Origin of the sequence: Streptomyces sp. NPDC050485 (assembly GCF_044458185.1) — a bacterium.
Classification (GTDB): Bacteria; Actinomycetota; Actinomycetes; order Streptomycetales; family Streptomycetaceae; genus Streptomyces.
Window position 1 is genome coordinate 1 of sequence record NZ_JBITHR010000013.1, and the last position, 56,409, is coordinate 56,409.

Annotated in this window: 53 protein-coding genes and 1 tRNA gene (1 of these 54 only partly in view); 37 read left to right on the plus strand and 17 right to left on the minus strand. The window is 70.7% G+C overall.

The annotated features are described in order from the left end of the window. Window positions 1–178 precede the first annotated feature (178 nt). A complete protein-coding gene (locus tag ACIBK6_RS24940) occupies window positions 179–520 on the plus strand; it encodes a hypothetical protein (RefSeq protein ID WP_399053557.1) in 342 nt (113 codons plus the stop codon). Between the two features lie 38 nt (window positions 521–558). Here the strand turns inward: ACIBK6_RS24940 and ACIBK6_RS24945 are convergent, their stop codons facing one another. Together ACIBK6_RS24945 and ACIBK6_RS24950 are read right to left on the minus strand one after the other, a co-directional pair. Further along, a complete protein-coding gene (locus ACIBK6_RS24945) occupies window positions 559–1,146 on the minus strand; it encodes a histidine phosphatase family protein (RefSeq protein WP_399053558.1) in 588 nt (195 codons plus the stop codon). 473 nt (window positions 1,147–1,619) lie between these two features. Further along, window positions 1,620–1,691: transfer RNA gene (locus ACIBK6_RS24950), tRNA-Arg, on the minus strand. 157 nt (window positions 1,692–1,848) lie between these two features. On the opposite strand from ACIBK6_RS24950, the gene ACIBK6_RS24955 reads away from it, so the two are divergent. From ACIBK6_RS24955 to ACIBK6_RS25075, 25 genes are all read left to right on the plus strand, one after another. Beyond that, window positions 1,849–2,283, plus strand: a complete 435-nt coding sequence (locus ACIBK6_RS24955; RefSeq protein ID WP_399053559.1) for a response regulator — start codon at window positions 1,849–1,851, stop codon at window positions 2,281–2,283. Between the two features lie 191 nt (window positions 2,284–2,474). Then, window positions 2,475–3,464, plus strand: coding sequence for an ArgS-related anticodon-binding protein NrtL (nrtL, locus tag ACIBK6_RS24960; protein WP_399053560.1), 990 nt, complete (start codon window positions 2,475–2,477; stop codon window positions 3,462–3,464). Between the two features lie 61 nt (window positions 3,465–3,525). After that, entirely contained in the window at window positions 3,526–4,917 is a 1,392-nt protein-coding gene (lysA, locus tag ACIBK6_RS24965) for a diaminopimelate decarboxylase (protein WP_399053561.1), read from the plus strand. Window positions 4,918–5,015: 98 nt separating this feature from the next. Beyond that, window positions 5,016–6,317: a homoserine dehydrogenase gene (locus ACIBK6_RS24970; RefSeq protein WP_399053562.1), complete on the plus strand. Its 1,302-nt coding sequence runs from the start codon at window positions 5,016–5,018 to the stop codon at window positions 6,315–6,317. A gap of 6 nt (window positions 6,318–6,323) precedes the next feature. Then, complete coding sequence (gene thrC / locus ACIBK6_RS24975; protein ID WP_399053563.1) at window positions 6,324–7,382, plus strand: threonine synthase; 1,059 nt, start codon at window positions 6,324–6,326, stop codon at window positions 7,380–7,382. Between the two features lie 278 nt (window positions 7,383–7,660). Then, on the plus strand, window positions 7,661–8,578 hold the full coding sequence (gene thrB, locus ACIBK6_RS24980; RefSeq protein WP_399053564.1) for a homoserine kinase: 918 nt from the start codon (window positions 7,661–7,663) through the stop codon (window positions 8,576–8,578). Between the two features lie 401 nt (window positions 8,579–8,979). Then, window positions 8,980–11,043 (plus strand): transcription termination factor Rho, encoded by a 2,064-nt coding sequence (gene rho / locus ACIBK6_RS24985; RefSeq protein ID WP_399053565.1) that lies wholly within the window; start codon window positions 8,980–8,982, stop codon window positions 11,041–11,043. A 356-nt stretch (window positions 11,044–11,399) separates the two neighbouring features. Beyond that, entirely contained in the window at window positions 11,400–12,509 is a 1,110-nt protein-coding gene (locus tag ACIBK6_RS24990; RefSeq protein WP_399053566.1) for an LCP family protein, read from the plus strand. Between the two features lie 147 nt (window positions 12,510–12,656). After that, complete coding sequence (gene rpmE, locus ACIBK6_RS24995; protein WP_053726981.1) at window positions 12,657–12,884, plus strand: 50S ribosomal protein L31; 228 nt, start codon at window positions 12,657–12,659, stop codon at window positions 12,882–12,884. 102 nt (window positions 12,885–12,986) lie between these two features. Beyond that, window positions 12,987–14,066, plus strand: coding sequence for a peptide chain release factor 1 (prfA, locus tag ACIBK6_RS25000; protein ID WP_399053567.1), 1,080 nt, complete (start codon window positions 12,987–12,989; stop codon window positions 14,064–14,066). Window positions 14,067–14,099: 33 nt separating this feature from the next. Next, window positions 14,100–14,981, plus strand: a complete 882-nt coding sequence (gene prmC / locus ACIBK6_RS25005) for a peptide chain release factor N(5)-glutamine methyltransferase (protein ID WP_399053568.1) — start codon at window positions 14,100–14,102, stop codon at window positions 14,979–14,981. A gap of 47 nt (window positions 14,982–15,028) precedes the next feature. Next, window positions 15,029–15,676: an L-threonylcarbamoyladenylate synthase gene (locus ACIBK6_RS25010; RefSeq protein ID WP_399053569.1), complete on the plus strand. Its 648-nt coding sequence runs from the start codon at window positions 15,029–15,031 to the stop codon at window positions 15,674–15,676. Beyond that, on the plus strand, window positions 15,673–16,323 hold the full coding sequence (locus ACIBK6_RS25015; RefSeq protein ID WP_399053570.1) for a protein-tyrosine-phosphatase: 651 nt from the start codon (window positions 15,673–15,675) through the stop codon (window positions 16,321–16,323). Before ACIBK6_RS25010 ends, ACIBK6_RS25015 begins: the two co-directional genes overlap by 4 nt. A 112-nt stretch (window positions 16,324–16,435) precedes the next feature. After that, entirely contained in the window at window positions 16,436–17,677 is a 1,242-nt protein-coding gene (glyA, locus tag ACIBK6_RS25020; RefSeq protein ID WP_399053571.1) for a serine hydroxymethyltransferase, read from the plus strand. 153 nt (window positions 17,678–17,830) lie between these two features. Beyond that, window positions 17,831–19,171 carry an MraY family glycosyltransferase gene (locus tag ACIBK6_RS25025; protein WP_399053749.1) on the plus strand — a complete coding sequence of 447 codons (1,341 nt, stop codon included), beginning with the start codon at window positions 17,831–17,833 and terminating at the stop codon, window positions 19,169–19,171. Between the two features lie 264 nt (window positions 19,172–19,435). Next, on the plus strand, window positions 19,436–19,873 hold the full coding sequence (locus ACIBK6_RS25030; protein WP_399053572.1) for a hypothetical protein: 438 nt from the start codon (window positions 19,436–19,438) through the stop codon (window positions 19,871–19,873). A 225-nt stretch (window positions 19,874–20,098) separates the two neighbouring features. After that, on the plus strand, window positions 20,099–20,923 hold the full coding sequence (atpB, locus tag ACIBK6_RS25035) for a F0F1 ATP synthase subunit A (protein ID WP_399053573.1): 825 nt from the start codon (window positions 20,099–20,101) through the stop codon (window positions 20,921–20,923). A gap of 72 nt (window positions 20,924–20,995) precedes the next feature. Then, window positions 20,996–21,232 (plus strand): F0F1 ATP synthase subunit C, encoded by a 237-nt coding sequence (locus ACIBK6_RS25040; RefSeq protein WP_399053574.1) that lies wholly within the window; start codon window positions 20,996–20,998, stop codon window positions 21,230–21,232. A gap of 51 nt (window positions 21,233–21,283) precedes the next feature. Beyond that, entirely contained in the window at window positions 21,284–21,820 is a 537-nt protein-coding gene (locus ACIBK6_RS25045) for a F0F1 ATP synthase subunit B (protein WP_063802014.1), read from the plus strand. Further along, window positions 21,817–22,632 carry a F0F1 ATP synthase subunit delta gene (locus ACIBK6_RS25050; protein WP_399053575.1) on the plus strand — a complete coding sequence of 272 codons (816 nt, stop codon included), beginning with the start codon at window positions 21,817–21,819 and terminating at the stop codon, window positions 22,630–22,632. Before ACIBK6_RS25045 ends, ACIBK6_RS25050 begins: the two co-directional genes overlap by 4 nt. Window positions 22,633–22,771: 139 nt before the next feature. After that, window positions 22,772–24,364 (plus strand): F0F1 ATP synthase subunit alpha, encoded by a 1,593-nt coding sequence (gene atpA, locus ACIBK6_RS25055; protein WP_399053576.1) that lies wholly within the window; start codon window positions 22,772–22,774, stop codon window positions 24,362–24,364. 23 nt (window positions 24,365–24,387) lie between these two features. Beyond that, a complete protein-coding gene (locus tag ACIBK6_RS25060; protein WP_399053577.1) occupies window positions 24,388–25,305 on the plus strand; it encodes a F0F1 ATP synthase subunit gamma in 918 nt (305 codons plus the stop codon). Beyond that, the gene (atpD, locus tag ACIBK6_RS25065) at window positions 25,305–26,747 is read left to right on the plus strand and encodes a F0F1 ATP synthase subunit beta (RefSeq protein WP_399053578.1); all 1,443 of its coding nucleotides are present in this window, start codon (window positions 25,305–25,307) and stop codon (window positions 26,745–26,747) included. The genes ACIBK6_RS25060 and atpD overlap by 1 nt, the downstream gene beginning before the upstream one ends. A gap of 153 nt (window positions 26,748–26,900) precedes the next feature. Beyond that, window positions 26,901–27,275, plus strand: a complete 375-nt coding sequence (locus tag ACIBK6_RS25070; protein WP_365573546.1) for a F0F1 ATP synthase subunit epsilon — start codon at window positions 26,901–26,903, stop codon at window positions 27,273–27,275. Between the two features lie 126 nt (window positions 27,276–27,401). Further along, complete coding sequence (locus ACIBK6_RS25075) at window positions 27,402–27,848, plus strand: DUF2550 domain-containing protein (RefSeq protein WP_399053579.1); 447 nt, start codon at window positions 27,402–27,404, stop codon at window positions 27,846–27,848. Window positions 27,849–28,215: 367 nt separating this feature from the next. Here the strand turns inward: ACIBK6_RS25075 and ACIBK6_RS25080 are convergent, their stop codons facing one another. From ACIBK6_RS25080 to ACIBK6_RS25090, 3 genes are all read right to left on the minus strand, one after another. Next, window positions 28,216–30,042 (minus strand): glycosyl hydrolase family 18 protein, encoded by a 1,827-nt coding sequence (locus ACIBK6_RS25080; protein WP_399053580.1) that lies wholly within the window; start codon window positions 30,040–30,042, stop codon window positions 28,216–28,218. 184 nt (window positions 30,043–30,226) lie between these two features. Further along, window positions 30,227–30,871 (minus strand): response regulator, encoded by a 645-nt coding sequence (locus ACIBK6_RS25085; protein WP_399053581.1) that lies wholly within the window; start codon window positions 30,869–30,871, stop codon window positions 30,227–30,229. Further along, window positions 30,868–32,061 (minus strand): sensor histidine kinase, encoded by a 1,194-nt coding sequence (locus tag ACIBK6_RS25090; protein ID WP_399053582.1) that lies wholly within the window; start codon window positions 32,059–32,061, stop codon window positions 30,868–30,870. Before ACIBK6_RS25090 ends, ACIBK6_RS25085 begins: the two co-directional genes overlap by 4 nt. Before the next feature lie 150 nt (window positions 32,062–32,211). Between ACIBK6_RS25090 and ACIBK6_RS25095 the strand changes: the two genes are divergently transcribed. The 4 genes from ACIBK6_RS25095 to ACIBK6_RS25110 are packed head-to-tail and all read left to right on the plus strand — an operon-like array spanning window position 32,212 to window position 35,468. Continuing rightward, window positions 32,212–32,844 carry a hypothetical protein gene (locus tag ACIBK6_RS25095; RefSeq protein WP_399053583.1) on the plus strand — a complete coding sequence of 211 codons (633 nt, stop codon included), beginning with the start codon at window positions 32,212–32,214 and terminating at the stop codon, window positions 32,842–32,844. Window positions 32,845–32,868: 24 nt separating this feature from the next. After that, window positions 32,869–33,564 (plus strand): response regulator transcription factor, encoded by a 696-nt coding sequence (locus ACIBK6_RS25100; RefSeq protein ID WP_399053584.1) that lies wholly within the window; start codon window positions 32,869–32,871, stop codon window positions 33,562–33,564. Next, window positions 33,561–35,024 carry a sensor histidine kinase gene (locus tag ACIBK6_RS25105; RefSeq protein ID WP_399053585.1) on the plus strand — a complete coding sequence of 488 codons (1,464 nt, stop codon included), beginning with the start codon at window positions 33,561–33,563 and terminating at the stop codon, window positions 35,022–35,024. The genes ACIBK6_RS25100 and ACIBK6_RS25105 overlap by 4 nt, the downstream gene beginning before the upstream one ends. Window positions 35,025–35,066: 42 nt before the next feature. Then, a complete protein-coding gene (locus ACIBK6_RS25110; RefSeq protein ID WP_399053586.1) occupies window positions 35,067–35,468 on the plus strand; it encodes a hypothetical protein in 402 nt (133 codons plus the stop codon). 213 nt (window positions 35,469–35,681) lie between these two features. Here ACIBK6_RS25110 and ACIBK6_RS25115 read toward each other — a convergent pair whose 3' ends face one another. From ACIBK6_RS25115 to ACIBK6_RS25125, 3 genes are read right to left on the minus strand one after another with little or no spacing between them, the layout of a single operon-like run. Beyond that, window positions 35,682–36,254: a cob(I)yrinic acid a,c-diamide adenosyltransferase gene (locus ACIBK6_RS25115; protein ID WP_399053587.1), complete on the minus strand. Its 573-nt coding sequence runs from the start codon at window positions 36,252–36,254 to the stop codon at window positions 35,682–35,684. A 13-nt stretch (window positions 36,255–36,267) separates the two neighbouring features. Next, complete coding sequence (locus ACIBK6_RS25120) at window positions 36,268–37,029, minus strand: ABC transporter permease (protein ID WP_399053588.1); 762 nt, start codon at window positions 37,027–37,029, stop codon at window positions 36,268–36,270. 8 nt (window positions 37,030–37,037) lie between these two features. Beyond that, the gene (locus tag ACIBK6_RS25125; RefSeq protein WP_399053589.1) at window positions 37,038–37,820 is read right to left on the minus strand and encodes an ABC transporter ATP-binding protein; all 783 of its coding nucleotides are present in this window, start codon (window positions 37,818–37,820) and stop codon (window positions 37,038–37,040) included. A gap of 82 nt (window positions 37,821–37,902) precedes the next feature. On the opposite strand from ACIBK6_RS25125, the gene ACIBK6_RS25130 reads away from it, so the two are divergent. The 4 genes from ACIBK6_RS25130 to ACIBK6_RS25145 all read left to right on the plus strand — a co-directional run bounded on the left by ACIBK6_RS25130 (window position 37,903) and on the right by ACIBK6_RS25145 (window position 42,789). Further along, window positions 37,903–38,544: a TetR/AcrR family transcriptional regulator gene (locus tag ACIBK6_RS25130; RefSeq protein ID WP_399053590.1), complete on the plus strand. Its 642-nt coding sequence runs from the start codon at window positions 37,903–37,905 to the stop codon at window positions 38,542–38,544. Between the two features lie 135 nt (window positions 38,545–38,679). Next, on the plus strand, window positions 38,680–39,528 hold the full coding sequence (locus tag ACIBK6_RS25135; RefSeq protein WP_399053592.1) for a 3-hydroxyacyl-CoA dehydrogenase family protein: 849 nt from the start codon (window positions 38,680–38,682) through the stop codon (window positions 39,526–39,528). Window positions 39,529–39,675: 147 nt separating this feature from the next. Continuing rightward, window positions 39,676–39,999, plus strand: a complete 324-nt coding sequence (locus tag ACIBK6_RS25140; RefSeq protein ID WP_399053593.1) for an STAS domain-containing protein — start codon at window positions 39,676–39,678, stop codon at window positions 39,997–39,999. A 252-nt stretch (window positions 40,000–40,251) separates the two neighbouring features. Further along, window positions 40,252–42,789 carry an ATP-binding protein gene (locus ACIBK6_RS25145; protein ID WP_399053594.1) on the plus strand — a complete coding sequence of 846 codons (2,538 nt, stop codon included), beginning with the start codon at window positions 40,252–40,254 and terminating at the stop codon, window positions 42,787–42,789. A gap of 162 nt (window positions 42,790–42,951) precedes the next feature. Here ACIBK6_RS25145 and nucS read toward each other — a convergent pair whose 3' ends face one another. Beyond that, window positions 42,952–43,623 (minus strand): endonuclease NucS, encoded by a 672-nt coding sequence (nucS, locus tag ACIBK6_RS25150; protein WP_399053595.1) that lies wholly within the window; start codon window positions 43,621–43,623, stop codon window positions 42,952–42,954. A gap of 228 nt (window positions 43,624–43,851) precedes the next feature. On the opposite strand from nucS, the gene ACIBK6_RS25155 reads away from it, so the two are divergent. Continuing rightward, complete coding sequence (locus tag ACIBK6_RS25155) at window positions 43,852–44,244, plus strand: SCO5389 family protein (protein ID WP_329463001.1); 393 nt, start codon at window positions 43,852–43,854, stop codon at window positions 44,242–44,244. A 110-nt stretch (window positions 44,245–44,354) separates the two neighbouring features. Here the strand turns inward: ACIBK6_RS25155 and ACIBK6_RS25160 are convergent, their stop codons facing one another. Then, complete coding sequence (locus tag ACIBK6_RS25160) at window positions 44,355–45,392, minus strand: LLM class flavin-dependent oxidoreductase (RefSeq protein WP_399053596.1); 1,038 nt, start codon at window positions 45,390–45,392, stop codon at window positions 44,355–44,357. Between the two features lie 217 nt (window positions 45,393–45,609). Here ACIBK6_RS25160 and ACIBK6_RS25165 point away from each other — a divergent pair, with 217 nt between their 5' ends. Then, entirely contained in the window at window positions 45,610–45,939 is a 330-nt protein-coding gene (locus ACIBK6_RS25165; protein WP_399053597.1) for an ATP/GTP-binding protein, read from the plus strand. 6 nt (window positions 45,940–45,945) lie between these two features. On the opposite strand, the gene ACIBK6_RS25170 is transcribed toward ACIBK6_RS25165, so the two are convergent. From ACIBK6_RS25170 to mce, 7 genes are all read right to left on the minus strand, one after another. Then, window positions 45,946–46,797 (minus strand): ABC transporter permease, encoded by an 852-nt coding sequence (locus ACIBK6_RS25170; RefSeq protein WP_399053598.1) that lies wholly within the window; start codon window positions 46,795–46,797, stop codon window positions 45,946–45,948. Continuing rightward, entirely contained in the window at window positions 46,794–47,918 is a 1,125-nt protein-coding gene (locus ACIBK6_RS25175; protein ID WP_399053599.1) for an ABC transporter ATP-binding protein, read from the minus strand. Before ACIBK6_RS25175 ends, ACIBK6_RS25170 begins: the two co-directional genes overlap by 4 nt. 150 nt (window positions 47,919–48,068) lie before the next feature. Beyond that, window positions 48,069–48,848, minus strand: a complete 780-nt coding sequence (locus ACIBK6_RS25180; protein ID WP_399053600.1) for an ABC transporter permease — start codon at window positions 48,846–48,848, stop codon at window positions 48,069–48,071. 3 nt (window positions 48,849–48,851) lie between these two features. Continuing rightward, window positions 48,852–49,847, minus strand: coding sequence for an ABC transporter ATP-binding protein (locus tag ACIBK6_RS25185; protein WP_399053601.1), 996 nt, complete (start codon window positions 49,845–49,847; stop codon window positions 48,852–48,854). A 108-nt stretch (window positions 49,848–49,955) separates the two neighbouring features. Further along, entirely contained in the window at window positions 49,956–50,894 is a 939-nt protein-coding gene (locus ACIBK6_RS25190; protein WP_329462994.1) for a cellulose-binding protein, read from the minus strand. A gap of 114 nt (window positions 50,895–51,008) precedes the next feature. Next, complete coding sequence (gene scy, locus ACIBK6_RS25195; RefSeq protein ID WP_399053602.1) at window positions 51,009–55,199, minus strand: polarized growth protein Scy; 4,191 nt, start codon at window positions 55,197–55,199, stop codon at window positions 51,009–51,011. A 199-nt stretch (window positions 55,200–55,398) separates the two neighbouring features. Beyond that, complete coding sequence (gene mce, locus ACIBK6_RS25200) at window positions 55,399–55,839, minus strand: methylmalonyl-CoA epimerase (protein ID WP_399053603.1); 441 nt, start codon at window positions 55,837–55,839, stop codon at window positions 55,399–55,401. A 139-nt stretch (window positions 55,840–55,978) separates the two neighbouring features. On the opposite strand from mce, the gene ACIBK6_RS25205 reads away from it, so the two are divergent. Beyond that, window positions 55,979–56,409, plus strand: partial view of an acetyl-CoA C-acetyltransferase gene (locus tag ACIBK6_RS25205; RefSeq protein WP_399053604.1) — the 5' end (the start) only. It continues 772 nt past the right edge of the window; 431 of the gene's 1,203 nt are visible here — the first part of the coding sequence; it begins with the start codon at window positions 55,979–55,981; the stop codon falls past the right edge of the window.

A 56,409-nucleotide genomic window follows, 5' to 3' on the forward strand; every position in this document is an offset into this window, starting at 1 on the left:
CTGTGGGAGAGTAGGACGCCGCCGAACAAATTTTGGGGAAAGCCCCGCACCAAGGTCCTTCGGGACCACGGTGCGGGGCTTTTCTGCGTTTAAGGAGCGCTCGGAAGAAGGAGCGCTCAGTGGACTGCCATGACGACGGCCGCGATGCGCCCTTGTCGACCCGCTTCTTCGCAGGCGGGTGCTGCCCGCCGAGACCGCGATCCGCAGGCTGCCGGCCCGCATCGACGGCGACGCACTGGACCGGGCCGTCTCACGCAGGCTCGCTGATCGCCGCCCCGTGGCGGCGGTGTCCACCGGGCTGCGCGGTCTCACCGTAGACGGCAAGAGTCTGCGCGGCGCGGTCAGAGCGAAGGACCGGAAGATCCACCTACTCGCAGCGCTGGAGCACACCACCGGCCTGGTCCTGGCCCAGTTGGACGTCGGCGAGAAGACGAACGAGATCAACTGCTTCAAGCCGCTGCTGGACACCGTCACCCACCTGGCCGGGGCCGTGGTCACCGGGAGGCCGGGCGGATCGTGAGCGACCGCTCGTGAACGGCACTGCCAAGTCAGCTGCCGCTACGGCACGTTCCAGGCGGAGATGACGGGCTGCCCGTCCTCGGTGGCCAGGAAACTGAGGGTGCCGGGGTGCGGGTGGCCGAGCAGTCGGCCGGCGGAGGCGTCGAGGCCGAGCCAGCGCACGGTGAGCAGGCGCGCCAGATGGCCGTGGGCGACCACGGCGACATCGCCCTCGTCGAGTAGCGGCCGGACCCGGCCCAGCACCGCGTCCGTGCGCGCGGCCACCTGCTGGAGCTCCTCCCCGGGATGGGCCACGTCGCCGGGAACGACGCCGTCCCGCCACAGGTCCCAGCCCGGCCTCGTCACCTGGATCTGCGCCGCGGTCAGGCCCTCGTAGCCGCCGTAGTCCCATTCCACCAGGTCTGGATCGGGCCTGACGCCGGTCAGGCCCGCCAGTTCGGCGGTCCGCATGGCTCGGCTCAGGGGACTGCTGAACACGGCGACCAGTTCGCGCCGGGCCAGCCTGGGGGCGAGCGCCTTGGCGGCGGCCTCACCCGCGTCGGTCAGCGGAACGTCGGTACGTCCCGCGTGCCGGCCTGAAAGGCTCCACTCGGTCTGGCCGTGCCTGATCACTATGAGTTCACCCATGGCCGCGGACGATATCCGATCATGCGGGCAGCCGGAGAGGACAACATCGCAGCCTCGACGCCCCCGCGCCCCCACCCGTGAGAGCAGTTGGCGGGCCTGCAGAAGGGCCGGAGGGGAGACGTGGGCCCGCCTCCGAGCCCGGACCCGCTTCTGTACGCCCGGCATCCCCAACGCCCCTGCAAATCGGCCCACTTGGACGGTGAAGCGGCTGTCCGAGCCTCCTGTCCGTACGGGGAGATGCCGTACGCCTGGGAGTTGGTCCGGACGGCGGTCCTCGTCCGCGCCCCGTACGACGCGGGCCGGAGGAAGCAGACCGATCTGCCCAGTCAAGTGTGGACTGTTGTGCCGACCATCGGCCGACTCCGATCAGTGTCGGTACACGACAAAGAGCCGGACCCAGTAGAACTGGGTCCGGCTCTTGAAGTCTGGCACTTTCGCAGGTCAGCGACCTTGCGGTGCTGTTCCGGCTGCTGTGCCCCCGGCAGGATTCGAACCTGCGCACACGGCTCCGGAGGCCGTTGCTCTATCCCCTGAGCTACGGGGGCGTCCGCCGCGTTTGGCGGCGACGGGTAGAACCCTACCAGCTCTCCCGGGGTGGCCGTGAACAGGTATTTCCGCCCTGTCCGGAGGCCGTGTCCCCCGGGTGGGGTGGAAGTGGGGAAAACCCGGACGCGGCGCCCTCCGCGGACCTAACCTCAAGGTGTGCCAGGCGCGTCCGGCCGGGTTCTTGTTGTGGACGACAACAAGGTCATCCGGCAGTTGATCAGGGTCAACCTCGAGCTGGAGGGCTTCGAGGTCGTGACCGCGGCTGATGGTGCCGAGTGCCTGGAAGTCGTGCACCAGGTACGCCCCGACGTGGTCACCCTCGACGTGGTGATGCCCCGGCTCGACGGGCTGCGTACGGCCGCGCGACTGCGGTCGGACCCGCACACCAGTCGGCTGCCCGTCGCGATCATCAGCGCGTGCACCCAGTACGAGGTGGAGACCGGGCTCGCCGCCGGGGTCGACGCCTTTCTGGCCAAGCCGTTCGAGCCCGCGGAGCTGGTCCGGGTCGTACGGCAGCTGCTGCGCCGGGAGGCTCCGCCGTCCGCCGACGGCAGTAGGGAGTCCGGGCGGGCCGGCAGCACCCGGGGCTGACCTCGACCGACCTCTGATCCGTCGCTGCATCCGTTCCACCGAGCCCGGCCAGGCCAATAGGCCCACCGAGCCTTGCCAGGCCCATGGATCCACCAAGCCCCCAACCCCAAAACCGCAGGTGGCTGCCCCCGCCCGCCCGTATGGCGAAACCGGTTCGCGGAGGGACCCCCCCTCTCCCATACGCTGGACCCGTGACCCCCGCAGAGCTCTCCCGTACCGTCGTGCGCGTCGTGCGCAGCGCGGTCGATGAGGGTGCCCTCGTGGTGGCGGGGGACGCCGTGCCCGATGCCGTCAAGGTCGAGCGGCCCCGGCCCGGTGGCGGGGGCGACTACGCCAGCGGCGTCGCGCTCAAGCTCGCCGCCGCCGCGGGTCTCCCCCCGCGCCGCGTCGCCGAGCTCTTGCGGCAGCGGATGGCCGACCAGCCCGGTATCGCCCTGGTCGACATCAGCGGGCCCGGGTTTCTCAACTTCACCCTCGATCGCGGCGTGCAGTTCGACGATGTCGTGCGTCGGGTTGCGCACTGTGGATCGTCCTATGGGTACGGGGACGCTCTGCGCGGGCAGAGCCATGCCTTCGCGGACACGTCCGAGAGCCGGGCCCGGGTGGTCACCGATGTCGTCGTGCGGCTGCTCCGGGCCCAGGGGGCCGATGCGCGCGTCGTCCGTCACGGGGGACAGCCCCTTCCCGTCGTGGCCTGCGAGCAGCCCCGGCTCGCCGAGCTGGTCGGGCGGGACGCCGCCCGCTGGGCCATGCTCCGCGCCGCCAGGCCGGACCGGCCCCGTACCGATGTGGCGGAACTGCTCGCTCAGCGGGAGAGCAGTTCGTTCTTCCGGGTGCGGTACGCGTACTCCCGTAGTCGAGCTCTTGCGCGTAACGCCCGCCAGCTGGGGTTTCGGGCCGAGGCCGGGGCCGTTCCCGAGGGGGACGCGCTGCTCGGGCTGCTCGGGGACCATCCCGGCGTGCTCGAAAGCGCCGCCCGGCACCGGGCGCCCGACCGGCTGGCGCGGCAGCTCGAAGCCGTGGCCGACGAGCTGCTCTGCTTCCAGCACGGCGTACTGCCGCTCGGTGACGAGAAACCCTCGGCCGCCCACCGTTCCCGGCTCGCCCTCGCCGAGGCCGCCGGGACGGTGCTGGCCGGCGGCCTGTCCCTGCTCGGCGTCGACGCCCCTGAGTTTCTATGACATGTGTAGACATGTGTGGACGTGTCTGGCACATGTGTGAGAGAGAAAACGGAAGAGAACGATGAGTCGATCCGCGCACCCCGCCGGTCCCCGTCACGCCGACGTACTGACCGAAGGGCACTACTCCGCACCCCCCGCCGACCTCAACTCCCTTGACGCGAAGGTCTGGTCGAGGACCGTCACGCGCAACGAGGAGGGCGCCGTCACCATGGGCGGCCTCGAAGTGGCGCGGCTCGCCGAGGAGTTCGGCACGCCCGCCTACTTCCTGGACGAGGCCGACTTCCGCGCCCGGTGCCGCGCCTGGGCCGATGCCTTCGGCAGCGATGCCGATGTGTTCTACGCCGGGAAGGCCTTCCTCTCCCGGGCCGTCGTGCGCTGGCTGCACGAGGAGGGGCTCAACCTCGACGTCTGCTCCGGGACCGAGCTCGCCACCGCCCTCGACGCCGGGATGCCCGCCGAGCGCATCGCCTTCCACGGCAACAACAAGAGCGAGGCCGAGATCCGGCGGGCCGTCGAGGCCGGGGTCGGGCGGATCGTGCTCGACTCCTTCCAGGAGATCGTGCGCGTCGCGCACATCGCCCAGGAGCTGGGGAAGGTGCAGAAGGCCTTCATCCGGGTGACCGTCGGCGTCGAGGCGCACACGCACGAGTTCATCGCCACCGCCCACGAGGACCAGAAGTTTGGCATCGGGCTCGCCGACGGGCAGGCCGCCGAGGCCGTGCGCCGCGCCCTCAAGCTCGACGGGCTCGAACTGGTCGGAATTCATTCGCACATCGGGTCGCAGATCTTCGACATGGCCGGCTTCGAGGTGTCCGCGCGACGCGTCGTACAGCTCCTCGCCGAGGTGCGCGACGAGCACGGCGTCGAACTGCCCGAGATCGACCTCGGCGGCGGCCTCGGCATCGCGTACACCTCCGAGGACGACCCCCGCGAGCCGCACGAGATCGCCAAGGCGCTCGGCGAGATCGTGTCCCGCGAGTGCGCCGCCGCCGGGCTCGCGGCCCCCCGCATCTCCGTCGAGCCGGGCCGCGCGATCGTCGGACCGACCGCCTTCACGCTGTACGAGGTCGGCACGATCAAGCCGCTGGAGGGGCTGCGGACGTATGTGAGCGTCGACGGCGGCATGTCCGACAACATCCGGACCGCGCTGTACGACGCCGAGTACTCCGTCGCGCTCGTCTCGCGCACCTCCGACGCCGAGCCGATGCTGGTCAGGGTGGTCGGAAAGCACTGCGAGAGCGGTGACATCGTGGTCCGTGACGCATTCCTGCCCGCGGACCTGGCACCGGGTGATCTGATTGCGGTGCCGGCCACCGGCGCGTACTGCCGCTCCATGGCCAGCAATTACAACCACGCACTTCGCCCGCCCGTCGTCGCCGTGCGCGACGGACAGGCCCGGGTGATCGTCCGGCGTGAGACGGAGGAAGATCTCCTGCGTCTCGATGTCGGGTAAATGAAATAGTTGTCTCAGGATCCGGACGAGGGGCAGAAACTCCCGTCCGGTGAGTGAGACTGGTTCGCATTCCAGGTTTGAACAGGAAACGAGGTCGGATGATGCGTACGCGTCCGCTGAAGGTGGCGCTGCTGGGCTGTGGAGTGGTCGGCTCAGAGGTGGCGCGCATCATGACGACGCACGCCGACGACCTCACGGCGCGCATCGGCGCACCCGTGGAGCTCGCCGGCGTCGCCGTCCGCCGGCCCTCGAAGGTGCGCGAGGGCATCGACCCCGCCCTGGTCACCACCGACGCCACCGCCCTGGTCAAACGCGGCGACATCGACGTGGTGATCGAGGTCATCGGCGGCATCGAGCCCGCCCGCACCCTCATCACGACCGCCTTCGAGCACGGCGCCTCCGTCGTCTCCGCGAACAAGGCGCTGCTCGCCCAGGACGGCGCGGCGCTGCATGCCGCGGCCGCCGAGCAGGGCCGCGACCTGTACTACGAGGCCGCCGTCGCCGGTGCGATCCCGCTGATCCGCCCGCTGCGCGAGTCGCTGGCCGGCGACAAGGTCAACCGCGTGCTCGGCATCGTCAACGGCACGACCAACTTCATCCTCGACAAGATGGACTCCACCGGCGCCGGCTACCAGGAGGCCCTGGACGAGGCCACCGCGCTGGGCTACGCCGAGGCCGACCCGACCGCCGACGTCGAGGGCTTCGACGCCGCCGCCAAGGCCGCCATCCTCGCCGGGATCGCCTTCCACACCCGGGTCCGCCTCGACGACGTGTACCGCGAGGGAATGACCGAGGTCACCGCGGCCGACTTCGCCTCGGCGCGCCGGATGGGCTGCACCATCAAGCTGCTCGCGATCTGCGAGCGGGCCGCCGACGGCCAGTCGGTCACCGCCCGCGTGCACCCCGCGATGATCCCGCTCAGCCACCCGCTGGCGTCCGTACGCGAGGCGTACAACGCGGTGTTCGTGGAGGCCGAGGCGGCCGGGCGGCTCATGTTCTACGGGCCCGGCGCGGGCGGCGCGCCGACCGCCTCCGCGGTCCTCGGCGACCTCGTCGCGGTCTGCCGCAACAAGCTCGGCGCGGCCACCGGGCCCGGCGAGTCGGCGTACACCCAGCTGCCCGTGAGCCCCATGGGCGACGTGGTGACCCGCTACCACATCAGCCTCGACGTGGCCGACAAGCCGGGCGTGCTCGCCCAGGTCGCGACGGTCTTCGCCGAGCACGGGGTGTCCATCGACACCGTGCGCCAGCAAGGCCGGCCGGACGGCGGCGGGGAAGCCTCCCTCGTCGTCGTCACCCACCGCGCGGCCGACGCGGCCCTGACCGGAACCGTGGACGCCCTGCGGAAGCTCGACACCGTGCGCGGTGTCGCCAGCATCATGCGTGTTGAAGGGGAGTAACCAGCAATGACCCACCAGTGGCGCGGAATCATCGAGGAGTACCGGGACCGACTCCCCGTCTCCGCTACGACGCCGGTTGTCACCCTCCGCGAGGGCGGTACGCCGCTCGTGCCGGCCCAGCTGCTCTCCGAGCGCACGGGCTGCGAGGTGCACCTCAAGGTCGAGGGCGCCAACCCGACCGGTTCCTTCAAGGACCGCGGCATGACGATGGCGATCAGCAAGGCGAAGGAGGAGGGCGCGCAGGCGGTCATCTGCGCCTCCACCGGCAACACCTCGGCGTCCGCCGCGGCCTACGCGGTACGCGCCGGAATGGTCTCCGCCGTGCTCGTGCCGCAGGGCAAGATCGCGCTCGGCAAGATGGGCCAGGCGCTGATCCACGGCGCCAAGATCCTCCAGGTCGACGGCAATTTCGACGACTGCCTCGCGCTGGCCCGCGCGCTCTCCGACAACTACCCGGTGGCGCTGGTGAATTCGGTCAACCCGGTGCGCATCGAGGGCCAGAAGACCGCCGCGTTCGAGATCGTGGACGCGCTCGGCGACGCCCCCGACATCCACGTCCTGCCCGTGGGCAACGCCGGCAACATCACGGCGTACTGGAAGGGCTACAAGGAGTACGCCGCCGACCGGATCTCGACGCACACCCCGCGCATGTGGGGCTTCCAGGCGTCCGGTTCGGCGCCGATCGTGCGCGGGGAGGTCGTCAAGGACCCGTCCACGATCGCCACCGCGATCCGCATCGGCAACCCGGCCTCCTGGCAGTTCGCGCTGGCCGCTCGCGACGAATCGGGCGGTTTCATCGATGAAGTGACGGACCGTGAGATCCTGCGCGCCTACCGGCTGCTCGCCGCACAGGAGGGCGTCTTCGTGGAGCCCGCGTCGGCGGCCTCGGTCGCGGGCCTCCTGAAGGCCGCCGAGCGCGGTCTGGTCGATCCGGGCCAGAAGATCGTCTGCACGGTGACCGGAAACGGCCTCAAGGATCCGGACTGGGCGGTCGCGGGCGCCCCGCAGCCCGTCACCGTCCCGGTCGACGCGGCGGCCGCCGCCGAGCGCCTCGGCCTGGCGTAGTCGTCTTACGCGGCGCGTACGGGTCCCGCTTCACCAGGACCCGTACGTAAAGCAGGACAAGCCGCACGTAGGGGCACAGGGGGCTTGCGACACGCATCGTGCGCCTCCTGTGCGCCCTATGTCGCCACAGAACCTTCCTTCGATAGGCTGTACTCAACCCGCCCCACCACATACGCCGTGGTGCAGTTGCCCACGTGGCCCTCGGGTGTTTGGTACGTCTTCGAAAATCTCGCAGCAGAGTCACCAGCCGCAGTCTCACAAGGAGAGTCATCAGAGCGATGGCCGGTCCCGCATTCCGCGCCGCCGCCGTACGGGTGCGCGTCCCCGCCACCAGTGCCAACCTCGGCCCGGGCTTCGACTCCCTGGGCCTGTCACTGGGGCTGTACGACGACGTGGTGGTCCGCGTCGCCGACTCCGGCCTGCACGTCGACATCGCGGGCGAGGGCGCCCAGACGCTGCCCCGCGACGAGAGCCACCTCCTCGTGCGTTCGCTGCGTACGGCATTCGACCTGCTCGGCGGGCAGCCGCGCGGCCTTGAGGTCGTCTGCGCCAACCGCATCCCGCACGGCCGCGGCCTCGGCTCCTCCTCCGCCGCCATCTGCGCCGGCATCGTCGCCGCGCGCGCCGTGACCATAGGCGGCGACGCCCGGCTTGACGACGCGGCCCTGCTGGAGCTCGCGACCGAGATCGAGGGCCACCCCGACAACGTCGCCGCCTGTCTGCTCGGCGGCTTCACCCTGTCCTGGATGGACGGCGGATCGGCGCGGGCGATCCGGATGGATCCCGCGGATTCCGTCGTTCCGGTGGTCTTCGTGCCCAGCAAGGCGGTCCTGACGGAGACGGCCCGCGGGCTGCTGCCGCGCACCGTCCCGCACGTGGACGCGGCGGCCAACGCCGGCCGGGCGGCGCTGCTCGTCGAGGCCCTGACCAGGCGCCCCGAGCTGCTGCTCGCCGCCACCGAGGACCGGCTCCACCAGGAGTACCGCGCGCCGGCGATGCCGGAGAGCGTGGCGCTGGTCAACCGGCTGCGCGCGGACGGCGTCCCCGCGGTCATCTCCGGCGCGGGGCCCACGGTGCTCGCGCTGGTCGAGGACGGTGTGGCCGACAAGGTCGCACGCCTGGCGGGGGAGGGGTGGGCCGCCAACCGGCTCAGTCTCGACGCCGCGGGTGCGAGCGTCCTGCCGCTCGGGTCGTAGGCACGGGCGCAGGGAGCACGGCTTGCCGGTGAACGAGAGGGGGAATGTTTGTTGGATCCGGTAGTGTTAACCTCAAGTCTGCATCGGTCGTCTTCGTGGCGCGGTGCTTCGTGTCCCCTTCAGGGACCGCCTTTCTTCCGAGAGCCTCCCCAACTGCCTGCGCAGCCTGCCTGAGCAGTTTCGAGCACGCTCCGGAACCGGCACGACACCCCATGCTTTCCCAGCAGGGGCCGAGCAGGGGGATCTCGGGCCGGAACCCACGCACGTTTATCTCTCCGCCGTACGCGGCGGACCACCGCCCCGGCACGATCCGTGGTCCCAAAGATCACAGGCCGCAGCCGGACAGCACAACCGGTCGCCGAGCCAGACAGGCCGACGTCCGCTCCAGGGAAGGACCCTTCGTGAGCGACACCACCGATCTGATGGGCGTGACTGCCGACAGCTCTGTCGACAACGCCGCGCCCGCCGCAGGTGCTGCCTCTGGCACCACCGCACGGCGCCGCCGCTCCGGCACCGGCCTCGACGGCATGGTCCTGGCCGAGCTGCAGCAGGTCGCGTCCGGCCTCGGCATCAGGGGCACCGCGCGGATGCGCAAGAGCCAGCTGATCGAGGTCATCAAGGAGGCGCAGGCCGGCGGCGGTTCCGCGGCTCCGGCCAAGAGCGCCGCGTCTGCCGCGGACGCCGAGGCCAAGCCGAAGCGCCGCGCCACCTCCAAGGCCCGTACGGGCGAGGAGGCCGCCGCGCCCGCCGAGAAGCAGGCCGGGCAGCAGCAGATCGACATTCCGGGCCAGCCGTCCCCCAAGGTCTCCGACCAGGGCGGGGCCGGCGACGACCAGCCCGTGGGCGAGCGCCGCCGGCGCCGTGCGACGGCGCCCTCCGGCAGCCCCGAGGCCGCCTCCGCGGCGGTCGAGACCGTCACCAAGACGGAGGCCAAGGCCGAGGTGAAGGCCACCGAGACCGTCGACAAGGCTGAGGCGAAGGCCACCGAGGCCGTCGACAGCGCCGAGGGCCGCCGGGACCGCCAGCGGGGCGAGCGCGGCGACCGCCGGGACCGCCAGCGCGGCGACCGCGGTGAGCGGGGCGAGCGCGGTGACCGCGGCGACCGCCAGCGCGGCGACCGCGGCAAGGGCGAGGACCAGCAGGGCGGCCAGCGCCCGCAGCGCCAGGGCGCCCAGCAGCAGGGCCAGCAGCAGAACAACGGCCCGCAGGACGACTTCGACGACGACGGCAGCCGCCGTGGCCGGCGCGGCCGTTACCGCGACCGCCGCGGCCGCCGCAGTGGCCGCGAGGAGTTCGGCGCCGAGCCGCAGGTCGCCGACGACGACGTCCTGATCCCCGTCGCGGGCATCCTGGACATCCTCGACAACTACGCGTTCATCCGGACGTCCGGCTACCTGCCGGGCCCGAACGACGTGTACGTCTCGCTGGCCCAGGTCCGCAAGAACGGGCTGCGCAAGGGTGACCACGTCACCGGCGCCGTCCGCCAGCCCAAGGACGGCGAGCGCCGCGAGAAGTTCAACGCGCTGGTCCGCCTGGACTCCTCCAACGGCATGGCCGCCGACTCCGGCCGCGGCCGCCCGGAGTTCAACAAGCTGACCCCGCTCTACCCCCAGGACCGGCTCCGTCTGGAGACCGACCCGGGCGTGCTGACCACGCGGATCATCGACCTCGTGTCGCCGATCGGCAAGGGCCAGCGAGGCCTGATCGTGGCCCCGCCGAAGACCGGCAAGACCATGATCATGCAGGCGGTCGCCAACGCGATCACCCACAACAACCCCGAGTGCCACCTGATGGTCGTCCTGGTCGACGAGCGTCCGGAAGAGGTCACCGACATGCAGCGGTCGGTGAAGGGCGAGGTCATCTCCTCGACCTTCGACCGCCCGGCAGAGGACCACACCACCGTCGCCGAGCTGGCCATCGAGCGCGCCAAGCGCCTTGTCGAGCTCGGTCACGACGTGGTCGTGCTGCTCGACTCGATCACCCGTCTGGGCCGTGCGTACAACCTGGCGGCCCCGGCCTCCGGACGCATCCTGTCCGGTGGTGTCGACTCGACCGCGCTCTACCCGCCGAAGCGCTTCTTCGGTGCCGCGCGCAACATCGAGGACGGCGGCTCGCTGACCATCCTCGCCACCGCGCTCGTGGAGACCGGCTCGCGCATGGACGAGGTGATCTTCGAGGAGTTCAAGGGCACCGGCAACATGGAGCTCAAGCTCGACCGCAAGCTCGCCGACAAGCGCATCTTCCCGGCGGTGGACGTGGACGCGTCCGGCACCCGCAAGGAAGAGATCCTGCTCGGCAGCGACGAGCTCGCCGTGGTCTGGAAGCTGCGCCGGGTGCTGCACGCCCTCGACCAGCAGCAGGCGATCGAGCTGCTCCTCGACAAGATGAAGCAGACGAAGTCGAACGCCGAGTTCCTGCTGCAGATCCAGAAGACGACCCCGGGGCCGGGCAACGGCAACGACTAGTCAACTGCGGTCCCAGCAGGGCCACTTGAGAGCGCCCCCGTCAGTTCGCCGACGGGGGCGCTCTCGTGTTCCGGCACTGTCGGCGGGCCGGTCGGCGGGGCCGTCGGCGGCTGAGGCGTTCGCCACACGTGCCGCGGGTCCGCAGGCCGCGGGCACTCCCCGTAACCGTTGCGAAGCCACAGGTGAGAGCGGTGGGGCCGGTCGCGAGTTGCGCGCCGGGCCCGATGCGTTCTTATGGCCTTCTTAGAAGGCTGTGCAACCCTTCTTGGTGCTTCGCCGTCTGACGAGTGTCGACAATCCGTGCCTGAACACCAGGGCAGGGGGTACCCGGGGGAGCACCGAGGACTGAGGAGAACATGGCCGAGCAGAGTACGCGCAGCAGCCGAATACGCGGGGCGGGCAAGCGCCGCAAGCAGCCCAGCACGCGCCGTCGCGCCGTGCGCATAGCCGCGTGGAGCGCCGCGGGGGTCGTGCTCGTCGGCGGCGCGGGCCTCGGCTACGTGTACTTCCAGCTCAACGGCAACCTCAAGGGCGTCGACATCAACGCCCAGCTCGGCAGCAACCGGCCGCAGAACATCGACAACGGCTCGATGGACATCCTGGTCCTCGGCTCCGACTCGCGGTCCGGCGCCAACAAGGAGTACGGCCAGGACGGGGGCGGCGCCCGCTCCGACACGGCGATGGTCATCCACGTCTACCAGGGCCACAAGAGCGCCAGCGTGGTCTCCATCCCGCGCGACACCCTGGTCACCCGCCCCGCCTGCACCACCCCGGGCGGCAAGTCCGACCCCGGCGGCAAGCGCGAGATGTTCAACACGGCGTACGAGGTCGGCGGCCCGGCCTGCGCGGTCAAGACCGTCGAGCAGATGTCCGGGATCCGCATGGACCACTACGTCGAGGTCGACTTCACCGGCTTCAAGAAGCTCATCGACGAGCTCGGCGGGGTGCCCGTCACCACCGCCAAGCCGATCAAGGACGACAAGAGCCACCTGGACCTGCCGGCCGGCACACACACCCTCAACGGTGAGCAGGCGCTCGGCCTCGTACGCACCCGGCACGGCGTGGTCGGCGACGGCAGCGACCTCGGCCGCATCCAGCTCCAGCAGGCCTTCATCAAGGCGCTGATCCAGCAGGTCAAGAGCGTCGGAGTGTTCACCAGCCCGACCAAGCTCTACGGGCTCGCCAGCGCCGCGACCAAGGCCATCACCACCGACTCCGACCTCGCCTCGGTGAACTCGCTGATCGGCTTCGCGGGCGGGCTCAAGGACCTCGGCTCGCAGAACATGAAGATGGTCACGATGCCGGTGACCTACGACAAGCGGGACCCGAACCGCGTCGTGCCGCTGGACAAGGAGGCGCGGCAGGTCTGGGACGCGCTCCGCGCCGACCAGCAGATCCCGGCCTCCGCGACCGCCGACTCGGCGGGCGACAAGGGCGCGGCCGGCAGCTACGTCAGCGGCAAGTAGCGCCCGCCGGGACCGCCGGGAATAGTTCCGCACCCACCCCGGTTTTGGGAGATACGGCCAGTCCTGGCAGACTGGTACGTCGGCCCCGGTTCACGTACGCGCAATCCGCGCTTGCGACCCGGCGCCCTCCCGAACCTAGGAGACACCTTGAAGCGCGACATCCACCCCGAGTACGTCGAGACCCAGGTCAGCTGCACCTGTGGCGCGGCTTTCACCACCCGCAGCACGATCGGCGGCGGCTCCATCCGCGCCGAAATCTGCTCCGAGTGCCACCCGTTCTACACGGGCAAGCAGAAGATCATGGACACCGGCGGCCGTGTGGCCCGCTTCGAGGCCCGCTTCGGCAAGGCTGCGGCCGGCTCCGCCCAGAAGTAGCGAGCCAACTGCGCCGGTCCGTGGCGCCTCCGTTCCGGGGGCGCCGCGACCGGCGCTTTGCCGTCCAGCCCTCCTTCTTCGTTTGAACCCCAGGAGCCACCGATGTTCGAAGCGGTCGAGGACCTGATCGGCGAGCACGCCGATCTCGAGAAGAAGCTCGCCGACCCTTCGGTCCACGCCGATCAGGCCAACGCGCGCAAGCTCAACAAGCGCTACGCCGAGCTCACGCCGATCGTCGGGACCTACCGCGCCTGGAAGCAGGCCGGTGAGGACATCGAGACGGCCCGCGAGTTCGCGGCCGACGACCCCGACTTCGCCGCCGAGGTCAAGGACCTGACCGCGCAGCGCGAGGAGCTCACCGAGAAGCTCCGCCTGCTCCTGGTCCCGCGCGACCCGAGCGACGACAAGGACGTACTGCTTGAGATCAAGGCGGGTGCGGGCGGCGACGAGTCGGCCCTGTTCGCCGGCGACCTCCTGCGCATGTACCTGCGGTACGCCGAGCGGATCGGCTGGAAGACCGAGATCATCGACTCCACCGAGTCCGAGCTCGGCGGCTACAAGGACGTCCAGGTCGCCGTGAAGACCAAGGGCGGCCAGGGTGCGACCGAGCCCGGCCAGGGCGTCTGGGCGCGGCTGAAGTACGAGGGCGGCGTGCACCGCGTGCAGCGGGTTCCGGCCACCGAGTCGCAGGGCCGCATCCACACCTCCGCCGCCGGTGTGCTGGTCACGCCCGAGGCCGAGGAGGTCGACGTCGAGATCAACATGAACGACCTCCGCATCGACGTGTACCGGTCATCGGGCCCCGGCGGCCAGTCCGTCAACACCACCGACTCCGCCGTACGCATCACGCACGTCCCGACCGGTGTCGTCGCCTCGTGCCAGAACGAGAAGAGCCAGCTCCAGAACAAGGAGCAGGCCATGCGCATCCTGCGCTCCCGGCTGCTCGCCGCCGCCCAGGAGAAGGCCGAGGCCGAGGCCGCCGACGCCCGCCGCAGCCAGGTGCGCACCGTCGACCGCTCCGAGAAGATCCGGACGTACAACTTCCCGGAAAACCGCATCTCGGACCACCGGGTCGGCTTCAAGGCGTACAACTTGGACCAGGTGCTCGACGGCGACCTGGACGCGATGATCCAGGCGTGCGTCGACGCGGACTCCGCGGCCAAGCTCGCGGCCGCCCAGTAATCCCCACCCCCGTACGACTGCCGGAGGACCAGCGTGCAGCAAAACTCTGGGGGGCGACCCCCAGGCCCCCGAAGCGTGCTGCTTGCCGAGGTGGCCCAGGCCACCCAGCGGCTGGCCGACGCCGGCGTGCCCTCACCGCGCTTCGACGCCGAGGAGCTCGCCGCGCACATCCACGGGGTCAAGCGGGGCGAGCTGCACAACGTCAAGGACTCCGACTTCGACGCCCGCTACTGGGAGGCCGTCGCCCGCCGCGAGGCGCGTGAGCCGCTCCAGCACATCACCGGCCGCGCCTTCTTCCGTTACCTCGAACTCCAAGTGGGGCCAGGGGTGTTCGTGCCCCGGCCGGAGACCGAGTCGGTGGTCGGCTGGGCCATAGACGCCGTCCGCGCGATGGACGTCGTGGAGCCGCTCATCGTCGACCTGTGCACCGGCTCCGGCGCGATCGCGCTCGCCATGGCGCAGGAGGTGCCGCGCTCGCGGGTGCACGCCGTCGAGCTGTCCGAGGACGCCCTGGAGTGGACCCGGAAGAACGTCGAGGGGTCCCGGGTCGTTCTCCACCAGGGCGACGCGCTCACCGCGCTGCCGGAGCTGGACGGCCAGGTCGACCTGGTCATCTCCAACCCGCCGTACATCCCGCTGACCGAGTGGGAGTACGTCGCCCCCGAGGCGCGCGACCACGACCCCGAGCTCGCGCTGTTCTCCGGCGAGGACGGCCTCGACACCATCCGGGGCATCGAACGCACCGCGCACCGGCTGCTGCGGCCCGGCGGGCTCGTCGTCATCGAGCACGCCGACACCCAGGGCGGCCAGGTGCCGTGGATCTTCAACGAGGAGGCCGGCTGGGCGGACGCGGCCGACCACCCCGACCTCAACAACCGCCCGCGCTTCGCCACGGCCCGCAAGGCCACGCTGTGACCCGCCAGATCATTCAGACCGTGTACGTGTACGAGGAGGCCCGTTAAATGGCTCGGCGATACGACTGCAACGACGCGACCGACCGCACGACCGGTCTGCGCGAAGCCGCGTCCGCCGTCCGCCGCGGCGAGCTCGTGGTGCTGCCGACGGACACCGTGTACGGGATCGGCGCGGACGCGTTCAGCTCGCAGGCCGTGGCGGACCTGCTCGACGCCAAGGGCCGCGGCCGCAATATGCCCACCCCTGTCCTCATCGGCTCGCCGAACACGCTGCACGGCCTGGTCACCGACTTCACCGAGCAGGCCTGGGAGCTGGTCGACGCGTTCTGGCCGGGCGCCCTGACGCTGGTCGCCCGCCAGCAGCCGTCCCTGCAGTGGGACCTCGGCGACACCCGGGGCACCGTCGCCATCCGGATGCCGCTGCACCCGGTCGCCATCGAACTGCTCACCGAGGTCGGCCCGATGGCCGTCTCCTCCGCCAACCTCACCGGCCACCCGGCACCCGAGGACTGCGACGCCGCCCAGGGCATGCTCGGGGACTCCGTCTCGGTGTACCTGGACGGCGGCCCGACCCCGGGCATCGTCCCCTCGTCCATCGTCGACGTCACCGGCAAGGTCCCGGTGCTGCTGCGCGCGGGCGCGCTCGACGCGGACGAGCTGCGCAAGGTGGTACCCGACCTCGAGGTGGCCAATTGACCGCCCCTGAGGGGCGTGGCATAGGCACGGTTCACCCTGTGGGGAACTCGTTCCGCATCCTCCACGTCAGCACCGGCAACGTCTGCCGCTCGCCGATCACCGAGCGGCTGACCCGCCATGCCCTGAGCGACCGGCTCGGGGACCCGTTCACGGGCGGCCTGATCGTGGAGAGCGCCGGCACCTGGGGGCACGAGGGCGCCCCGATGGAGGCCAACGCCGCCGCCGTCCTCGCCGACTTCGGCGCCGACGCCTCCGGCTTCACCGGCCGCGAGCTCCTTGACGAGCACGTCATCACCGCCGACCTGGTGCTGACCGCGACCCGCGACCACCGCGCCCAGGTCATCTCGATGGGCCACTCGGCGGGCCTGCGCACCTTCACCCTGAAGGAGTTCACCCGGCTGGTACGGGCCATAGACCCGGCCACGCTGCCCGATCCGCTCCAGGAGGGCATGGTGGAACGGGCCAGGGCCCTGGTGCGGGCCGCGGCCGCGCTGCGCGGCTGGCTGCTCGCCCCCAGCGCCGAGGCCGACGAGGTCAACGACCCGTACGGCGCCCCCATCACGTTCTTCCGCTCCATCGGCGACGAGATCAACCAGGCCCTGGACCCGGTGGTCACCGCCCTGACGGGCAAATCGAGCCACCACTGAAAGCAAGCCCCTCATGGGGTCCCCCTGGCCCTTCAGGCCCTGGGGGAGATTGAGGAGCGGGACTCCAGGGTCACGCCGGGCGCGCTCGGGGGCTCAGATCTACCCTGGGAGCATGCCGGTCACCTCCGTAGACAGCCGCACAGAACTCGCGGGGTTCGAAGCCCTGAGACGGCACGACCCCGAAATGGCCGACGTGCTGCTCGCCGAGGCCGAGCGCCAAGCGACCTCGCTCCAACTGATCGCCGCCGAGAACTTCACCTCGCCCGCCGTGCGCGCGGCCCTCGGCTCGCAGTTGGGCAACAAGTACGCCGAGGGCTACCCGGGCGCCCGCCACCACGGCGGCTGCGAAGTCGTCGACGTCGCCGAGCGCATCGCCGTCGACCGAGCCAAGGCCCTGTTCGGCGCCGCGCACGCCAACGTCCAGACGCATTCGGGGACTTCGGCGGTACTGGCGGCCTACGCGGCGCTCCTGAGGCCCGGAGACACCGTCCTGGCGATGGGGCTCCCGTACGGCGGGCACCTCACGCACGGCTCGCCCGCGAACTTCTCCGGGCGGTGGTTCGACTTCGTCGGGTACGGCCTCGACCCGGACACCGGACTCATCGACTACGGCCAGGTGTGGGACCTGGCGGTCGAGCACCGGCCCAAGGCGATCGTGTGCGGATCCATCGCCTACCCCCGCCACCCCGACTACCAGGCCTTCCGGGAGATCGCCGACGATGTGGGCGCCTACCTCATCGCGGATGCCGCGCACCCCATCGGCCTGGTCGCCGGGGGAGCGGCGCCGAGCCCGGTCCCGTACGCCGACGTCGTGTGCGCCACCAGCCACAAGGTGCTGCGCGGACCGCGCGGCGGGTTGATCCTGTGCGGCGCCGACCTCGCCGCGCGCATCGACCGCGCCGTCTTCCCGTTCACCCAGGGCGGCGCTCAGATGCACACGATCGCGGCCAAGGCCGTCGCCTTCGGCGAGGCAGCCGCCCCGGCGTTCACCGGGTATGTCCATCAGGTGGTCGCCAACGCCCGCATTCTGGCCGAGGGGCTGCTTGCCGAGGGGTTCGGCGTGGTCACCGGTGGTACCGACACCCACCTCGTGCTCGCCGACCCGGCGCCGCTCGGCGTCGACGGACGCACCGCGCGCGGCCGCCTCGCGGGCGCCGGGCTCGTCCTCGACACCTGCGCGCTGCCGCACGCGGACGCCCGCGGCATCCGGCTCGGCACCGCCGCCGTCACCACGCAGGGCATGGGCGAGGCGGAGATGGCCAGAATCGCGGTGCTCTTCGCGATGGCGATGCGAGAGGATCCGAGAACGCGGGCAGAGGTGCGGGAACTGGCGGAAAGATTCCCTCCTCCTTGAGGGGGACGGGCCTTACCGCAGGGTTGCCGTACGGGACAAATAGGTACAGATCACCGCTTCACAGGGAGAGCTGCAACCATCTGCTGGATCCGGATGTCCTCAACCACATGCGCGCGAAGCTAGGGTGTGGGGCTGAGATGGCCAGCGATACCTCTGGGGCAGCCCGTGCGTGAATACCTGCTGACGCTCTGCGTCACGGCCGCGGTGACCTACCTGCTCACCGGGCCGGTGCGGAAGTTCGCCATCGCCGTCGGTGCGATGCCGGAGATCCGCGCGCGCGACGTGCACCGGGAGCCGACGCCGCGGCTCGGCGGCATCGCCATGTTCGGCGGCCTGTGCGCGGGTCTGCTGGTGGCCGACCACCTCGACGGCCTCAACGCCGTCTTCCAGTCCAACGAACCGCGCGCGCTGCTGTCCGGCGCCGCGCTGATCTGGCTGATCGGCGTCCTGGACGACAAGTTCGAGATCGACGCCCTGATCAAGCTCGGCGGCCAGATGATCGCCGCGGGCGTCATGGTCATGCAGGGTCTGACCATCCTGTGGCTGCCCATCCCGGGCATCGGCTCGGTCTCGCTGACCTCCTGGCAGGGCACCCTGCTCACGGTCGCGCTCGTCGTGATCACCATCAACGCGGTGAACTTCGTGGACGGCCTCGACGGCCTGGCGGCCGGCATGGTGTGCATCGCGTCGGCGGCCTTCTTCATGTACGCCTACCGGCTCTGGTACGGGTACGGGATCGAGGCGGCCGCCCCCGCCACCCTCTTCGCCGCCGTCCTGATGGGCATGTGCCTGGGCTTCCTGCCGCACAACATGCACCCGGCGAGGATCTTCATGGGCGACTCCGGGTCGATGCTGATCGGCCTGGTGCTCGCGGCCGGTGCGATCTCCATCACGGGCCAGGTCGACCCCGACGCGATGAAGCTCAACTTCGGCGGCACCCGCGATGCCACCCACGCGATGCTGCCGGTCTTCATCCCGCTGCTCATGCCGCTGTCGATCATCGCGATCCCGATGGCCGACCTGGTGCTCGCGATCGTCCGCAGGACCTGGAACGGGCAGTCGCCGTTCGCCGCGGACCGGGGGCACCTGCACCACCGGCTCCTGGAGATCGGGCATTCGCACAGCCGGGCGGTGCTGATCATGTACTTCTGGTCGGCGCTGATCGCCTTCGGCGCGGTCGCCTACTCGGTGCACTCGGCGTCGATGTGGATCGTGCTGCTGATCGTCGCGCTGAGCGCGGTCGGGCTCGTGCTCCTGCTGCTGCCGCGCTTCACCCCGCGCACCCCGCAGTGGGCCGAGCGGTTCGTGCCGCCGCGCTACCGGCGCGCGCCGGGCGAGCCGGAGGCGGTGCACTCGCTCGCGCTGTCGGAGGAGGACGAGGTGCGCGGCGAGCGCACTCCCGTCGCGGCCGGAGTCTCGGGCGTCAACGGAGCGACCGCGATCGGCCCCCGTTCGCGTTTCCCCGACCGACGGAAGACCGGTGCGTCGCGCTGACGATTTGCCGCGTCGATGCCCAATACCAGACATCTCACCGCCCGTTGCGCACAAACGCGCAGCACCACTCTCAAGTGTGATGGGCAGCACACTTCCATGGTAAAGACCTCATCAAATAGTTTGTGATACGGTTCACGAGACCCGGCGACAGAGCCGAAGGACCGTAGTGCGACGGTCCGTTGGCCCGAGGGACCAACTCGGCCCGGGCTTACGCTCGTCCATGACGACACCACTTTGCCCCCACCAGCAAGCGGAGCTGCCGCCATGCCGTCCAACGACGCACGCACTCTTCTCCAGACCGCCGTACCCACCGCTGCCGCGGGCGCTGTTGCCGCCGTCGTCAGCGGTGTGGTCGCGGGCGGCAAGGGAGCAGTGGGTGCCATCGTCGCGACGCTGGTCGTGATCCTCTTCATGGGCATCGGACTCGTCGTCCTGGAACGCACTGCCAAATCGCTTCCGCATCTGTTCCAGGCGATGGGACTGATGCTGTACACCGCGCAGTTGCTGCTGCTCTTCATCTTTGTCGCGGTCTTCAAGAACACGACGCTGTTCAACCCGAAGTGCTTCGCCGCCACGCTCGTCGCGCTGACCCTCGTCTGGATCGGCTCGCAGGCGCGTGCGCACATGAAGGCGAAGATCCTTTACGTCGAACCGGACTCCTCCGAGGGCAGCAAGCCCGAAAAGACGGGGCCGTCGTCGTGAAGGGTAGGGCCGGAATAAACGCGAGTTCAGGACCCTGCTATCGTCCGGTGCCAACTGCGGCACTGCGGGCGCGGGCATGTGAGCTGACGCCTGCTCATTCGCGAGGCTTGATGCCCGACCGCCGCCCCATCATCCGTAACACCAGTCCAGTGCCGAACCGCGGCTGCGCGCCGCGCCGACACAACGAGGTTGCCGTACCTATGCGCCACGCTGAAGGAGCCCGCGGTGAGTGCTGACCCGACGCAGGTGCTCGCCTTCGATCCGAGCTGCCACATCTTCCAGTCGAACGGCTGTGGCTTCGAGGGTCCCGGCCTGCATTCGTTCCTCTTCGAGCCGCTCTGGGGCGACACCAACGGCCTGTACTTCAACAAGCCGATGCTGCTCGCCCTGCTGGGCTCGCTCGTCGTCGTGGGCTTCTTCTGGGCCGCCTTCCGCAAGCCCAAGCTCGTCCCGGGCAAGCTGCAGATGGTCGCCGAGGCCGGCTACGACTTCGTACGCCGCGGCATCGTCTACGAGACCATCGGCAAGAAGGAGGGCGAGAAGTGGGTCCCCCTCATGGTCTCGATCTTCTTCTTCGTCTGGATGATGAACCTCTGGTCGATCGTCCCGGTCGCCCAGTTCCCGGTGACGTCGATCATCGCGTACCCCGCGGTCCTCGCCCTGATCGTCTACGTGATCTGGATGAGCCTCACCTTCAAGAGGCACGGCCTGGTCGGCGGCTTCAAGAACCTGACCGGCTACGACAAGTCCCTCGGTGGCGTGCTGCCGCTGGTCATGGTCATCGAGTTCTTCTCGAACGTCCTGGTCCGCCCGTTCACGCACGCGGTGCGACTCTTCGCGAACATGTTCGCCGGTCACACCCTGCTGCTCCTGTTCACGATCGCCAGCTGGTACATGCTCAACGGCATCGGCATCGCGTACTCGGGCGTCTCGTTCGTGATGGTCGTCGTGATGACCGCCTTCGAGCTCTTCATCCAGGCCGTCCAGGCCTACGTGTTCGTGCTGCTGGCCTGCGTCTTCATCCAGGGCGCCGTCGCCGAGCACCACTGATCGCCCCCTCCATACCCCAAGTCGTCCGGTGGCCAACCCCCACCGGTCCGTGAAAGAGAAGGAAGAACTGGCATGTCCCAGATCCTCGCTGCTGCTTCCAATGGCGTCACTGGCTCGCTCAGCTCCATCGGATACGGTCTCGCCGCGATCGGTCCCGGCGTCGGCGTCGGCATCATCTTCGGTAACGGCACGCAGGCTCTCGCCCGTCAGCCCGAAGCGGCCGGCCTGATCCGCGCCAACCAGATCCTCGGTTTCGCGTTCTGTGAGGCACTGGCCCTGATCGGCCTTGTCATGCCGTTCGTCTACTAAGACGAACCACGACCAGACCGACCGACGAAAGGCACTGATGTGAACCTCACCATGGTTCAGCTGGCGGCCGAGGGCAAGGAAAACCCCCTCGTTCCGCCGTGGCCTGAGCTCGTCATCGGCCTCATCGCCTTCGTCATCGTCTTCGGCTTCCTCGCCAAGAAGCTCCTCCCGAACATCAACAAGGTTCTGGACGAGCGCCGCGAGGCCATCGAAGGCGGGATGGAGAAGGCCGAGGCCGCTCAGACCGAGGCCCAGAGCGTCCTTGAGCAGTACAAGGCGCAGCTCGCCGAGGCCCGCCATGAGGCTGCCCGCCTGCGCCAGGAGGCGACCGAGCAGGGCACTGCCCTCATCCAGGAGATGAGGGCGGAAGGCCAGCGGCAGCGTGAGGAGATCATCGCTGCCGGCCACGCCCAGATCGAGGCCGACCGCAAGGCCGCCGCGCACTCGCTCCGTCAGGACGTGGGCAAGCTGGCGACCGACCTGGCCGGCAAGCTGGTCGGCGAGTCCCTTGAGGACCACGCCCGCCAGAGCCGCACCATCGACCGTTTCCTCGGCGAGCTCGAGGAGAAGGCCGAGGCCGTCCGATGAACGGCGCGAGCCGCGAGGCACTGGCCACCGCACGCGAGCGTCTCGACGCGCTGACGGACAACACGTCCGTCGACGCGGCGAAGCTCGGCGGCGAGCTGGCCGCCGTCACCGCGCTGCTCGACCGCGAGGTCTCGCTGCGTCGGGTCCTGACCGACCCGGCGCAGGCCGGCGAGGCCAAGGCCGAGCTGGCCGGGCGTCTGCTCGGCGGCCAGGTGGGCGGCGAGACCGCCGACCTGGTGGGCGGCATGGTCCGCTCCCGCTGGTCGCAGTCCCGTGACCTGGTGGACTCGCTGGAGGAACTGGCGAGCACCGCCGACCTCACCGCCGCGCAGCAGTCGGGCGCGCTGGACGACGTCGAGGACGAGCTGTTCCGGTTCGGCCGCATCGTCACCTCCAGCACCGAGCTGCGCTCCGCGCTGACCAGCAAGACCGCCACGGCCTCGGCCAAGAGCGAGCTGCTGCGCAGCCTGCTCGGCGGCAAGGCGAACCCGGTCACCGAGCGACTGGTCGGCCGTCTGGTGACCCGGCCGCGTGGACGTAGCCTGGAAGCGGGACTGGAGTCCCTCTCCAAGCTCGCCGCGGCACGCCGGGACCGCATGGTCGCGGTCGTCACCTCGGCGGTGCCGCTCACCGACCTCCAGCGGTCGCGCCTCGGCGCTGCCCTGGCGAAGATCTACGGCCGTCAGATGCACCTGAACCTCGACGTGGACCCCGAGGTCCTCGGCGGGATCTCGGTGCGTGTCGGCGACGAGATCATCGAAGGCACCATCGCGGAGCGCCTCGAAGAGGCGAACCGGCGGCTGGCGCGCTGACCCCGCGGTCGGCACACCAATTGAATTAGCAACACCAGCGGCCCGGTTGGGCCGTGCAGAGATTGCAGAAGATTCCTGGGGGTCGGCCCCCAGACCCCCTTAGAAACTTCGGGCCCAACAAGGAGAGCAGGGAACCCAGATGGCGGAGCTCACGATCCGGCCGGAGGAGATCCGGGACGCGCTGGAGACCTTTGTCCAGTCGTACCAGCCGGACGCGGCCTCGCGCGAGGAGGTCGGTACGGTCAGCGTTGCCGGTGACGGCATCGCGAAGGTCGAGGGTCTTCCCTCGGCCATGGCGAACGAGCTGCTGCGTTTCGAGGACGGAACGCTCGGTCTTGCCCTCAACCTCGAGGAGCGCGAGATCGGTGCGATCGTCCTCGGCGAGTTCAGCGGCATCGAAGAGGGCCAGCCGGTGCAGCGCACCGGTGAGGTGCTCTCGGTCGGCGTCGGCGAGGGCTACCTCGGCCGCGTCGTCGACCCGCTCGGCAACCCGATCGACGGCCTCGGCGAGATCGAGACCGACGGCCGCCGCGCCCTGGAGCTGCAGGCTCCGGGCGTAATGGTCCGTAAGTCGGTGCACGAGCCGATGGCCACCGGTTACAAGGCCGTCGACGCGATGGTGCCGATCGGCCGTGGCCAGCGTCAGCTGATCATCGGCGACCGTCAGACCGGCAAGACCGCTCTGGCCGTCGACACGATCATCAACCAGCGCGACAACTGGCGCTCGGGCGACCCGAAGAAGCAGGTCCGCTGCATCTACGTCGCCATCGGCCAGAAGGGCTCGACCATCGCCTCCGTGCGTGGCGCCCTGGAAGAGGCTGGCGCGCTGGAGTACACGACGATCGTCGCCGCGCCCGCGTCCGACCCGGCCGGCTTCAAGTACCTTGCGCCGTACACCGGTTCGGCCATCGGCCAGCACTGGATGTACGACGGCAAGCACGTCCTCATCATCTTCGACGACCTGTCGAAGCAGGCCGACGCCTACCGCGCCGTGTCGCTGCTGCTGCGCCGCCCGCCGGGCCGCGAGGCCTACCCGGGTGACGTCTTCTACCTGCACTCGCGTCTGCTGGAGCGCTGCGCGAAGCTGTCGGACGCCATGGGCGCCGGTTCGATGACCGGTCTGCCGATCGTCGAGACCAAGGCGAACGACGTGTCGGCGTTCATCCCGACCAACGTCATCTCCATCACCGACGGCCAGTGCTTCCTGGAGTCGGACCTGTTCAACGCCGGTCAGCGCCCCGCGCTGAACGTCGGTATCTCCGTCTCCCGAGTCGGTGGTTCCGCGCAGCACAAGGCGATGCGCCAGGTCTCCGGCCGACTCCGCGTCGACCTCGCCCAGTACCGCGAGCTGGAGGCGTTCGCCGCCTTCGGTTCCGACCTGGACGCCGCTTCCAAGGCCTCCCTGGAGCGCGGCAAGCGCATGGTCGAGCTGCTGAAGCAGGCGCAGTACTCGCCGATCCCGGTCGAGGAGCAGGTCGTCTCCATCTGGGCCGGCACCACCGGCAAGATGGACGACGTCCCGGTCGAGGACATCCGCCGCTTCGAGGCCGAGCTGCTGGAGTACCTGCGCCGCGAGCGCAAGGAGCTCCTCACCTCGATCGCCGAGGGCGGCAAGATGTCGGACGACACGATCCAGTCGATCGGCGACGCCATCGCGGCCTTCAAGCGGCAGTTCGAGACGTCGGCCGGCAATCTCCTGGGCGACGACGCTCCGGTCAGCACCAGCAAGTGACGACGACGGAAGGGACCTGACTCATGGGAGCGCAGCTCCGGGTCTACAAGCGTCGCATCCGATCCGTCACCGCGACCAAGAAGATCACCAAGGCGATGGAGATGATCGCCGCCTCGCGCATCGTCAAGGCGCAGCGCAAGGTGGCGGCCTCCACGCCGTACGCGACCGAGCTCACCCGTGCGGTGACCGCGGTGGCGACCGGCTCCACCACCAAGCACCCGCTCACCACCGAGGCCGAGGCCCCGGCCCGCGCCGCGGTCCTGCTCATCACGAGCGACCGCGGTCTGGCCGGCGGCTACTCCTCCAACGCCATCAAGGCCGCGGAGCGGCTGACGGAGCGGCTGCGCGGCGAGGGCAAGGGGGTCGACACGTACATCGTCGGCCGCAAGGGTGTCGCCTACTACGGCTTCCGTGAGCGCAAGGTCGCGGAATCGTGGACCGGCTTCACCGACAGCCCCACGTACGCGGACGCCAAGCGGGTGGCCGCGCCGCTGATCGAGACCATCCAGACGGAGATGGCCGAGAACGGTGCGGACGAACTGCACATCGTCTTCACGGAGTTCGTGTCGATGATGACGCAGACGCCGGTCGACAACCGGATGCTGCCTTTGTCGCTTGAGAAGGCTCAGGAGGAGACGGGCTCGAAGGACCAGATCCTTCCGCTCTTCGACTTCGAGCCGTCGGCGGAGGACGTCCTCGACGCCCTGCTGCCGCGCTACGTCGAAAGCCGCATCTACAACGCGCTCCTGCAGTCGGCCGCTTCCGAGCACGCCGCCCGCCGCCGCGCGATGAAGTCGGCGACCGACAACGCCGGAGACCTCATCAAGAGCCTCTCCCGGCTTGCCAACGCGGCCCGCCAGGCCGAAATCACCCAGGAAATCAGCGAGATCGTCGGTGGCTCCAGTGCGCTGGCCGACGCGACCGCGGGGAGTGACAAGTAATGACCACCACTGTTGAGACGGCCGTTGCCACGGGCCGCGTCGCCCGGGTCATCGGCCCGGTCGTCGACGTGGAGTTCCCCGTCGACGCGATGCCGGAGATCTACAACGCGCTGCACGTCCAGGTGGCCGACCCGGCCGAGGACGGCAAGCTCAAGACGCTGACGCTCGAAGTCGCCCAGCACCTGGGTGACGGCATCGTCCGCGCGATCTCGATGCAGCCCACCGACGGTCTGGTCCGCCAGGCCCCGGTGACCGACACGGGCGACGGCATCACGGTGCCGGTCGGCGACTTCACCAAGGGCAAGGTGTTCAACACCCTCGGCGAGGTGCTGAACAAGCCCGAGGAGAACGCCAACATCGGCGAGCGCTGGCCGATCCACCGCAAGGCGCCCAACTTCGACCAGCTCGAGTCCAAGACCGAGATGTTCGAGACCGGCGTCAAGGTCATCGACCTTCTCACCCCGTACGTCAAGGGTGGAAAGATCGGCCTCTTCGGCGGTGCGGGCGTCGGCAAGACCGTCCTCATCCAGGAAATGATCTACCGCGTGGCCAACAACCACGACGGTGTGTCGGTGTTCGCCGGTGTCGGTGAGCGCACCCGTGAGGGCAACGACCTCATCGAGGAGATGCAGGACTCGGGCGTCATCGACAAGACCGCCCTTGTCTTCGGTCAGATGGACGAGCCGCCGGGCACGCGTCTGCGCGTCGCGCTGGCCGGTCTGACGATGGCGGAGTACTTCCGTGACGTCCAGAAGCAGGACGTCCTCTTCTTCATCGACAACATCTTCCGGTACACCCAGGCGGGTTCCGAGGTGTCGACCCTGCTCGGCCGCATGCCCTCCGCGGTGGGCTACCAGCCGAACCTGGCCGACGAGATGGGTCTCCTCCAGGAGCGCATCACCTCGACCCGTGGTCACTCGATCACCTCGATGCAGGCGATCTACGTCCCCGCGGACGACCTGACCGACCCGGCCCCGGCCACCACCTTCGCCCACCTCGACGCGACGACGGTTCTGTCCCGTCCGATCTCCGAGAAGGGCATCTACCCGGCCGTGGACCCGCTGGACTCCACGTCCCGGATCCTGGACCCGCGCTACATCGCGCAGGACCACTACGACGCCGCCATGCGCGTCAAGACGATCCTGCAGAAGTACAAGGACCTCCAGGACATCATCGCCATCCTCGGCATCGACGAGCTCGGCGAAGAGGACAAGCTGGTCGTGCACCGCGCCCGCCGCGTGGAGCGCTTCCTGTCGCAGAACACCCACGTCGCCAAGCAGTTCACCGGCGTCGACGGTTCGGACGTCCCGCTGGAAGAGTCGATCATGGCGTTCAACCAGATCTGCGACGGCGAGTACGACCACTTCCCCGAGCAGGCGTTCTTCATGTGCGGTGGCCTGGAAGACCTCAAGGCCAACGCCAAGGAGCTGGGCGTCTCCTGACTCTCCTGACTCCTGGGAGCCCGACTCCCAGGAGTGGTGAGAATCGCGTCTTTGGCGGAGAGGGGCGGGTGCGTCCCGCCCTTCTCCGTACGCCTACTAGAATTCGACCCAACACCCGGCCGAACCGCCGGGTGGTGACCCGAGGAGCCAACCATGGCTACTGAGCTGCACGTCGAGCTCGTCGCCGCGGACCGCAGTGTCTGGTCCGGCGAGGCCACCCTGGTCGTCGCGCGCACCACGTCCGGCGACATCGGCGTCATGCCCGGTCACCAGCCGCTCCTTGGTGTGCTGGAGTCGGGCCCGGTGACGATCCGTACGAGCGAGGGCAGCACCGTCGTCGCGGCGGTGCACGGTGGATTCATCTCCTTCGCCGACAACAAGCTTTCGCTGCTCGCGGAGATCGCCGAGCTGGCGGACGAGATCGATGTCCAGCGCGCCGAGCGTGCGCTGGAGAGCGCGAAGTCGGAGTCGGACGCCGCCGCTGAGCGGCGCGCCGATGTACGGCTCCGTGCGGTGGCGGTGCGTTAGCACCCCGCCGACGTTTTCCCTCAGCCGCGGCTCGGTCCGGAATTTTCCGGAGCCGGTCGCGGCTGAGGCGATGCAGGCAGATTTTTCCGTTGCTGGATTACTGGTTGAGCGAGGAGGTCGGTGTAGATGACTCTCGCTCTGCTTGTGTGTGGCCTGGTCGTCGCGCTGGTACTGGTGGGACTCTTCGTCTTCGGTCTGCGCCGGCGGCTGATCCAGCGCTCGGGCGGAACGTTCGACTGCAGTCTGCGCTGGAACCTTCCGGAGACGCCGGACACCAGTGGCAAGGGCTGGGTGTACGGGGTGGCCCGCTACAACGGTGACCGGATCGAGTGGTTCCGCGTCTTCTCGTACGCGCCTCGGCCGCGGCGGGTGCTTGAGCGCTCGGCGATCGACGTGGTGGCGCGGCGCCTGCCGGAGGGCGAGGAGGAACTCGCGCTCCTCTCCGACGCGATCATCCTGGGCTGTACGCACCGTGGCACGCGCCTCGAACTCGCGATGAGCGAGGACGCGCTGACGGGTTTCCTGGCCTGGCTGGAGGCCGCACCACCGGGCCAACGCGTGAACGTGGCGTAGGCGGGAGTTTCCCCCCACCCCGCCCCTTCCCGCTGTAACACTCAGCGGCTCCGCCGCGGGCCTCCGGGGGTGGGGAGGGCAAGGGTGGGGTTTTCCTTTGGGGGCTGCGCCCCCAAACCCCCCGGGGGGCTGCGCCCCTCGACCCCCTACGGGCTGCGCCCCGGACCCCCTTCGCGGTGGTTGAGATTCTGGGCGGCAAAAATCTAGCCTCTCATCGGGGACCCCCATGACGGGCTGGGGATGCCCGTACCCGGTGCTGTCAGGGGCGCGGGGAACTGCGCGACCAGCCATCCACGGTCCGCGGACGAAGGCCTGACCCGGAAGGCGGGGGACGGGCCCGCCTTCCGGGGTGCTGGGGTGACCCGGGTTACTTCAGGCCGCTGTCCATCGCCGAGATCAGCTCGCCGTTCGAGGTATCCCCGCTGAACTCCCAGAAGAACGCGCCCCTCAGCCCCTGATCCTTCACGTACGTCATCTTTCCGGCGATCGTCGACGGCGTGTCGTAGCTCCACCAGTTGGACCCGCAGTGGGCGTACGCCGTGCCCGCGATCGTTCCGGTCACCGGGCAGGAGGACTTGAGGACCTTGTAGTCCTCGATGCCCTGTTCGTACGTACCCGGCGCCGGGCCCGTCGCCGTGCCGCCCGGCGCGTCCTGGGTCACGCCCGTCCAGCCGCGGCCGTAGAACCCGATGCCCAGGTTGAGCTTGCTCGCCGGGACGCCCTTCGCCTTGTACTTCTGGATCGCCGCGTCCGTGTTGAAGCCCGCGATGGGGATCCCGTTGTAGGAGGTGAGCGGGGAGTGCGGGGCCGTCGGGCCCTGCGCGGCCCACGCGCCGAAGAAGTCGTACGTCATCACGTTGTACCAGTCGACGTACTGCGCGGCGCCCCCGTAGTCGGCGGCGTCCATCTTGCCGTTGTCCGAGCCGTCGGCGGTGACCGCCGCGGTGACCAGCGCCGAGCCGCCGAACTTCGTGCGCAGCGCGGCGAGCAGGTTCTTCAGGGCGGCCGGTCCGCTGGTGTCGCAGGACAGGCCGCAGGCGTTGGGGTACTCCCAGTCGATGTCGATGCCGTCGAACACATCGGCCCAGCGCGGGTCCTTGACCAGCGAGTAGCAGGAGTCCGCGAACGCCGCCGGGTTCGCGGCCGCCGCGCCGAAGCCGCCGGACCAGGTCCAGCCGCCGAAGGACCAGAGGATCTTGATGCCCGGGTACTTCGCCTTCAACTCGCGCAGCTGGTTGATGTTGCCCGCCACCGGCTGGTTCCAGGTGTCCGCTGTGCCGTCCACGCTGGAGGACGCGTCGTACGTCTTCTGGTAGTCGGCGTACGCGTCGCCGATGGCGCACTGGCCGTTGGTCACATTGCCGAACGCGTAGTTGATGTGGGTCAGTTTGCTCGCCGAGCCCGAGGTGACGATGTTCTTCACCTGGTAGTTGCGCTGGTAGATGCCCCAGTCGGTGAAGTAGCCGAGCCGGACCTTGTCGCCGCCGGGGCCGGGGCCGCCCCCGCCGGTGGTCGTCACGGTGACCGAGCCCGAGGAGGGGCCCGTCTGGTCGGCGGTGTCGCGCGCGGTCACGCTGTAGGTGTACGACGTGCCCGCGGTCAGGCCGGAGTCGGTGTACGTGGTTCCCGTCACCGTGGCGATCTTCGCCGAGCCCCGGTACACGTCGTAGTTCTTGATGCCCTTGTCGTCGGTCGCGGCGGACCAGGACAGCGTCACACCGGTGTCGGTGACGTTGCTCGCGGTCGGGGTGCCGGGGGCCGACGGCGGGTTGTCGCCGGGGGCCGAACCGCCGTCGCAGGAGCCGCCGTTGAGCTTGCAGCCCGACGGGGATCCCGAGCCCGCCCCGTTGAAGCCGAAGCTCACGCTTGCGCCGGGGGCGAGGGTGGCGTTGTACGACTTGTTCTTGGCGGTCCAGTGGGTGCCGGAGTTGGTGACGTCCGCGTCCCAGGCCGAGGTCACGGACGTACCCGAGGGGTAGTCCCACTCCACGGTCCAGGAAGTGAGCGTGGTGGTGCCGGTGTTCTTGATGGTCCAGCCGGCCCCGAATCCGGTGCCCCAGTCCGAGGACTTGGCATAGGTGGCGGTCGCCGAGGCGGCGGCCGCGGCGGGGGAGGCCAGACCGATCAGCGCGGCCAGGGGGAGGGCGAGTGCGGTCAGGGCCGCTGCGGCTCTTGATCTGAAGCGCGTACGCATACGACGTGCGGTACTCAAGGCTGCTCCCGAATGGTGCGACGGTGGTGGGGGTGGGACCCTGCTCCGTCCGGGTGGGCGTGCCTCAGAACGCCAGGGATGGCATGCCCACCACAGCAGTGTGCGGTGAGCGTAGAAAGGTCTGGACCAACCGTCAAGAGGTCCAGACCTCCGGCGGGGAGTCGTCTCAGATCCCCAACTCCTGTGCCAGTACGGCCGCTTGGACCCGGCTGCGCAGCTCCAGCTTGCCAAGCAGTCTGCTGACATGGGTCTTCACGGTGGCCTCCGCCATGTCCAGGCGTACCGCGATCTCCGCGTTCGACAGGCCCCGGCCCAGACAGGACAGCACCTCGCCCTCGCGCCGGGTCAGGGTGTCGAGCGCCGCGGGGCGCTGCGGGACGACCGGCTGCGGTGCCGAGGCGAACTCCGCGATGAGGCGCCGGGTGACGGCCGGGGCGATCAGGCCCTCACCGCGCGCCACCGTGCGCACCGCCTCGATCAGGTCCTTCGCGTCGGTGTTCTTGAGCAGGAAGCCCGCCGCGCCCGCGCGCAGCGCCCCGAAGACGTACTCGTCCAGGTCGAAGGTGGTCAGGACCAGCACGTCGGCGAGCCCCTCGCCGACCACGGTCCGGGTCGCCGAGACCCCGTCCAGCTTCGGCATCTGGACGTCCATCAGGACCAGATCGGGGCGGAGTTCGCGGGCCAGCGCCACCGCCTGCTCGCCGTCCGCCGCCTCCCCGGCCACCTCGATGTCCGGGGCGCTGGAGAGGATCAGGACCAGTCCGGCCCGTACCGCCGACTGGTCCTCCGCGACCAGTACCCGGATCGTCATGTGCTCAATGTCCTTTCGTCGGCGGGCAGTTGGGCCCGCACCAGCCAGATCTTGGTGCCGTCCGGCGCCGTCTCGGGGCCCGAGGCGAAGGTCCCGTCGAGCAGTTCGACCCGCTCGCGCATCCCGATCAGACCGGCGCCGGACCCCGGTGCGCGCGGGCCCGGCCGGTCGCCGTACGGGCTGGTGACCCGCACGGTGAGCAGCCCGTCGGCGCGCGCGAGGGCGACCTCGACCGGGCCGGGCGCCGCGTGCTTGAGGGCGTTGGTGAGGGACTCCTGGACGATCCGGTACGCGGCGAGCTCCACCGGCGCGGGCAGCGGGCCGTTCTCTGCACGCCGGTCGTCGAGCGCGAAGCGGAGCCCGCTGGCGGACCCGTTGGTACCGGCCTGGGCGATCAGCGCGTCGAGCCCGGCCAGGGTGGGCGCGGCGGCGGGCTGTTCGTGGCCGGCGGTGTCGCGCAGCAGCCCGATCAGCCGGCGCATCTCGGCGAGCCCGGCCACGCTGTTCTCGCGGATCACCGACATGGCCTGCCGGGTCGTCGCCGGGTCGTCCAGGGAGAGCGCGGCCGTGGAGTGGATGGCGATCGCCGAGAGGTGGTTGGCGACCACGTCGTGCAGTTCGCGGGCCATCCGGGCGCGCTCGGCGACCACGGCCTGGCTGCGGTCCATCTCGGCGAGCAGCGCGGTCTGTTCGGCGCGCAGCCGGGCGCTGTCGGCGGCCTCGCGGTGACTGCGCACGAGGGCCCCGGTGGCCGCGGGCGTGAACGAGATGATGCCCGTGATCACGCCGATGAGCAGGGCCTCCGGCCGGTGGAGCCAGGCGTAGAAGCCGATCGTCACGCCGACCGTGATCAGCCCGGTGGTGACCGGGATGCGGCGGGCCGCCGCCGGGGTCCCGTACAGGACGGCCGCGTACACGAGGTCGGTGAACATCACGACCGTGGCCAGGCTGCCCGGCGTGAACTGATCGGCGAGCAGCAGACAGGTGCCGATGACCAGCGCGGTCTGCGGTGCGGTGCGGCGCAGCAGCTCAAGGCCCGCCATCAGCACCAGCGGCAGGAGCACCCAGGTGCCGGACAGCGGGCGGCCGCTCTGGGTGTGCAGTCCGACGGCCCACAGCACGAGCCCGCCGAGCAGTCCGGCACATGAGATGAGGGCGTCGTGGCGGTGCGGACGGGAGATCGGGGTCACAGTCCCATCCAACACGGCCGCCGGAGCCCCGGCCTCCACGTATCAGCCGATCTTCCGCTACACCGAAGGATGCAGTCGCGTTTCGTCCACGGCGACGAGGAGCGGGCGATGGACGCGGGCGAGCCTTGAGGAGGACGGAAGGAGACCACCGTGATCGTCACGCTGATCATCGCCTGTGAAGTCGGCTTCTGGCTGCTGCTGGCCGCCGGGCTCGCCCTGCGCTACCTCGCGAAGATGCGGCGGACGAGCGTGGCGGTGCTCCTGTGCGAGCCGCTCCTGGAGGTGGTGCTGCTCGTGGTGACCGCCGTCGACCTGAAGAACGGCGCCCAGCCGGACTGGAAGCACGGCCTGGCCGCCGTCTACCTCGGCTTCTCGGCGGGGATGGGCCACTACCTGGTGACCCGTGCCGACGCCTGGGTCGCCTACCGCTTCGCGGGCGGCCCCAAGCCCGCCAAGGCGCCCAGGGGAGGCAGCGCCAGGACCGCGTACGAATGGAAGATGGCGGGCCGCTTCACCGTCGCCGCACTGCTCGCGATCGCGCTGCTCCAGGCCGCGATCTGGTACGTCGGCGGGGACGGCGGCACCGACTCGCTGCGGATGTGGCAGCAGCGGATGCTGCTGGTGATCGGCATCAACGTGATCATCGCGTTGAGCTACACGCTGTTCCCGAAGAAGGCCGACCAGGCGCGGTCGCGGCCCTCGCTCCTCGACCGGCTGCTCAAGCCGCCGTCCGAGCGGGCCGGTTCGCACACAGACAAGGACCGTACGCTGACCAAGGGGTAGCGGCATGCGGTGAAGGAGTGGCGGATGAGCGGGCCGAGCCGTCCCGGAGACGTCCTGGTGGTCGATGACGACGACGCGGTGCGCCGTTCGCTCGACCGGGGCCTGCGGCTCAGCGGCTTCCGGGTCCGCACCGCCGACGGCGGCCGCACCGCGCTCGCCGCGATCGAGCAGAGCCCGCCCGACGTGCTCGTCCTGGATGTGTCCATGCCCGGCATGAGCGGCATCGAGGTGTGCACGCGGCTGCGGGCGGCCGGACACGATCTGCCCGTCCTGATGCTGTCCGCCCTTGACGAGACCGCCGACCGCATCGCCGGGCTCCAGGCGGGCGGCGACGACTACCTCGTCAAGCCGTTCGCCCTGCAGGAACTGGTGCTGCGGCTGCACGCCCTGCTGCGCCGCCGGCCGCCCGCGGAGCACGACGTGGTCCGCGCCTGCGGCCTGGTCATCGACCCGGCGGCCCGCACCGCACAGCGCGACGGCCGTTCCCTCGACCTGACCCGGCGCGAGTACGAACTCCTCGAAGTGCTCACCCGCAACACCGGCCTCGTCCTGACCCGCGACCAGCTGCTCGAACGGGTCTGGGGGTACGACGTCGACGTGCGCACCGACGCCGTGGACACCTTCGTCAGCTATCTGCGCCGCAAGCTGGAGGCCGACGGGGCGCCCCGGCTCGTCCACACCGTGCGCGGCGTCGGCTTCGTCCTGCGGGAGCGGCCGTGAAGCTCTCCACCCGGATCGCGCTCGCCGTCGGCGTCACCGTGCCGCTCCTCGTCCTCGCCTGCGGCTGGCTGCTGCTCACCCTGGTCGCCCGCGATCTGCACCGCGAGGAGGACAGCCACCTGCGGACCCGGGCCACCGCGATCGCCCAGGACGCCCGCACCCTGCTGCGAGCGGCGGCCAAGGACCAGCCGACCGCCGAGGAGAACCACCAGCGCAGGCTGTTCAACTCCGCGCTCGACGTCGGCGTACGGCTCATCGGCCCCGACGGCACGTTCAGCGGCGGCCCGCAGCCCGATGCCTCGGTGCCGCTGCCCGCGCCCGGAACGGGGCCGGTGACCGTCCGCGGCGCGGGCCGCAGCTGGCGGGCGTACGCGCTGCCGGTCAAGGGGGCGCAGGTCTCCGGCACCCTGTGGGTGTTCTCGCCGGACACCGCGAGCCGCGCCCGGCTCAGCGTGGTCCAGAACCGCACGGTGACCACCGCCCTGCTCGCCGCCCCGCTGTCCGCGCTGCTCGCCTGGGCCATCGCGAGCGGCGCGACCCGCCCGCTGCGCCGGCTGCGCAGTGCGGCGGCCGGGCTCGATCCCCGGACCACCGCGGTACGCCTCGAACACCGGCCGACCCGCGTCGCCGAGGTGGACGACCTGGCCGCCACCCTGCAGACCGTCCTCGCCCGCTACGACGAACAGGCCGCCCGCACCGCGCAGGCCCTGGACACCGCCCGCTCCTTCTCCGCGGCCGCCTCGCACGAACTGCGCAACCCGCTGATGAGCATGGGCACCAACCTCGACATCCTGGCCCACCCCGAACTCCCCGAGGCCGACCGCGCCGAGGTCGTGGACGATCTGCGCCGGGAGCACGGACGGCTGCTCGGCATGCTGGTCGCGCTGCGCGAACTGGGGCGCGGCGATCTCGTGGAGGCCGACGCGTTCCGGGTGCTCGACGTGGCAGAGGTCGCCGACGCCGCCGTGGCCGAGGCCCGCCGGCGCGCCCCGGACGCCGCGATCACGCTGCGCGCCGAGCCCGCGCCGGTACGCGGCTGGGAGCCCGGCATCCGGATCCTGCTCGACAACCTGGTCGGCAACGCGCTCGCGCACGGCAGGGACGAGTCGGGCCGGGCCGAGATCGCGGTGGCCGTCGCCCCGGCCGGCGGGCAGGTGCTGATCACCGTGGACGACCGGGGCCCCGGCATCGCGCCCGCCGACCGCCAGGAGGTGTTCCGGCGCTTCCACCGCGGGCCCGCCAGTACCGGCTCCGGGCTCGGCCTGACCCTGGTCGCCCAGCAGGCGGCGCTGCACGGCGGGACCGTCGAACTCGCCGAAGGACCGGGCGGCCGGGGCACCCGGTGCACGGTGCGGCTGCCCGCCGGGGACCCGGCCCGGGAAGGCGAACTCCCGGCCCGGCGGGACTGGTTGACGGTCACGGCGGAGCGATCACAGAGTTCCCACAAAAAGCCTTCCTAGCCTCCGGGGCGTATCAGCCCTTTGAATCTGGAGGCAGTAGCCATGCACAACCCCATCTCGAACCGCCGCCGCCGGGTCGCCGCGGCCGCGCTCGCCGCGGCGGCCGTGCTGACCGTCGCCGCGCCCAGCGCCTTCGCGGACTCCGCGCCCTCGAAGGCCGCCACGACCGACGGCGCCAAGGGCATCTGCAAGCGGGCGCCCAGGACGGAAACGCGCATCGGGCGCTCCCTGAACCGGCTGGACGGGGGCGCGACCACGCCGGGTTCGGTGGCCCGGCTGCAGCAGCGCGTGGACAACGCGAAGAAGGAGGGCCACACCGCGATCGCCACCTACCTCGACCACGAACTCACGCACCGCAAGAGCCTGGTGACGACCCTTCAGCAGCGCCAGAAGGACCTCAAGGACGTGGCCGACTGGTGCAAGGCCAACAACGGGAAGAAGTGATGCGAGCCCGTCGGGCGCTGCCCGCCGTGGCGGCCGCCGACACGGACGCGAAGTCGGACCAGTAACCCATGCGGGCCGGCGTTGGTGCTGCTAGGGGCGCGGGGAACTGCGCGAGAAGCGGGCACGGTCGGCAGGCGAAAACGGGGTTAGGGGCGCGGGGAACTGCGCACAGGGCCCCGGGGAGCCCCCCCCGCACGCACAACCCGCCGAGCCCTACCTCTCCCCACCCGGCACCCACAGCACGTCTCCGACCTCCTTGTTGGCAGTGCGCGCCAGGATGAACAGGAGGTCGGAGAGGCGGTTGAGGTAGGTCGCCGTCAGGGCGTTCATGACGTTCCCGTGCACCTCCAGAGCCGCCCACGTCGAGCGTTCCGCGCGGCGCACCACCGTGCACGCCTGGTGCAGCAGGGCCGCGCCCGGGGTGCCGCCCGGCAGGATGAAGCTGCGGAGCTTGTCGAGCTCCTCCAGGAAGCGGTCGCAGTCCGCCTCCAGCTTGTCGACATAGGACTGCTCCACCCGCAGCGGCGGGTACTCCGGGTTCTCGGCGACCGGCGTGGCGAGGTCCGCGCCCACGTCGAAGAGGTCGTTCTGGACCCGGACGAGCACCTTCACGACGTCCTCGGGAAGCTGCCCGAGGGCGATGGCCGTGCCGATGACGGCATTGGCCTCATTGGCGTCGGCGTACGCCGAGATCCGCAGATCGGTCTTGGCGGTCCGGCTCATGTCGCCGAGGGCGGTCGTGCCCTGGTCGCCGGTGCGGGTGTAGATGCGCGTCAGATTGACCATACGGCCAGAGTAGTTACGCTCCGGCCGTCCTGAAGACGCGTGTGCCCACCGTCACGGCGAGCAACGCGAAGCCGACCGCCACCAGGGCCCCGTACAGCATGGCCGTGGTGGCGTACGAGCCGAGATACGCGTCCCGCACCGCGTCCACCAGATAGCGCAGCGGCATGAAGTGGGACAGCACGTTCAGCCAGCCCGGCGCGAGCGTCATGGGCAGCATCAGCCCGGACAGCAGCATCGACGGCATGGTGATCGCGTTGACCGCCGGACCGAACCCCTGCGGGGTGGTCACCTTCATGGCAAGGGCGTACGAGAGCGACGCGAGGGACAGCGTGAGCAGTGCCACGAAGGCGAAGCCGATGAGGATGCCGCCGAGCGGCGCGCGCAGGCCCATCGCCAGGGCGGCGAGCACGAGCAGCACCGCCTGGAAGACGAAGAGCGCGGCGTCCCGCAGGACCCGGCCGAGCAGCAGGGCCAGGCGCGAGACGGGGGTGACGCGCATGCGCTCCACGACGCCCCAGCCGTTCTCGATGATGATCGCGAAACCCGCGAACGAGGCGCCGAACAGGGCGAGTTGGAGCAGCAGACCCGGCACCAGGACCTGCCAGGAGCTGCCGTGGGCGGCCAGCGGCATGCCGGTGAGGAGCGGTCCGAAGAAGAGCAGGTAGAGCAGCGGCATCAGCACGCCGAAGAGGATCTGGAACTTCGAGCGCAGGGTCGCCCGGATGTTCCGGCCGAGGATCAGTGCGGTGTCGGCGAGCAGCGGTGAGACGGTCATGGGGAGTCCTAGACGGCTACGGGGGTGGATTCCTGCGGTGCGGCGGTGCGCCCGGTGATGGCCAGGAAGGCGTCCTGGAGGGATGCGTCGGGGCCGCCCGCGTACCGGGTCTTGAGCTCGGCCGGGGTGCCCTCGGCCACGATCACGCCCTTGTCCACGACGACGAGCCGGTCGGCGAGCGCGTCGGCCTCGTCCAGGTAGTGGGTGGTGAGGAAGACGGTGGTGCCGTGCTCCGTGCGGATCCGGCGGACCAGGTCCCACAGGTCGGCCCGGCTGCCCGGGTCGAGGCCGGTGGTCGGCTCGTCCAGGAAGAGCACCGCGGGCCGGTGGGTGAGGCCCATCGCGATGTCGAGCCGCCGCCGCTGGCCGCCGGAGAGCGTCGCCGTTTTGCGCTCCAGGAGTTCGCTCAGGCCCAAGTCGGCCGCCAACTCCTCGGCGCGCAGGGCGGCTTGGGCCTTGGGGAGGCGGTAGAGGCGGCCCTGGGTGACCAGCTCCTCGCGTACCGAGATGTGCGGGTCGACGCCGCCGGACTGGGCCACGTAGCCGCAGGCCCGGCGGACTCCGGCGGGGTCCCGGACCAGATCGCAGCCGGCCACCGTCGCGGCGCCGCCGGTCGGCGGGAGCAGGGTGGTGAGCATCCGCAGGGTGGTGGTCTTGCCCGCGCCGTTGGGGCCGAGGAAGCCGAGGATCTCGCCGGTCCTGACGGTCAGGTCGATGCCGCGCACGGCCTCGACGGGGCCGCCCTTGCTCCGGAAGGTCCGGGCGAGCCCGGCCGTACTGATGATTGCCATGGCCCCAGAAAAACAGAGTCCATGTAATTTTGCAATGACACCAAAATTTAAGGGGGTGCAGACCATCGCCTAGGCTCTGCTCATGACAGAAGGGCGCAGGGAGCGGAAGAAGCGCGAGACCAGGCAGCGGATCTCGGACCTGGCCACCGGGCTCTTCCTGGAGCGCGGCTTCGAGGCGGTCACGATCGCCGAGATCGCCGAGGTGGCCGACGTGTCGGTCAACACGGTCTACAACTACTTCCCCACCAAGGAAGACCTGTTCCTCGACCGCAGCAAGGGCATCGTGGACCGCCTCTCGCGCTGGGTGCGCGGCCGCGACGCGGGGGAGTCGGCTGCCGAGGCGGTCCTGCGCGAGCTGCGCGCCGAGGTCGAGGCGGTCTCGCCGCGGGTCGGGCTGATGGCGGGCTACAGCCGGTTCATGGCCGTCGTGCATGAATCGCCCGCCCTCAGGGCCCGGCTGTGGGCGGTGGGCCAGGAGGTCCTGGAGAACCTGGACGCGACCCTGCGCGAGGAGGTCGGCGCCCGCCCCGAGGAGCCGCTGCCCTCCCTGATCGCGGGTCAGATCAACTGGGTCCACCAGACGGTGATGGCCGCCATCAGCCGCGAGATGATGGCCGGCCGCGACCCCGGGGAGGTCTCCCGCGAGGTGCTCGTCCTGATCGACGAGATGGAGTCACTGCTGGGGGAGAAGGTGCTCAACTACGCCGTACGGGGCGCACGCTGAGACCCACCTCACGCGGTCCGGTGTGATGTCCGTCATCTGAGACGTGACGCGCATCTCTAAGCGGTCCCAGAAGGCCGCCCGGCCGATAGCCTCCGCCAAGAAGGCTTGGGTGGAAACCTGTTGGAGGGAAGTGTCGTGGCCAGGAAGCTCGCCGTCATCGGAGCCGGACTCATGGGGTCCGGTATCGCGCAGGTCTCCGCCCAGGCGGGCTGGGACGTGGTGCTGCGCGACGTCACCGACGAGGCCCTCACCCGGGGCACCGACGGCATCAAGGCCTCGTACGACAAGTTCGTGAGCAAGGGGAAGCTGGCGGCACAGGACGCCGAGGCCGCGCTCGCCCGCATCACCACCACCACCGACCTGGACGCCGCCGCCGACGCCGACATCGTGGTCGAGGCCGTCTTCGAGAAGCTGGAGGTCAAGCACGAGATCTTCCGCACGCTCGACAAGATCGTGCGCGCGGACACCGTGCTCGCCTCCAACACCTCCGCCATCCCGATCACCAAGATCGCGGCGGCCACCGAGCACCCCGAGCGGGTCGTCGGCGTCCACTTCTTCTCGCCGGTGCCGATGATGCAGCTGTGCGAACTGGTCCGCGGCTACAAGACCAGCGACGAAACCCTCGCCGCGGCCCGGGAGTTCGCCGAGTCGGTCGGCAAGACCTGCATCGTGGTCAACCGCGACGTGGCCGGCTTCGTCACCACCCGCCTCATCTCGGCGCTCGTCGTCGAGGCGGCCAAGCTGTACGAGTCGGGCGTGGCCAGCGCCGAGGACATCGACCTCGCCTGCAAGCTGGGCTTCGGCCACGCGATGGGCCCGCTCGCCACCGCCGACCTCACCGGCGTCGACATCCTGCTGCACGCCACCAGCAACATCTACACGGAGTCCCAGGACGAGAAGTTCGCCCCGCCGGAGCTGATGCGCCGGATGGTGGATGCGGGTGACATCGGCCGCAAGAGCGGGCAGGGCTTCTACAAGCACTGAAAACCGCCCGTTTCCTCGGGCGTTCACCCCAAGGGGTGAATTAGGTCTCGGTTCGCTCACGGGCGGCAACTTCTGTCGCCGTGAGGCAGTCAGTTGATGAGTCGGTTGTCGTAAAGCCAGCAGCCAGTAGCACTCCCGGGAGCGCATATGCACATCAGGGGCGACCACGTCGAGCTGGTCGTCGGGGGCCGCCTCGACGTCCGCAGCGCGGCGGACGCCCGTACGGCTCTGCACTCGGCGGTGGACGACGGGGTCGGCGACCTCGTGCTCGACCTCACCGAACTGGACTCGTGGGACGCCACCGGACTCGGCGTGATCATGGGGGCCCACCGCCGGGCCGGGCGGTGCGGCCGGCGCCTCGTGCTGCGCGGCGTACCGCCCCAGATGCAGCGCCTCCTGGTCGCCACGCGGCTGCACCGGATCCTGGCGATCGAGGGCGGCATCGTGGCGGAGGCCCTGCCGCGCGTGTAGTTCCGGGGTGTTGGCGTGAGCGCGAGCGGGAAGGAAACGGACTCCGCGCGCAATCCTCACGAGACTGTGACGTCTTGGGCGAGGCGGCACCCCGCCTGTTCGTAGATACTGTGCGGAGTCTAGGGTTCGGCTTCCCGCCGATCGACGAACCCACACGGCGGGCACCGGACCAGAAGCGACAGCGAAGAGCGAAGTGCGTAAGGGCCGGGCGGGGCCAATCCTTACGCACCACGCATCTGGGGGGCTTTCACCATGGACCCGATGAACCGGGGACCGGAAGAGTTCAACCATGCCGACGAGCCGGTCGGCGGTGCGGGCGCACACGCGGAGCCGGGTGCCGGGCCGCAGCGTCCGCAGCACGGCAGAGAATCCGCCACCCCCGACTTCGCGGGGCGCGCGGCCGGACTCGCCCGCACCGTCCAGCTCGTCGCGGGAGACTTCCTGCTGACGGTCAATCCGGTGGACGGCAGCGAGATCGAGAACTGCCCGCCGAGCGACATACCCGGCCGGCCCGTGCGGCACAGCCCCGCCGAGCGCGCCGAGGCCGAACGCGCCGCCCGGCCGCCGCTCCCGCCGGGCCCGCTGACACCCGCACCCCCCTTGCTCGAACGGCAGGAGGAACGCGCCCGGCTCGTACGCCTCCTCGGCCGCGGCCGCTCCGTACGGCTCACCGGCCCCGCGGGCTCCGGGCGCAGCGCCCTGCTCGACGCCGTCGCCACGGACTGCGCGGAGCTCGCGCCCGACGGTGTCGTACGCCTGAGTGGCCACCGGCGCAGCCCCGCCGAGCTGCTGTACGAGCTGTACGCCACGGTGTTCCGCGCGCCCCTGCACCGGCCCGACCGGGCCACCCTGCTCGACCGGGTCCACCAGATCGGCGCCATCGTGGTCCTCGACGACCTCGAATTCGGCGGGGCCACCCTCGAAGAGCTGCTCATGGCCACCCCCGAGTGCGCCTATCTGCTCGCCGCCACCCCCGAGGTGCCGGCGCCGCACTCCGAATCGCACGTCGAAGAGGTCTTCCTGTCCGGCCTCGGCCGCAACGCCTCCCTCGAACTCCTGGAGCAGGCGGTCGACCGGGCGCTGACCGACGAGGAGGCCAACTGGGCGGGCGACCTGTGGTTCGAGTCCGAGGGCCTGCCGGTGCGCTTCGTCCAGGCCGGGGCGCTGCTGCGCCAGCGCGACCAACTGCGCGGCGACGTCAACTCCCTCGACCCGTACGGCTTTCCGCCGGACGAGCCCGCCGAGGCCTCGGTGTTCTCGGGGGACGGACGCGAGATACCGCTGCCCACGCTCGGCGAGGGCGCGGCCCCCGCGGCGCTGCTCGCCTCCCGGCTGAGCGAGGCCGCCCGGGCCACCCTGCGGTTCGCCGTGGCGCTGGGCGGCGAGGTGCCGCACCAGGCCCACCTGCCCGCCCTGGTCGGCGACACCCACGCGGACGCCGCCCTCGGCGAACTCATCGAGAGCGGGCTGCTGTCCCCGGTCGGCGCCCGCTACCGCCTCGCCGCCGGCGTACTCGCCCAGCTGGAAGGCGCCGGTTACGCCGCCGACGCGGTCGAGCAGGCGCACGCCGCCGCCCAGCACTACGCCTGGTGGACCGGGCACCCCTCGGTCACCCCCGAGCGGGCCGCCACCGAGGCGGACGCGGTGCTCGCCGCGATGGGCGCCCTCGTTCCGGGCGCCGCGCCCGAACACCCCGCCACCGTGGTCAAGCTCGCCCGCAGCTCGGCGCCCGCCTTCGCGGCCGGACTGCACTGGACGGCCTGGGAGCGCGCCCTGCGGGTCGGCTCCGAGGCGGCCCGGCTGACCGGGGAGGTGGCCGAAGAGGCGTACTTCCACCACGAGTTGGGCGTCCTCGCGCTCTGCGGCGGCAGCCTGGACCGGGCCCGCGCCGAGCTGGAGGCGTCCATCGCGCTGCGCGGCGCGCTCGCCGACAAGCGCGGCACCGTCGCCGGACGCCGGGCGCTCGCCCTGGTCGAGGACCGCTCAGGCGGGCTGCTGCCGGGCGGCCGCACCCCCGCGGGGGAAGAGGTGCCCGCGGCCCGCTACGAGGAGTCCCAGTCGCCGCCCGGGGGCGTTCCCGCGGCGGCCGTGACGGCCCAACTCCCGGCCGCCGGGCCTTCGTTGGTTACGCGGCGGGACACGCCGGTCGGCGGCGCCATGCCCAAGGCGCGGCGCACCCTGCTCGGCGGCGCCCGGCGCAACCTCGTCGCGGCCGGGGCCGGCGCACTGCTCGCCGCGGTGCTCGGCACGGTCGTCACGCTCGGCGCGACCTCAAGCAACAACGACGGCGGGCAGGGCGACCAGGTGAAGCAGCAGCAGTCGGCCAACGAGGGCGACAGCGGCGGCGGCCTGAACGCCGACCCGAACGACCCGGGCAGCACTGCCAAGCCCGGCCACAGCAAGAGCGCCAGTCCGAGCAAGCCGGGATCCACCCCCAGGCCCGGCACCTCCGGCCAGCCGGTGCCCGGCACCAGTGGCAGCCCGGACAGCCCGAGCGACCACCCCTCCACGCCGGGCTCGACGAAGCCGTCCACGTCGGGCAAGCCGTCCGGTTCGGGCAAACCGTCGCACTCGCCGTCGCACAGCCCGACCCCGGACCCGAGCAGCCACACCCCGACGGGTACGCCGTCGACGCCGACCAGCGCCTCGCCGCCGAGTCCCGGAGGCAGCAGTCCGCCACCCTCCACCAAGCCGCCGCCTTCGAGTCCGGCGGTCTCCAAGTCCGCGACGTCCAGCGCCCCGGCCAGTGCCAAGCCGACGACGTCCGCCGGTCCCATCACCAGCGCCTAGAACACTGCGAAACCGGCGGTCGCCGACGCTCCCGCGTAAGACACCGATTCACGCAGGACGATTCACGCCGGACATCGAGAAGATTGATGCAAGACACCGAGAAGGGGCCCGCAGCACTCTGCGGGCCCCTTCTCGTACGTACCGGAGACGTACCCGACGGACTCAGAACAGGCGGAGCTTGTCGTCCTCGATGCCGCGCAGGGCGTCGTAGTCGAGCACCACGCAGCCGATGCCGCGGTCGGTGGCGAGCACCCGGGCCTGCGGTTTGATCTCCTGGGCCGCGAAGACGCCCTGGACCGGGGCGAGGTGCGGGTCGCGGTTGAGCAGTTCCAGATAGCGGGTCAGCTGCTCGACGCCGTCGATCTCGCCGCGGCGCTTGATCTCGATCGCCACGGTCCCGCCGTTCCCGTCCCGGCACAGGATGTCCACCGGGCCGATCGCCGTCGGGTATTCGCGGCGGATCAGGGTGTAACCCTCTCCGAGGGTCTCGATGCGGTCCGCGAGGAGCTCCTGGAGGTGCGCTTCCACGCCGTCCTTGATCAGGCCGGGGTCCACACCGAGTTCGTGGGAGGAGTCGTGGATGACCTCCTCCATGGTGATGATGAGCTTCTCGCCCGCTTTGTTGATGACGGTCCAGACGCCCGCGTCGTCCCCCGATCCCTCTTTCAGCGTGCAGGGCGGAGACATCCAGTTGAGGGGCTTGTACGCCCGGTCGTCCGCATGAATGGAGACGCTGCCGTCCGCCTTCACCAGGATGAGACGGGGAGCGGAGGGGAGGTGGGCGGTGAGCCGGCCCGCATAGTCGACGGAGCAGCGGGCGATGACGAGACGCATGGTGGGCAACGCTACTCGAAGCCCCCCGCCGAACGCGATTCGCCCTGGAGTGCACTGTTCGTTATTGGCCGGTTATGCGCCAAGTGGCTGCCACGGGCCGGACAACGCGCCTACCGTGGAAGCGGGAGGTTGTCGGCCGTACACGCTGCGTTGTCGGGAGGAACGGCCGTCATCGTCCCTTTCCCTGCCCGTAAGGCCCCGCACCCCGGGGTCGCGAGAGGAGAAACCATGTCGCTCGACGTCTCACCGGCCCTACTCGAACAGGCCGAGCGAGGCGAGGTCGACGAAGCCGCCTTCGTCGACTGCGTCCGGAGCTCCCTGCCCTACGCGTGGGAGATGATCAGCTCTCTGGTGGCCCAGCTGAAGGTCGACGGCGGAGAGTTCGCCGACAACCAGACGCCACCGCCGGACGAGCAGGCGCGCGGCCAACTGCTGCGTGCCCTCGCGAGTGACGCCATTCGCGGTGCGCTCCAGCGGCACTTCGGTGTCCGCCTGGCGTTCCAGAACTGCCACCGTGTCGCGGTGTTCCCGCTGGACCCCTCGTCCGATGAGCGGCTCGCCCGCTTCACCTCGATCAGGGGTCAGCTTCTCAACCAGTCGCCGGAGCTTCGGGACTGCTGAGTCTTCGCTGCCGCTCCGCGTCGCGGGAGGTGCAACTGACGCGGGGCGGTGGCCACTTGAGGGTGGCCCACCCCGTCCGGGGGCGGGTCTTTCGGTACGGCGGTTTTGCGCTAGCCCAGCATCGGCAGCACCTCCGTCCCCAGCCTCCGTACGTTCTCCTCCGTGGCCGCCAGATCGCCCGAGCCCTCGACCAGCAGGGCGAAGCGGGTGATGCCGGTACGTTCGGCGGTGGCGGCGAGGCGGTCCGCGGCCGTGCGCGCGGTGCCCACCGGGTGCAGGCGGCAGAGGAGTTCGGTGTACGTCACCGGGTCACGCATCGCGCGATGGCGGCCGTCGACCGTCACATGGGCCTCAAGGCCCTGCTTCAGCCAGCCCGGCATCGACTTCAGCAACGTTTCGGCGGCCTCGATGCGGCCGTCCGCGATCTGGGCGACACCGGCCGACACATGGTCCGCGGCCGCCACCGCCTCCGGCCCGTGACCCGCCGCGAGCGCCTCCCGGCGCCACAGGGCGACCATCTCGGCCTTCTCCTCGTCGCCGCAGTGCATCCCGAGCAGCATCGGCAGCCCGCGGTCCGCGGCCAGCTTCACGCTCTTCGGGGAGGTGCACGCCACGATCACCTCGGGGCTCGTGTCCCCCGGGCCGCCGTCCAGGATCTCGTCGGGGCGCGGCACGACCGGCACCTCCCGGAAGGTGAACCGTTCCCCCAGACCGGCGACGCGGGGTTCGCGCAGCCAGCGCAGCAGCAGGTCGAGCGACTCGGGGAAGCCCTCCTCGTACGCCCGCAGACCCGAGCCGAACACCTCCAGGTCGACCCAGGGCCCGCCGCGCCCCACGCCCAGCGAGAACCGCCCGCCGGAGGTGAGGTGCAGCAGCGCGGCCTGTTCGCCGAGGGCCACCGGGTGCGCGGTCGGCAGCACGCTGACCGCGGTGCCGACCCTGATCCGCCGCGTGCGCCCGAGCAGCAGCGCGGCCAGCGTCACCGCGGACGGGCACACGCCGTACGGCCCGAAGTGGTGTTCGGCCAGCCACACCGAGTCGAGCCCCGACTCCTCGGCGACCTCGGCGGACCGGACCGCCCGGTGAAGCGTCTCTCCCTGACCCTGGCCCGGGAACTGCGCTGCCAGTACAAAAGTTCCCACACGCATCGCCTTCTGCCTCCTTGCGGCCGACGCGGTACTCCCCCTCTTACCGGCATTAACGTCTGACAAGTGCCAAAGGCACGGTCTCGCGCCGACTTCTTGCGATTGTCCGCTTAGAGTCCCCCCGAACGAGTGACTCCGCGACCTCCTCCCCAGGGCGGGTACCCGGGCGGCGTGGCCCTAGGCTGGGAGAAACGTCCGACCCGCCCCGTGAGGTGTTCACGTGTCCCCGCGCCGCAACCGCCCCAAGGGTGGCGAGAAGCCGACCGAGTCCGAGAGCCGGACGGGCGGCGACCGTTTCGGCCTCCAGGGCACCGAGTCGTGGCAGGGCGAGGAGTGGTCGGTGCGGCACGTGGCGGGCGCCAGCGCCGCCGGCAAGCGGTACCGCTGCCCCGGCTGCGACCAGGAGATCCCGTCCGGCGCCCCGCACTTGGTCGCCTGGCCCGAGTACGCGGGCGTCGACGAGCGCCGCCACTGGCACAAGGCCTGCTGGAACGCGAAGGACCGCCGCACCACCAGGGTGCAGCGGTCCAGGAACGCGCCGAAATACTGAACGCGCTTACACGTCCCGCGAGTTGAGCGAGAGGAACGCGCCGCCCAGGGCGACCGCGGTGATCCCGGTGATGATCCACAGCGGCTCCCAGCCGCTCGGCCCCGAGTTGGACATCGAGACCCCGTAGAAGGCGATCAGCTGACTGGGGATCGAGTACGCCATGAGGAACTGCCGCACGCCGTTCAGCGACGGGGTGAACATGAACAGGGCGAGCACCAGCGGCAGCAGCACCACGCCGATCATGATCGTGATCGAGCCCGCGGAGTGCCGGATCAGCGCGCCCACCGCGAGCGACAGGAGCCCGAGCATCGCGACGTAGAGGCCGATGCCGACGGTGGCGCGCAGCCACTCGCCGCCGGTCGGCGCCGGAGCGTTGGGCACCGCTGCGGTCTGGACGACAGCGACCAGGGCCGCCGCCGCCGTCACGATGACGAACGCGAGCAGGAAGAAGACGACCGACTTGGCGGCCAGGATCCGCCCCCGGCTCGGGCAGGCCGTCAGGGTCGTACGGATCATGCCGGTGCTGTACTCGGACGCGATGGTCAGCACCCCGAGCGTGATCACGCAGATCGTGCCGAGCATCACCCCGTAGGAGCCGAGCACCAGGACCGGAGTGTGGCTCACGCTCGGTGTGCTGGACCGCGCGAAGTAGGTCGTGAGCAGGCCGAGGCCGACAACGGTCGCGATCAGCACGCCCAGTGTCCACATCGTGGAACGCACTGACCGGATCTTGGTCCACTCGGAGGCGAGCGCATCACCGAAGGTGGCGCGCCGCACCGCGATCGGCGAGGTGTACTGGCCCAGCGGCGCGCCCGGCGCCTGCTGGTACTGCGGCTGCTGCTGGTAGGGGGTGGTCATCGGGCGTCCTCGGGCTTGGTCGGGGCGGCGGGAGCGGCCGGGGCCTGCGGAGCCGGGGGAGCGGCGGGCGGCCGGGGTGCGGCCGCGTACGGGTTCTGGCCGGGCGGCGGCGGGGCGTACCAGCCCTGCTGCGGCACCTCGGGGATCACCGGCGGCGGCGCGTACCCGGGCGGCATCGGCGGCATCAGGCCCGCCTTCGCGTCGGCCGTCGAGCGGTAGTCGACCGCGCCCTGGGTCATCCGCATGTACGCCTCCTCCAGCGAGGCCTGGTGCGGGGACAGCTCCCACAGCCGTACGTCCGCCCCGTGCGCCACCTCGCTGATGCGGGGCAGCGCGAGGCCCGTCACGCGCAGCGCGCCGTCCGGCTCGGGCAGCACCTGGCCGCCCGCCTCGGTCAGCGCGGCGGTCAGCTTCTCGCGCTGCGCGGGCTCCGTCTGCGGCGTCCGCACCCGCGCGAAGTCAGCCGAGTTGTGCGAGATGAAGTCGGTGATGCGCATGTCCGCGAGCAGCTGGCCGCGGCCGATCACGATGAGGTGGTCGGCGGTCAGCGCCATCTCACTCATCAGGTGCGAGGACACGAAGACGGTGCGGCCCTCGGCGGCGAGCTGCTTCATCAGATTGCGGACCCACAGGATGCCCTCGGGGTCGAGGCCGTTGACCGGCTCGTCGAAGAGCAGCACCTGGGGGTCGCCGAGCAGCGCGGCGGCGATCCCGAGCCGCTGGCCCATGCCGAGCGAGAACCCGTTGGAGCGGCGCCCCGCGACCTCCTGGAGGCCGACCACGCCGAGCACCTCGTCCACCCGGCGAGCCGGTATGCCGGAGAGCTGGGCGAGCGAGAGGAGGTGGTTGCGGGCGCTGCGGCCGCCGTGCACGGCCTTGGCGTCGAGCAGCGCGCCGACCTGCCGCGGCGCGTTGGGCAGGCCCCGGAAGGGGTGGCCGCCGATGGTGACGTGTCCTGCGGTCGGCTGGTCGAGGCCGAGGATCATACGCATCGTCGTCGACTTGCCGGAGCCGTTGGGCCCCAGGAAGCCGGTGACGGCGCCGGGCCGAACCTGGAAGGAAAGGTTGTGCACGGCCGTCTTGGCACCGTACCGCTTGGTCAGGCCGACTGCCTCGATCATTCTCCAGCCCCATCGACGGTTCGGGTCGTCGGGGCGGTGTCCGGCGCGTGGCCGGTCTGCCCCCGTATGAGTGAGGAGCTTATCCAGGCCTTGACGGTTCCAGCTAAGTCAATGGGTTCCCTCCGGTTCGGTCGCCGGGCGTAGCCCCGCTCAGGCGTCCCGCTTCTTCAGTACGAGATAACCGCCCGCCAGCGCCGCGACGACCCACAGCGCCATGATGCCGAGGCCGCCCCAGGGTCCGTACGGCGCCGGATTTCTGTTCATGGCGTCCGGGACCACCTGCATGATCTGTGAGCCGGCCCGGTCGGGGAAGTAGCGGGCCACGTTCTTGGCGCCCGGCACCGCCGACAGGATCTGCGAGATCAGGAAGAAGAACGGCATCAGGATGCCCAGCGACAGCATCGAGCTGCGCAGCATCGTGGCGACGCCCATCGAGAAGAGCGCGATCAGCGCCATGTAGAGCCCGGCGCCGAAGACCGCGCGCAGCACATTGGGCTCACCGATGGTGGTGCGGTGCGGGCCGAGCAGCGCCTGGCCGAGGAAGAAGGACAGGAAGCTGGTTGCCATGCCCACGACCAGCGCGAGCAGGGTGGCGACGGTGAGCTTGGAGAAGAGGAAGGTGGCGCGCTGGGGCACCGCGGCGAGCGAGGAGCGGATCATGCCCGAGCTGTACTCGGTGCCGACGACCAGCACGCCGAAGACGACCATCGCCAGCTGACCGAGGATCATCCCGGAGAAGCTGATGAAGGTCGGGTCGAAGGTGAGCCGCTCGACCGGTTTGAGGTTGTCGAACTGCGACCTCATCAGCGCGCAGAGCGCCGCGCCGATCGCGACCGTCACGATCAGGGCGCTGGCCAGCGTCCAGGTGGTGGAGGCGACCGTACGGATCTTGGTCCACTCGGACTTCAGGACCGCGGGTACCGATGCCATCGCTCAAGCCCCTCTGCCCTGGCCGCGGTCGCCCCGGCCGGGCGTCGGCGGCGCACCCCAGACGGGCGCCGCGGGCGGTCCGCCCGAGGTGGTGGCGCCGTGTGCGTGGTACTCCACCGAACCCGCCGTCATCTGCATGAACGCCTCTTCGAGGGAGGCCTGCTGGCCGGACAGCTCGTGCAGCACGAGCTGGTGCTGGGCGGCCAGTTCACCCAGCGCCTCGATCCTGCCGTTGTCGACTTCGATGGCGCCGTCGCCGGTCTGGAGGAAGGGGATGGCGGCCTGCTGCAGCACGTCGAGGAGGCGTTCCCACTGCGGTGAACGCAGCCGGACGAAACTCCGCGAGTTCTCCCTGATGAAATCCGCCATCGATGTATCGGCGAGCAGTCGGCCCTGGCCAATAACGATCAAGTGATCCGCCGTGAGCGCCATTTCGCTCATCAGGTGAGACGAAACGAAGATCGTTCGCCCTTCGCCGGCGAGCTGCTTCATCAGATTGCGGATCCAGTGAATTCCCTCGGGGTCCAGACCATTGACGGGTTCGTCGAACATGAGGATCTCGGGGTCGCCGAGCAGCGCGGACGCGATTCCCAGGCGCTGCCCCATACCCAGCGAGAAGCCCTTCACCTTCTTCTTCGCCACCGCCGTCAGACCGACCGTGTCCAGGACCTCCGAGACCCGCGCCGCCGGGATCCGGTTGGACTCGGCCAGACACAGCAGGTTGTTGTACGCGCTGCGGCCGCCGTGCATCGCCTTGGCGTCGAGCAGCGCCCCGATGTACTTCAGCGGCTCCGCGAGTTCGCGGTAGTGCTTGCCGTCGATGCGTACGGTCCCACTGGTCGGGTTGTCGAGATCGAGGAGCATCCGCATCGTGGTCGACTTGCCGGCCCCGTTGGGTCCCAGGAATCCGGTCACCACCCCTGGCCTGACCTGGAAGGACAGGTGGTCGACCGCCACCTTGCTGCCGTAGCGTTTGGTGAGCCCCGCTAGCTCGATCATGCGGACAGGCTAGATGCGGACGAAGCCCCCCGCCAGCGGAATGGCAGGGGGCTTCGCATCCTGAGAGCCAGGCTCTGACCGCAGCCCACGGGGGTAGGGCTGCGGAGACTAGCGGGTCTGCTGCGCCGGGACGCCGCGCGAGACGGGCTCGTCGTCGACCGGGGAACCGGCGGCGGCCACGGCCGCACCGGTCAGCGTCGCCAGCATCTCCCGGACGTTGGTCAGCTGCGCGTTGATCGAGTCGCGGCGGTTGGTGAGCGCCGCCAGCTCGCGCTCGGATTCCGAACGGATCCGGTCCGCCTTGGCGTTGGCGTCCGCCACGATGTCCTCGGCCTGGCGCTGCGCGGTCTCCACCGTCTGGCGCGCCCGGCGCTCCGCGTCCGTACGCAGCTTCTCGGCCTCCAGGCGGAGCTGCTCCGCGCGGTGCTCGATCTCCGCGAGGCGCTTCTCGGCCTTGGCCTGACGCGACGCCAGGTCGCGCTCCGACTGCTCGCGGCGCTTGGCGAGGTTCGTCTCGAAGTCCGCGGCGGCCTGAGCGGCCTTGGCGCGGGTCTCCTCGAAGAGCGCGTCCGCCTCCTCGCGCTTGGACTGCGCGTCCTTCTGCGCCTCGGAACGGAGCTGAGAGGCGTCACCCTTCGCCTTCTCAACGATCCGAACGCCCTCGTCCTCGGCCTTCGCCTTGCGCTCGGAAGCGAACGATTCAGCGTCGTTGCGCACCTGCTGGGCGGCGGACTCGGCGAGTTCGCGGTGCTGCTCGGCGGCCCGGCGGGCCTCCTCGCGCAGGTCCTTCGCCTCTTCCTCGGCGAGCCGCAGGATCTTTTCGACCCGCGCGCCAAGACCCGCGTACGACGGCTCCGCGTCGTTCACCTGGGCCTGGGCGTTCTGCGTTTCGAGGTGCAGTTCCTCGATGCGCTTTTCCAGAGAAGTGATCCGTGCCAGAGCGCTGTCACGGTCGGCGACGAGCTTGGTAATGCGGTCGTCCACCTGACCGCGGTCGTAACCACGCCGCACGAGCTCGAAGCCGAAGGGGGAGGAAGTGTCGCTCATGGGGTTCCTGTCGAATGAGACCGGTGAGGTGATAGGGGGAATCCTAGGGGCCCAAGCGGCGTGTCATCGAGCGGATGACCGTTTGATCTGGAGAATGTCCAGCCTTTTGAGTGGCTAGCCCTCAGAAGACTTGCCACTCGAACGTGTTGCCCCAGCCGCCGCACCTGCCTTGACACCTGCGGAAGAACCGCCGGTGGACCCGGTCTTGCCGCCCGAGGCCGGTGCCTCGAAGGATTCCAACGCCTCAAGTACGTCCTGGACACGCGAGATCTCGGCGTTGATGTCCTCCCGCCGCCGGACCAGGACGTCCAGTTCGCGCTTGCCCTCCTCCACCGTGCGGCGGGCCTCGTCGGCCGCGTCGTCGCGCAGCTTCGTCGCCTCGCGGATCAGCTCGGCCTTCTTGGTCTCCGCTTCCTTGAGCAGCGCCTCCGCCTTCTTCACCGCGGCGATACGGACCTTGCCCGCCTCGGAGTCGGCGTCCGACACCAGCTCCTTGGCCCTGGCCTCCGCCTCGGCGGCCTGCTCGGTGGCGGCCTTCACCAGATTGTCGACGCGCTCGCCCGCCGTCTTCATCTGCTCGGCGCTCTCCCGCCGGGCCCGCTCGTGCAGCGCCTCGACCTCCGCCTCGGTGCGGGCGCGCACCTCTTCCGTACGCTCCCTTATGGCGGTGGCGTCCGCGCGGGCGCCCGCCAGCAGCTCATCGGCGTCCGTACGGGCCTTCTCCACCAGGGAGTTGCCCTCGACGGTCGACTCGGCGACGATCCGCTCGGCCTCCTTGCGGGCCGCGCCGACCATCGTGTCGGCCTGCTCCTCGGCCTCGGTCGCGGCGCGCAGCGCCTCCTCCTGGGCCTTGTTGATGAGCTGGTCGGCCTGCTCGGCGGCGTCCGCGCGCCGCTTGGCCGCCGCGGTGCGAGCCTCATCCAGCAGCCGGTCCGCCTCCTCGCGCGCCTCGGTCCGCGTCTGCTCGGCGGCCTCGTCCGTGCGGGCCCGGTTCTTCTCGGCCTCGGCGCGGATCCGCTCGGCGGCCTGCTGGGCGGAGCCCACCGTGTCGGCGGCCTCGGCGCGCAGCCGCTCGGCCTCGCCGCTCGCCTCCGCGATGAGCTGGTCGGCCTGGGCGGCCGCGTCCGCCCGGCGCTTGTCGGCGGCCTGGCGCGCCTCGTCGAGGATCCGGTCCGACTCGGTCCGGGCGTCGGCGAGGGTCTGCTCGGCCTCGGCGCTCGCCGCGCCCAGCGTCGAACCCGCGTCGGCGCGCGCCTCGGTGGTGACCAACTCGGCATACGCGTTGGCCTCGTTGGTGGTGCGCTCGGCGTCCGCGTCGGCCTTGGAGGTGACGCGCTCGGCGTGCTCGCGCGCGGCCGTCGTGACCGCCTCCGCCTCCGTCAGCGCCGCGGCGGAGACCCGGTCGGCCTCCTTCTGCGCATCAGCGCGCAGCGCGTCGGCCTCGGCCTGCCCCTCGACCCGTACCTGCCGGGCCTCGGTGGTGAGCCGCTCGGCCTCGGCGGTGGACTCCGCCGCGAGCCGCTCGGCCTCCGCGGTCGCCTCGGTGACCAGGCGGTCGGCCTGGCTCGCGGCGTCGGAGCGGATCCGGTTGGCGTCCTCGCGGGCCTCGGCCCGGGTGCGGGCCGCGTCCTGCTCGGAGGAGGCGAGCGCGTCGGAGGCCTCGGTGCGCATCCGCTGCGCGTACTCGGAAGCGTCCGAACGGGCCTTCTCCGCCTCGGCCATGGCGTCCGTGACGGTCCGCTCGGCCAGCGCCTTGGCGGCCTCGGACTCCTCCTGGGCGCGGGTGCGGATGCGGCCCGCGTCCTCGGTGGCGCGCTCCCGCTCGGCGTGCGCTTCGGCGCGGACCCGGTCCGCCTCCTCCTGCGCCTCGGTCGTGGTGCGCTCCGCCGCGTGCTCGGCCGCGCTGCGCAGCCCCGTGATCTCCTGCTCGGCCTCCTCGCGGAGCCCGGACACCGAATCCCGTACGTCCTTGGCGGTCTGCTCGGCCGCCGACACCAGCTCGGTGGCGCGCCGGTCGGCCTCCTCGCCGAGCCGCTGCGCCTCGGCCTGCGCCTCCTCGACCCGCTTGCGCGCGGAAGCGAGCAGTTCCTCGCTCTGCTCGCGCGCCTGCGCCCGCTCCGAATCGGCTTCCGCGCGCGCCGAGTTGAGGGTCTCCTCGGCCTCACGACGGCGCCGGACGGCCTCCTCCTGGGCGGCGGCCAGCGCCTCGGCGGCCTCGGCGCCGACCCGCTCGGCGGCGGCCGCGGCCTCCGCGCGCATCCGGTCGGCACTCTCCTGCGCCTCGGACTTGAGCCGCTCGGCCTCCGCGGACGCCTCGCCGCGCAGCCGCTCGGCGGCGCTCTCCGCCTCGGAACGGGCCGTCGACGCGTCCGCGGCGGCCTCGGTGCGCAGCCGCTCGGTCTCCTGCTCGGCCTGCGCCTGGAGCGTACGGATGCGCTCGGCGGCCTCGGTGCGGATCCGCTCGGTCTCCTCGGCGGCCTCGCGCCGGATCCGCTCGCCCTCGGCGCGGGCGTCGGTGAGGGCCTGCTCGGCGGCGGCGTGGCGCTGCTCGGCCTCGGTGTGCAGCCGGGTCAGCTCATCGGCGGCCTCGGCCTGGCGGGCCGCTATCGCCCGCTCGGTCTCCTCGCGGAGCTCAACTGCCGCCCGCTCGGCGTCCGTTGTGGTCTGCCCGGCCAGTTCCTCGGCCTCGGTGCGCATCCGCTCGGCCTCGGCGCGGGTGCGCGCCAGGGTCTCCTCGGCCTGCTTGCGCAGCGTGTTGGCCCGCTCGACCGCTTCATTGCGTACCCGCTCGGACTCGTTGCCCGCGGCCGTACGCAGCTCGTCGGCGTCGGCCTTCGCCTTGGCGAGCAACTCCTCGGCGGTGCTCGCCGCCTCCTCGATCTGCTGGACAGCCTCGCGCCGCGCCTCGCCCCTGATCCGCTCGCCCTCGGCGACCGCGTCGGCGCGCAGCTGCTCGGCCTCGCCGCGCAGCCGGCGGGCCTCCTCCTGGAGCTCGACCGTCTTGGCCCGGTACTCCTTGGTGTCGTCCTTGGCCGCGCCCTTGAGCTCGTCGGCCTGCTCGGCGGCCTCGCCGCGCAGCCGCTCCGCCTCGGCGTCCGCCTCGCGGCGGATCCGCTCGGCCTCCTCGGAGGCCTTGCGGGTGGTCTCCCGGGCGTCCTCGGACGCCTTGGTCAGCACTTCCTCGGCGGTACGCGCGGCCTTGGCGAGCTGGGCCGCGGTGTCCTCGGCGGCGCTGGTGCGCGCCGACTCGGCGGCCTCCGTGCGCAGCCGCTCGGCCTCCGCCTTCGCGTCCTCAAGAGCCTGCTCGGCCTCGGCCTTGAGGGCCTCGGCCTCCTTGGTGGCCTCCCCGACCAGCCGGGCGATCTCGGTCTTCGCGGTCCTGGTGCGCTGCTCGTTGGCGGACTCGGCGCTCGCGAGCTGCTTGGCCGCCGACTCCTTGGCCTCGGTGACGGCCCGCTCGGCCTCGGCGCGCGCCTCGCGCAGCGCGGCCTCCGCCTCCTGCGCGCGCTGCTCGGCGGCCCGGCTCAACTCGGCGGCCTGCTGGCGCGCCTGGTCGGTCTCGGCGGTGGTGGACGTACGCAGCTGCTCGGCGTGGGAGGTGGCCTCCTGAGCCTGCGTGGACGCGGCGTTCAGGAGCCGCTCGGCGTTCTTGTGGGCACGCAGCAGTGTCGCCTCGGCCTCGGCGCGGGCCGACTCGGCCTCGGAACCGAGCCGTTGGCGGGCCTCCTCGGCGATGCGGGTGGCCTCCGCGCGGGCCGCGGCGAGCGACTGCTCGGCCTCGGCGCGGGACTCCTCCATGAGCCTGCGGGCCTGCGCCTCGGTGCGGGCCCGCAGCTGCTCGGCCCAGGCCACGTTCTCGTTGACGTGCGACTCGACGGTGGCCCGGCGCTCGGACAGCTCCTGGTCGAGGCGCTGGCGGCGGCTGACGGCCTCCGCGTGCAGTTCGGCCTGGAGCCGCGCCTGGTGCTCGGCGTGCTCCTGGAGGATCCGCTGGGTCTGGGCGCGGGCGTCGCGCAGTTCGCGCTCGGCGTCGGTGCGCAACTGCTCGGCCTGCATCTGGGCGTTGCGGAGCAGCTGTTCGGCCTGGTAGCCGACGTTCGCGGCATCGTAGGCGGGACGGGTCGCGAGATTGCGGCGCGCCTCGTGAAGCTTGGCGCGCAGCACTTCGACCTGGTAGCCGAGATCCTCGGCGTGCTGAACGGCCTTCTCCCGCTCGGTCTTCAGCCGCTCCATCTCGGCCTCGAACCGCGAGAGGTGGTCGTCAGGCCGGTGGCTCTGGCTCTCCTGGCGTTCGTAGCCCCGCACTGCGCGGTCCCATCCGTCCCCTGGTCGCGAACACTGCCCGTACGAGCACCGTCCGACCGCACACGACGGACGGGGCCCCCGGTGAATGGTGTCAGATCAAAACAGGGGCGTGGGTCCCAGGCCCCGACCCGACCCCGGCCCGGAACCGCCCACTGTACCGGGCGGAGTATGCGGAGGTCCGTCCTCCAGCTGTGCGGACTCAGTGGCCGGCGGTGCCCTCGGGTGCGGAAGTGACGAGTTCGGTGAGCACGCCGTGGCAGTCCTTGGGGTGCAGGAAGGTGATCTGCGAGCCCATCGAACCGGTCCGCGGCTGCTCGTACAGGACCCGTACGCCCTTGTCGCGGATGGCCTCGGAGTCGGCGGTGACGTCCCCGGTGCCGAAGGCGATGTGGTGGACGCCCTCGCCGTTCTTGGCGAGCCACTTGCCGACCGCGGAGTCCTCGCGGGTGGGTTCCAGGAGCTGGAGGTAGGAGGCCCCGCCGTCCGAGGTCTCGTTGATCTTGAGCATGGCCTCGCGCACGCCCTGTTCTTCATTGACCTCGGTGTGGAACACCTCGAAGCCGTACGTCGCACGGTAGAACTCGACGGTCCTGTCGAGGTCGAAACAGGCGATCCCGATGTGGTCGATTCGCGTCAGCATGGGTCCAGTGCAGCGCTCGCAGGGCCGGTTACGCAACGTGCGCGCGATCACACCGGCTGCCCGGTGACGTGGGCAGTACCGCTCAGTACATTCGAAGTAAACCCTCGTTCACACCTCACCTCCCTAGGGGCCGTGCCTCATGTCTGGAACGACCGGTACCACCTCAGTGATCGTCGCGGGCGCCCGTACGCCCATGGGCCGTCTGCTCGGCTCCCTCAAGTCCTTCTCCGGCGCGGACCTCGGCGGCTTCGCCATCAAGGCGGCCCTGGACCGGGCCGGCATCGGCGGCGACCAGGTGCAGTACGTGATCATGGGCCAGGTGCTCCAGGCCGGGGCCGGCCAGATCCCCGCCCGCCAGGCCGCCGTCAAGGCCGGCATCCCGATGAACGTCCCCGCGCTCACCATCAACAAGGTGTGCCTCTCCGGGCTGGACGCGATCGCGCTCGCCGACCAGCTGATCCGCGCGGGCGAGTTCGACATCGTGGTCGCCGGCGGCCAGGAGTCCATGACCAACGCCCCGCACCTGCTGCCCAAGTCCCGCGAGGGCTTCAAGTACGGCGCGATCGAGAT

Coding starts and splice junctions, on each gene's coding strand:
- ACIBK6_RS24945 (WP_399053558.1), bottom strand. CDS start 1,146: ATGGGTGAACTCATAGTGATCAGGCACGGCCAGACCGAGTGGAGCCTT.
- lysA (WP_399053561.1), top strand. CDS start 3,526: ATGAGTCGATCCGCGCACCCCGCCGGTCCCCGTCACGCCGACGTACTG.
- ACIBK6_RS24970 (WP_399053562.1), top strand. CDS start 5,016: ATGATGCGTACGCGTCCGCTGAAGGTGGCGCTGCTGGGCTGTGGAGTG.
- thrC (WP_399053563.1), top strand. CDS start 6,324: ATGACCCACCAGTGGCGCGGAATCATCGAGGAGTACCGGGACCGACTC.
- thrB (WP_399053564.1), top strand. CDS start 7,661: ATGGCCGGTCCCGCATTCCGCGCCGCCGCCGTACGGGTGCGCGTCCCC.
- ACIBK6_RS24990 (WP_399053566.1), top strand. CDS start 11,400: ATGGCCGAGCAGAGTACGCGCAGCAGCCGAATACGCGGGGCGGGCAAG.
- prfA (WP_399053567.1), top strand. CDS start 12,987: ATGTTCGAAGCGGTCGAGGACCTGATCGGCGAGCACGCCGATCTCGAG.
- ACIBK6_RS25010 (WP_399053569.1), top strand. CDS start 15,029: ATGGCTCGGCGATACGACTGCAACGACGCGACCGACCGCACGACCGGT.
- glyA (WP_399053571.1), top strand. CDS start 16,436: ATGCCGGTCACCTCCGTAGACAGCCGCACAGAACTCGCGGGGTTCGAA.
- ACIBK6_RS25030 (WP_399053572.1), top strand. CDS start 19,436: ATGCCGTCCAACGACGCACGCACTCTTCTCCAGACCGCCGTACCCACC.
- ACIBK6_RS25040 (WP_399053574.1), top strand. CDS start 20,996: ATGTCCCAGATCCTCGCTGCTGCTTCCAATGGCGTCACTGGCTCGCTC.
- ACIBK6_RS25045 (WP_063802014.1), top strand. CDS start 21,284: ATGGTTCAGCTGGCGGCCGAGGGCAAGGAAAACCCCCTCGTTCCGCCG.
- ACIBK6_RS25050 (WP_399053575.1), top strand. CDS start 21,817: ATGAACGGCGCGAGCCGCGAGGCACTGGCCACCGCACGCGAGCGTCTC.
- atpA (WP_399053576.1), top strand. CDS start 22,772: ATGGCGGAGCTCACGATCCGGCCGGAGGAGATCCGGGACGCGCTGGAG.
- ACIBK6_RS25060 (WP_399053577.1), top strand. CDS start 24,388: ATGGGAGCGCAGCTCCGGGTCTACAAGCGTCGCATCCGATCCGTCACC.
- atpD (WP_399053578.1), top strand. CDS start 25,305: ATGACCACCACTGTTGAGACGGCCGTTGCCACGGGCCGCGTCGCCCGG.
- ACIBK6_RS25070 (WP_365573546.1), top strand. CDS start 26,901: ATGGCTACTGAGCTGCACGTCGAGCTCGTCGCCGCGGACCGCAGTGTC.
- ACIBK6_RS25075 (WP_399053579.1), top strand. CDS start 27,402: ATGACTCTCGCTCTGCTTGTGTGTGGCCTGGTCGTCGCGCTGGTACTG.
- ACIBK6_RS25080 (WP_399053580.1), bottom strand. CDS start 30,042: ATGCGTACGCGCTTCAGATCAAGAGCCGCAGCGGCCCTGACCGCACTC.
- ACIBK6_RS25085 (WP_399053581.1), bottom strand. CDS start 30,871: ATGACGATCCGGGTACTGGTCGCGGAGGACCAGTCGGCGGTACGGGCC.
- ACIBK6_RS25100 (WP_399053584.1), top strand. CDS start 32,869: ATGAGCGGGCCGAGCCGTCCCGGAGACGTCCTGGTGGTCGATGACGAC.
- ACIBK6_RS25110 (WP_399053586.1), top strand. CDS start 35,067: ATGCACAACCCCATCTCGAACCGCCGCCGCCGGGTCGCCGCGGCCGCG.
- ACIBK6_RS25115 (WP_399053587.1), bottom strand. CDS start 36,254: ATGGTCAATCTGACGCGCATCTACACCCGCACCGGCGACCAGGGCACG.
- ACIBK6_RS25120 (WP_399053588.1), bottom strand. CDS start 37,029: ATGACCGTCTCACCGCTGCTCGCCGACACCGCACTGATCCTCGGCCGG.
- ACIBK6_RS25125 (WP_399053589.1), bottom strand. CDS start 37,820: ATGGCAATCATCAGTACGGCCGGGCTCGCCCGGACCTTCCGGAGCAAG.
- ACIBK6_RS25130 (WP_399053590.1), top strand. CDS start 37,903: ATGACAGAAGGGCGCAGGGAGCGGAAGAAGCGCGAGACCAGGCAGCGG.
- ACIBK6_RS25140 (WP_399053593.1), top strand. CDS start 39,676: ATGCACATCAGGGGCGACCACGTCGAGCTGGTCGTCGGGGGCCGCCTC.
- ACIBK6_RS25145 (WP_399053594.1), top strand. CDS start 40,252: ATGGACCCGATGAACCGGGGACCGGAAGAGTTCAACCATGCCGACGAG.
- nucS (WP_399053595.1), bottom strand. CDS start 43,623: ATGCGTCTCGTCATCGCCCGCTGCTCCGTCGACTATGCGGGCCGGCTC.
- ACIBK6_RS25155 (WP_329463001.1), top strand. CDS start 43,852: ATGTCGCTCGACGTCTCACCGGCCCTACTCGAACAGGCCGAGCGAGGC.
- ACIBK6_RS25160 (WP_399053596.1), bottom strand. CDS start 45,392: ATGCGTGTGGGAACTTTTGTACTGGCAGCGCAGTTCCCGGGCCAGGGT.
- ACIBK6_RS25170 (WP_399053598.1), bottom strand. CDS start 46,797: ATGACCACCCCCTACCAGCAGCAGCCGCAGTACCAGCAGGCGCCGGGC.
- ACIBK6_RS25175 (WP_399053599.1), bottom strand. CDS start 47,918: ATGATCGAGGCAGTCGGCCTGACCAAGCGGTACGGTGCCAAGACGGCC.
- ACIBK6_RS25180 (WP_399053600.1), bottom strand. CDS start 48,848: ATGGCATCGGTACCCGCGGTCCTGAAGTCCGAGTGGACCAAGATCCGT.
- ACIBK6_RS25185 (WP_399053601.1), bottom strand. CDS start 49,847: ATGATCGAGCTAGCGGGGCTCACCAAACGCTACGGCAGCAAGGTGGCG.
- ACIBK6_RS25190 (WP_329462994.1), bottom strand. CDS start 50,894: ATGAGCGACACTTCCTCCCCCTTCGGCTTCGAGCTCGTGCGGCGTGGT.
- mce (WP_399053603.1), bottom strand. CDS start 55,839: ATGCTGACGCGAATCGACCACATCGGGATCGCCTGTTTCGACCTCGAC.